The following is a 57,671-nucleotide window of genomic DNA, read 5'->3' as shown; positions in this document are numbered from 1 at the left end:
TCTGGATGACTTCATCAGCGACCCACCCCTGGACCCGCAAGCCCCCGTCTGGCGGTTCCTGCATGCCCTGAGCGCCTTCCCCAAGCCCTTGGTAGCAGCCGTATGCGGGGTAGCGGTGGGCATCGGCACGACCCTGCTGCTGCATTGTGATCTGGTCTACGCCGCCAGCGACGCACGCTTCAGTCTGCCCTTCATCAACCTCGGTCTGTGCCCCGAGGCTGCCTGCAGTCTGCTGTTGCCCCGGTCGCTGGGTTACCAGGGCGCCGCGGAGGTTCTGCTGACCGGCGACCCCTTCGACGCCCGTTTCGCCTTGAGCGCCGGCCTGGTCAACCGCATCTTGCCGGCGCCGGAAGTACTCCCCTGGGCGCTTGCCCAGGCGCGCAAGATTGCGCAGAAGCCAGCCTTGGCCGTGACCGAAACCAAGCGTCTGCTCAAGCGCGGCGGGCTGGCAGAGGTGCATGCCCGCATCGATGAGGAAGCGCAGGCATTCGCCCGGTTGCTGCAGAGTGAAGCGGCACAGACAGCCATTACCGCTTTCGGCCAGCGGCAGCGACCACGTTGAAAGGTGCCTCACTTCACGAGCAAGACCTGTAGTCGGGCTTGCTCGCGGTTGTACAGCGAAGTGCGCAGCAGCAACAATACCGCGCCCAGCACGGGCAGACTGACCAGCAACAGGGCATAGCGCAGCGACTCCTGGCCGAATAGCGGTTGCAGCAGGTCGCTGACCAAACCGGTGAGCAACGGCCCTATGCCGACGCCGAGCAAGGTGCTGACGATGGTCTGCAGGGCCATCGCGGTGCCGCGTCGTTGCGGTGCCACCAGTTGGGTGACCAGGTTGTAGGACGGCGCTACCCACCAGACCGCGAAGAAACTGTAGAGCGCGCACCAGAGCATGGCCGTGGGCACTGGCAGGCTGCCCAGGTACACCAGCGGGTCGGCGGGCCAGAGCAGGTACGTGCTCAGGGCGCTCATCGCGGTCAGGTGACCGAGGATCGGAAGGGAAAGCTGCCAGTGCGCGGCGCGGCGGCTGAGCCGGTCGCTCAACCAGCCGCTGAACAGCCCGCCGATGCCAGCCGCGGTGCCACAGATGACACCGGCCAACATCCCCGCATCCTGCACGGACAGGCCATGCGAGCGCACCAGGAAGCTGGTGTTCCACATCGCCACGGCATAGGAGCCCAGCGTCGTCAGCCCGCCCGCCAGGATCAACCAGCGGTAAGGTGCCAGTGCCCACAGTGCGCGCGCTTCGGCGCCTAGACCCAGCCGCGCGGTGGGCGCCGGATGGCTGCTCAAGTCCCAACGGCCGCGCTGCGGATCGCGCACCAGCAGTGCCAGGACCACGGAAAAGGCGAGGGCGGGCAGACCCAGAGCGATGAACGCATTGCGCCAGCCATGGTGCTCGACCACCCAGGCCCCGATGCTCAGGCCGATGATCGAGGAAAAGGTCGGCGCGGCCGTGAAGCAACTGATGGCGAACGAGCGGCGTTGGGGTGGGTAGAGGTCGGCGATCAATGACAGCGAGGCCGACGTGGTCGGCGATTCGCTGACCGCCACCAGCATGCGCGCCAACGCCAGTGCCAGGAAACTGCCAGCCAGCCCGCAGGCCATGGTCGCCAACGCCCACAGCAGGCACGCCACGGCCAGCAGCCGGGTGCGCGGCAGACGGTCCACCAGACGTCCCGCCGGCAGGCCAAGCACGGCGTAGACCGCCGCGAAGGCCAGGCCGGAGATGAGCCCCAGGGCAGTGTCGCCGACACCGAATTCCGCCTTGATCGGTTCGATCATCACCGCCAGGATCTGGCGGCCGATGAAGTTGTCGGCGAACACCGCACCCAGCAGCAACAGCAGGCCATGACTGCGCCAGCCGACCGAGGCCGGGGGCAGGCTGGTTACGGCGCCGCTCACCGCGGCGCCCAGAGATCCGGCAAACCGGGGTCACTGACCACGATCATGCGCTTGAGCAGCACCTTCAGCGCCTGGGCATCGGCCGCGCCAAGCTTGGCGGTCAGTTCTTCTTCCACGACCTTGGCCAGGGCCACGTGCTGCAACGACATCTCGCGGCCCTTGGCGGTGAGCACGAAGCGCAGCTGCGCGGCGTCGCCCTCGATCGCCACCAGGTCCTGCCGCTCGAGGAAGCGCATGCCGGCCAGGGTCACCACATGGCCGGTGTAGCTGACGAAGGTATTGATTTCTTTCAGGCTCAGGTTGTCGCGGATCGACAGCACCGCAAGGACGAAGAACGCCTGCTCGTCCAGCTGCTGGTTGCTCAGCAGATGGCGCAACAGGTTGAGCACCTGGTAATGGCCACGCCCGAGCAGGTAGCCGAGCAGGTCTTCGGTGTAGCTGCACTCCGGCGGCGGCGGGGTGGTCGCCAGGCGCAGTTCGCTGCGCGGCTTGCGCGTGGCCAGGGCGTACTGGCCACTCTGGAACGCCAGCGGCGCGCGGTCGCTATGGTCGAAGGCCAGCACCTCGCCGACGAAGATCACGTGGTCGCCGCCCTCGTACTGGAACGCCGTACGGCACTGGAAGCGTGCCGTGCAGTCGTGCAGCAGCGGTGCCTCGCTGATGCCGGTGTCGAGCTGGATTTCGGCGAACTTGTCCTCGCCCTGGGTGGCGAAGCGGCCGGAGAGCGTTTCCTGCTCGATCGACAGCACGTGCACGTTCCAGTGCTTGCCACTGCTGAAGGTCTGCAGGCTGCGCGCCTGCTTGGACAAGCTCCAGAGTACCAGAGGCGGGTCGAGCGAGACCGAGTTGAAGCTGTTGGCGGTGATGCCGACGGGCGAGCCGTCCTCGGCCTGGGAGGTGATGATGGTGACGCCGGTGGTAAAGGTGCCGAGCGCCGCGCGGAAGGCCTGGGGGTCGAAACCGATGTGTTGTGCTGCCATGGCTGGCCTCATGGGATGGGTGTTCGTGGCGCCAGTATTGGTGGGCCAGGCACGCCCTGCATCGTCTCAACGGACTAACGCTTTCGCCCGATTCTCGTCCGATCGGACGAGGCGCGAGGCCGTGTTCCATGGCTAGTGTGGCGCCATGCGCATGGGGCGCAACCAAAGGGGATACGCATGCATCCAGCTCCGTCATCGGTCCAGGCGCTCAGCGACCTGTTAACGCGGCAAAAACGCGCCTTCATCGCCGAGGGCGCGGTAGATGCCGACACTCGTCGCCAGCGCCTCCAGCGAGTGATCGACCTGCTGGTGGATCACCATGGCGCGCTCACCGAGGCCATCGACCAGGATTTCGGCGGTCGACCCGCGGGTTTCACCCTGATGAACGACGTGCTTGGCGCCCTGGCAAGCCTCAAGCACGCCAGGGATCATCTGCAGGGCTGGATGCGAGACGAGTCGCGCCCACCATTCGCACCCTATGATCAGCTCGGGGCCAAGGCCTGGATTCGTTACCAGCCCAAGGGCTCGGTGGGCATCATCGGCACCTGGAACGCGCCGTTGTATACCTTGTTCAGCCCGCTGGCATCGGCCTTGGCGGCGGGCAACCGGGCGATCCTCAAGCCGTCGGAGGTGCTGCCACGCACCGCCGCGCTGGTCGCCGAACTGTGCGCCGAGCACCTGGACCCATTGGACGTAGCTGTGGTAACCGGCGGCGCCGACCTCGCCGAAGCCTTCACGGCCCAGCCATTCGATCATCTGGTGTTCACCGGCGGCACGGCCATAGGTCGCTCGGTCATGCGCAACGCCGCGCAAAACCTGGTGCCGGTGACACTGGAGCTGGGGGGCAAGTCGCCGGTGATCCTGTCTCGCGGCGCCGACCTGGGCAAGGCTGCCTTCAGTATCGCGGTGGCCAAGGCCACCAATGGCGGGCAGATCTGCATCAGCCCGGATCTGGTCTACGTGCCCGAGGCTTCGCTGCAAGCCTTCATCGATGCATTGAGCGCTGCCTACGGTGATCTCAATCCGACGGTGGCAGGCAACCCGGATGTGGTGGCCGTGGTCAACGCGCGCCACCTGGCGCGGGTCGAGGGATTGGTGCAGCAGGCGCAGGCGCTGGGTGCCCGCATCGAATCACTGCCCGAAGAATGTATCGTCGAAAACGAAGACCGGCGTCGGCCGTTACGGGTCGTCATCGATCCACCTCAAGAGGCTCGGATCCTGCAGGAAGAGATTTTCGGCCCGGCCCTGGTGGTGCTGACCTACGAGACACTCGAGGAGGTCATTGCCCAGATCAATGCGCGGCCACGGCCCCTGGCGCTGTACTACTTCGGTGATGATGCGCAGGAGCAGCGACAGGTCCTCGACCATACGCTGTCCGGCGGCGTGACGCTCAATGAGGTGATGATGCATGCCGCTCTGCACGATGCCCCATTCGGCGGGATCGGCGCCTCCGGCATGGGTCATTATCACGGGCGCGAGGGGTTTCTGGAATTCAGTCACCTGCGCACGGTATTCCAGGCTCCAGCGCACGATCCACGCCGCGAGTGGGGCCTGCTGCCGCCCTATGGCGAACACTTCCTCGCCGCCATGCTGGCCCAGGTCACCCGCGACTGACCTACATTCAACACAACGACAAACAGGACGCGCCCATTCCCATGCAGATCGATCAGCACACACCGAACACCGATACCCCGACCACTTGGCCAAGACGCAGTGTGCTCAAGGCCGGCGCCATCGTCGTGGGGGCCGGGCTGCTCGGCCGCTTCGCCGAGGCCCGTGCGGCCGGGGTGTCAGCCACCGACTATCAAGGCCTGGATGCCTGGGCCATGGCCGAGGCGGTACGTGCCGGCAGCCTCAGTGGCGAGGACCTGCTGGCAGCGGCCCTGGCCCGCTGCGCCGCGGTCAATCCGCAGGTCAAGGCCGTCAACATGCTGCACGAGGAATACGCGCGGACCTTGCTGGCCCAGCGCCGCAGCGCCGGTCATGGCGCTCAGGGCGCGTTGGCCGGCGTGCCGATCCTGCTCAAGGACCTCAACACCTACTTGCAAGGTACGCCGACCAGCAACGGCAGCAGGCTGTTCCGCGACGCTCCGCCCGCGCCTCGCACCAGCACCCTGATCGCCCGCTACGAGCAGGCTGGAGCGGTACCGTTCGGCAAGACCACCTGTCCGGAGTTCGGCCTGACCACGACCACCGAATCGTTGCTCTGGGGGCAGACCCGCAATCCCTGGAACCTGGCCATGAGCGCGGGGGGATCCTCGGGCGGCGCGGCCGCGGCAGTGGCGGCGGGGATAGTCCCTGTGGCACATGCCACCGATGGCGGCGGCTCGATCCGCATCCCGGCCTCGTACTGCGGCCTGGTGGGGCTCAAGCCCAGCCGCTACCGCACACCGAGCGGACCCGGCCATTTCGAGGGCTGGTTCGGGGCCAGCGTAGGCAATGTGGTGTCGCGCAGTGTCCGCGATACCGCATTGTTTCTCGACGCGGGGCAGGGTCACGAGGCGGGCAGCGCCTACTGGAGCGCGCCCTTGGCACGCGCCTACGTCGAGGAACTGCGCCGCGACCCGGGCAGCTTGCGCGTAGCCGTGGTGCGCCAGTCCCTGACCGGTGCGCCGCTCGATGCAGCGGTGGCCGCGACCCTGGAGCAGACCATCAAGCAGCTGACCGGCCTGGGTCATGAGGTCGAGGAGCTGAAGCTGGGCGTAGACCCTCGCGAACTCTTCGGTGCCCATGGCACGGTGATCGGTACAGCGTTGTCGAACCTGGTGCACGAACGCGAACAAGCAATGGGGCGCGCGGCCAACGCGCAGGATCTGGAGCAGATCACCCAGGTCGTCCTCGAACGCGCCAAAGCGACTACCGGAGAGGGCTTGTACCGGGCCCGGCAAAGTTTCGAGCGGATCGGCGCGGCCATGGAGCAACCCTTCGAGCGCTTCGATGTGATCCTCTCGCCGGTCACTGCCAACCTCACCCCCGAGCTGGGTCAGCTAAGCCTCGACCAGCCATGGGACAGCTATGCCCAACGGGCGATGGGCAGCGCAGGTTTCACCGTCCTGGCCAACGTCAGTGGCCAACCGGCTATTTCCTTGCCACTGGGCCAAAGCGACAACGGCCTGCCGGTGGGCATGCTGTTCACTGCCCGACTGGGTGGCGAGGATGTGCTGCTGCGTCTGGCCAGCCAGCTCGAACAGGACCGTCCCTGGGCCGCACGGCGCGCCATGCTCTAGGCAATCATCGACCGACTCACCTGGTGGCGTGGGTGGCTGATTCGAATGCTCGGATCAGCCGTAAAGACGACTAGTCCGCTTTGACGATGAGCGCCAGCCGACCAGCGCCGATCATGGAGTGCACGCCGCCAGCGGCCGCGCAATGGCGTGGCGGCATCTCCCTGACCTTAGCGAATGGCACAACAACAATGACGGCTCAAGATCAGTCTCAAACCCGTTACGACGTCATAGTGGTCGGTTCGGGTGCTGGTGCGATGACCTGCGCGGTGTTTCTCGCCGACCAAGGCTTCAGCGTGCTGGTCCTGGAAAAAAGCGACAAGTTCGGCGGCACTTCGGCGATCTCCGGTGGCGGCATCTGGATACCCAACAACCATTATTTCGCCCGTCAGGGCGGCAACGACAGCGCTGAGCAGGCCTTGCGATACCTCACCGCGGCCGCGGGAGGACAGGTCGATCAGACGCGTCTGCAAGCCTACCTGGACAATGCGCCGAAGATGATCGAAGCGCTCACCCGCACAAGCCGCGTGCGCTACGCGGTGGCGGCGAAATACCCCGACTACTATCCGCACCTGCCCGGCGCCTTGCCGGGTGGTCGCACCCTCGACCCGGAGCTGTTCGACAGCAGCCTGCTCGAGGAAGAGCTGGACAACCTGCGCAAACCGTCGCCCTCGACCTTGCTCATGGGACGCATCGCCTGGACCGCGCGCGATGCCCACAAGGCCATGGCTCGCGGTTTCGGCTGGCAACTGCTGATCCTGCGGCTGATGCTGCGCTACAAGCTCGACTTCAAATGGCGGCGCAAGAGCCGTCTCGACCGCCGCGCGGCGCTGGGCAGTTCGCTGGTCTGTTCGTTGCGCCGCTCGCTGATGGACCGCAACGTACCGCTGTGGTTGAACAGCGACTTCCGAGAGCTGCTTACCGAGCAGGGCCGTGTCAGCGGGGTGCGCATTCATCGCGACGGGCGAGACATCGAGCTGCACGCCCGCCATGGGGTGATCCTTGCCGCCGGGGGGTTCGAACAGAGCCAGACCTTGCGCGAGCAGTACCTGCCCAAGCCGACACGCGCCGCCTGGAGCGCCACGCCCCCAGGCAACAACACCGGCGCCGCGCTCGAAGCCGGCCTCGCCCAGGGCGCGGCCACCGCGTTGATGGACTGGGCCTGGTGGGCACCGACCATCGCCGTACCCGGTGAAGACAAGCCCCGCGGGATCTTCGCCGAGCGGGCATTCCCCGGCGCCATCGTGGTCAATGGCCAGGGTCGGCGCTTCGTCAACGAGGCCGCGCCTTACCTGGAATTCGTCGATGCCATGCACCGCGACAACGCGCACAGCGGCGGAAGTTCGGTGCCGGCCTGGGTGGTCTTCGACGGACATTTTCGCTTCCACTATGCCATGGGGCCGTTGATGCCGGCCCAGGTCATGCCCGACAGCCGCCTGCGCAAGGAGTGGCTCGACACCCTGTACTGGAAGGCCGACACACTGGAAGCACTGGCGCAGCAGATCGGCGTCGACCCGCAGGGCCTGGCCACCACCGTGGCGCGGGTCAACGATTACGCCCGTACCGGCGTGGACCTGGACTTCGGTCGTGGCGGCAATGTCTTCGACCGCTACTACGGCGATTGCAATATCAAGCCCAACCCCTGCCTGGCGCCCCTGCGCAAGGGGCCGTACTACGCCATGCGCCTGGATGCCGGTGATATCGGTACCAAGGGCGGCTTGCTGACCAATGCCCAGGCCCAGGTGGTGCGCGAAGATAGCTCGCCGATTCCCGGCCTGTACGCCATCGGCAACTGCTCGGCCTCGGTGATGGGCACCAGCTATCCCGGCGCGGGCGGAACCCTGGGGCCGGCGATGACCTTCGGCTACATCGCCGCCAATCATCTGGCCACGCGCCGCCAGGAGGCCTCATGAGCTCCACGGTGACGCCGATCCTCGAGCCCCTGCGGGTGGACGACGCCAGTGCGCTGCAATGGGACGCGCGGTGCGATGTGCTGGTCATCGGCTGGGGCGCCGCCGGTGCCTGCGCGGCTCTGCAAGCCCGTGCCGAAGGCGCCGATGTGGTGATCGCCGACCGCTTCACCGGTGGCGGCGCCAGCGCCAGGAGCGGCGGGGTGGTGTACGCCGGCGGTGGCACCCGGCATCAGCGCGCGGCAGGTTTCAGCGATACGCCCGAGGCGATGTTCGACTATCTCCGGCACGAAACTCAGGGTGTGATCAGCGACGAGACCTTGCGACGCTTCTGCGCCGACAGTGTCACCAACCTGCAATGGCTGGAAAGCCATGGCGCGCCCTATGCCCACCAGATGCCGCCGGGCGGCAAGACATCCTATCCGCCTGATGGTGCTTACCTCTATTACTCGGGTAACGAACTGGTGCCCGCCTATGGCGGCGAGCATCCGCCCGCGCCTCGCGGCCATCGCACGGTAGGCAGGGGGCAGTGCGGCGCGGTCCTGTATGGGCACTTGCAGGCAGCCTGCCTGCGCGCTGGTGTACGGCCCATGCCGCAGTCGGCGGCCAGGCGCCTGGTGGTCGATCGCAGCGGGCGCGTGATCGGGGCCGAGTTGTGGTGCCTGGCGCCTGGCAGCAAGGAAGCCTTGCAACATGCGCGGCTGGCAGCGCGAGCCGAGCGCTTGCAGAACTTCGCCCCTGGTTATTGCGACCGCTTGCGCAAGCGGGTCAATGCGCTCGAGCAGGCCCACGCCAGGCGCTGCCTGGTGCGAGCTGGCAAGGGCGTGATCCTCGGCACGGGCGGGTTCATCTTCAACCGCGAGATGATCAAGGTGCATGCGCCCAAGTTTCGTCGCAACTTCAAGGTGGGCGCGACCGGCTGCGATGGCAGCGGACTGCGCCTGGGGCTAAGCGTCGGCGCTGCCAGCGACAGGCTGGAACGGGTTTCGGCCTGGCGTTTCATCAACCCGCCCTACAGCTGGCACAAGGGCATCGTGGTCAATCGAGCGGGTCAGCGTTTCTGCAACGAGGAAGTGTATGGCGCGACCCTGGGCCAGCCCCTGATGGAAGAGCAGGGTGGTCAGGCCTGGTTGGTACTGGACGCTCCCCTGCGCAAGAAAGCCTTGCGCGAGGCGGTGTTCGGCGGCTACTGGTGGTTCCAGGCACTGCCGGCACTGGCACTGATGCTGGGTGCGCGCAAGGCCAAGGACCTGCGGCAGTTGGCGGCGGTTACTGGCATGCACGCCGAGACGCTACGCCAATCGGTGCTGCTCAACAACGCTGCGGCCCGTGGCCAGGCGCCCGAGCCGTTCGGCAAATCCGCCGATGGCCGTCAGGCATTGGAGCAAGGGCCTTTCTACGCCTGCGACATCTCGGTGGGCAATCCGGTCTTTCCCCTAGGCGCGTTGACCCTTGGCGGTTTGCGTGTGGATGAGCGCAGCGGCGCCGTGCTCGATGCCCACGGCCAGCCTGTCGCCGGCCTGTTTGCCGCCGGGCGCGCGGCCGTGGGGATTCCTTCACATCTTTATATCAGCGGCCTGTCCCTGGCCGACTGCGTGTTCTCCGGGCGTCGCGCCGGGATGGCGGTGGCGCTGGGAGTGCAGCCGGAAGTGAACCGCGAGGTGGTGTCATGAACGAGGGCAGCGGATGGGTTCAGGGCAAAGTCGCGTTGGTAACCGGAGGCGCCAAGGGTATTGGCCGGGCGAGCGCGCGCCTGCTGGTGGCTCAAGGCGCGCAGGTGCTGATCAGCGATATCGATGAGCAGGCCGGCGAGAGACTGGCCGCGGAGCTGGGTGCGGCGGCCATGTTCATCCGCCACGACGCCAGCAGCGAAGAGGATTGGCAACGGGTCATGGACGTGTTGCGTGAGCGCCATGGCCGTCTCGATATTCTCCTCAACAACGCAGGCATGCTACAGCCCGGAGGCATCGAGGACACAAGGTTGCAGGACTGGGACAGGCTCATGCGGGTGAATGCCACCAGCGTATTCCTGGGATGTCGCGCGGGGATCGCCTTGATGAAGGAGCGAGGCGGGTCGATCATCAACCTGTCGTCGGTCGCCGCGCTGGCCGGGCGCGATGATTACCTGGCTTACAGCGCCTCGAAAGGCGCGGTGGCGGCATTGACACGCTCGGTGGCGGCCTTGTGCAGGCGTCGCAGGTATCGGATCCGCTGCAACTCGTTGCATCCCGACGGCGTATTGACCGACATGACCCGCGGCGGCTTCCCGGAAGGCATCGACCCGGCCCGGTTGACCATCGACAGTGACCCGATGAACCGCATGTGTCTGCCCGAAGACGTGGCTGCCAGTGTGCTGTACCTGGCCAGCGATGAGTCGCGCGCGGTCAATGGCGTGGAGTTGCGGATCGACAGTGGGCAGTTGGTGATGTCGATCTGACGAGAGGGCCGTGACAGGCTGGTGCATGGCAGGGGGTTGCAGAATGGCCGATAGGTGCATGCCATGGTCTTTGCAGCGCCCTTGAGAACGAGCGCCGCCCGCACGGTGCTTCGCGCGGTGCCTGTCGGTAGATCTTCAGCGCTCTTGAGATCGAGTGCTGCCCGTGCGGTGCTTCGCGAGGTGTTTGTCGGTAGATCTTCAGTGTCCTTGAGATCGAGCGCCGCCCGCGCGGCGCTTCGCGAGTGTTTGTCGGTAGATCTTCGGCGCTCTTGAGATCGAGTGCTGCCCGCGTGGCGCTTCGCGAGGTGTATGTCGGTAGATCTTCAGCGCTCTTGAGATCAAGTGCTGCTCGCGCGGTGCTTCGCGAGGTGTTTGTCAGTAGATCTTCAGTGTCCTTGAGATCGAGCGCCGCCCGCGCGGCGCTTCGCGGGTAAATCGCATCGGCGAACCGCCGCTCCCACATTTGTTGCACCGTGCCATGGCCTGTGAGATTGGAGTTGTCAGCCTTGGTGCATGGCTAAAGACTGCATCAAGGCTGTTGTTGGCACCTCATTATCCTTGCCATACAAACAAAGGCTAAGACCTCGGTCTATCAGGCCATGGCACGGTGCAACAAATGTGGGAGCGGGTTTACCCGCGAAGCGCCGCGCGGGCGGCGCTCGTCTCAAGGACAACAAAGAACCAACCGGCATGCACCTATCGGCCTTCCTGCAATCTCCTGCCATGCAGCCCAACGCTGACTCCCCTCAACACCCCTCGAACCGCGGCGCCCGCTTCTCGATGAATGCCTGCATGCCTTCCTTCTGATCCCGCGAGGCGAACAGCAAGGCATTGGCCTTGCGCTCCAGCGCCAGGCCTGTCTCCAGGGGCGCGTCCATCCCCGCCAGGATCACTTCCTTGATCTGTTCGGCCGCCAATGCCGGCATCGCGGCAATCACCCCTGCCAATTCCAGCGCATGGGCCTGGACCTGGTCATCGTCCACCAGATCACTCACCAACCCCGCCACCCAGGCTTCCTCGGCGCTGATCGGTTGCCCGGTGAGCGCCATGCGCATGGCCTTGACCTTGCCCACCGCCCGCACCAGCCGTTGGGTCCCGCCAATTCCGGGCATGATGCCGATGCGAATCTCCGGCTGGCAGAACCGCGCGCCACGCCCCGCGACGATCAGGTCGGCGAGCATCGCCAGTTCGCAGCCACCCCCATAGGCATACCCGCAGACCGCCGCGATCACCGGCTTGGGGCAATGCTGGATCGGCGCCCAGACCCGCTCGGTATGGCGCTGGTAGATATCGATCGGGCCGACGTCGGCCATGCTGCCGATGTCGCCACCGGCAGCGAATACCTTGTCGCCCCCCGTCACCACGATGCAACGCACCCCTGGGTCCATGCCCAGCTCGCTGAAATACCTTGAGAGAAGCATCTGCAACTCCAGGCTCAGGGCGTTGGTCGCCTGTGGCCGGTTGAGCCGCAGGAGGGCAACGCCCGATGAAGGCCGTTCGAGCAGGACCGGTGGGGCAGGGGTGTCGGGCATGGTTTCCTCACGTGCCAGGCGTTATCGATATGCCCGCCAGTGTTGCGCCCGGCCATTGCGCATTCATCGTCCGTTCAGACGAAGAATGCGCCGGGCATAGCGCCTAGAGTGCTCCCTGACAGCAGACCAAGGAGCATGAGATGTGGCTTGATTACAGTGGCAAGGTGGTGCTCGTCACCGGTGGCAGCAAGGGCATCGGCGCGGGTATCGCCCAGGGCTTTCTCGCCGCCGGAGCGCAGGTCATCGTCTGCGCTCGAAGCGAGCCCGAACAACTGCCTTGCGTAGGCGGGCGTCGTGCGATGTTCATCGCCACCGACGTCCGCGACGGCGATTCGCTCAAAGCGCTGTTCGACACCATCGAGCGTGATTTCGGTCGCCTCGATGTACTGATCAACAACGCTGGCGGCAGTCCTTCGGCCATCGCTGCCACCGCGTCGCCACGCTTCCACGAAAGCATCCTGCGGCTGAACCTGATCGCGCCACTCAACGCCGCCCAGCACGCCAACCGGTTGATGCAGGCCCAGGCGCAGGGCGGTTGCATCGTCTTCATCGGCAGCATCAGCGCCCTGCGCGCCTCTCCGGGAACCGCCGCCTACGGGGCCGCCAAGGCCGGCGTACTGGCCCTGGTGCAATCGCTGGCGGTGGAGTGGGCACCCAAGGTGCGCGTGGTGGCCGTCAGCCCAGGCCTGGTGCTGACCGATCAAGCGCACCTGCACTACGGCGACGACGCCGGGATCACCGCCGTCAAGGCCAGCATCCCGGCCGGGCGCATGGCCGATGCCAGCGATATCGCCAATGCCTGCCTGTACATGGGGTCGCCCATGGCCAGCTATGCCAGCGGTTGCAACCTGCTGCTGCACGGCGGCGGCGAGCGCCCGGCGTTCCTGCACGCGGCGCAAGTCCTGCCCACCTGATCGACCCTCCGGCGGCGGCCGCTTCCGGTCGCCGCCCTCACGCTACAGGAGACGACTTTGGCTGATCCACAATTGCTATCCAGTGTGCGCACCCTCGTGGGGCGCCAATATGGCCGGGTGTATGCCTGGGACGCGGTCAACGCGCCGATGATCCGCCAGTGGTGCGAGATCATGGGCGTCGACAACCCGCTCTACACCGACGCGGCTTACGCGGCGGACGGACCGCATGGCGGGCTGGTCGCACCGCCGGCCATGCTCCAGGTGTGGACCATGGAGGGCCTGCACGCCAACAACTACCCGCCGGGCTCCACGGATCAGAACCCCTACGAAGTGCTCAAGCTGATCGAGGAATACGGCTACGCCTCGGTGGTCGCGGTCAACTCCGAACTGAGCTTCACCCGCCCGGTGTACCTGGGCGAGCGCCTCTACTACACCACTCGCCTGGAGTCGGTCGGCGACGAGAAGACCACTGGCCTGGGCACGGGCTTCTTCGTCACCCTGGTCATGAGCCATTTCGTCGAGAAACCCGAGGGCGACGAGCCCGTGGGCGAGCTGCTGTTCAGGGTCTTCAAGTTCCGTCCGGCCAGTGCGCGAACCGCCGCCCAGGCCCCGATCGAGAACGAGCCTGCCAAGGCCAAGCGCCCACTGCCAGGCGTCAGCGACGACACCCGCTTCTTCTGGGAAGGCTGCGCCGAAGGCAAGCTGCTGATCCAGCGCTGCAGCGCCTGCGCCACCTTGCGCCATCCACCGGCGCCCGTGTGCACGCACTGCCACAGCTTCGAGTGGGACAGCGTCCAGGCCAGTGGCCGCGGCAGCCTGTACTCCTTCGTGGTCATGCATTACCCGGAGGTAGCGCCCTTCGATCATCCCAACCCTATCGGCCTGATCGAACTGGAAGAGGGCGTGCGCCTGATCGCCGGGCTGACCGGGGTACAGCGCGATGGGCTACGCATCGGCCAGCAGTTGCAGGTCGAGTTCCAGACCTTCGACGAGCAGCTGGCGCTGCCGTTGTTCCGGCCCGTGGGCGAGTAGGAGGGCGGCATCATGGATTTCGAATTGAGCGAAGACCAGCGCGCCATCGAGCAGATGGCCGACAGCCTGTTCAGCGATCACTGCCATGACGACTACATGCGTCAATGGGATGCTTCGGGCGAGGCGATGATGGCCCCGCTGTGGGCGCTGTGCCTGGAAACCGGGCTGCACGCGCTGGCCATTCCCGAAGGCGAGGGTGGCAGCGGCCTAGGTATGACCGAGCTGATGCTGGTGCTGCAAGCCCAGGGCCGCAGTCTTGCGCAAGTGCCCCTGTGGCGGCACCAGTTGGCCGCCGCGACCCTGGCCCTTTTCGGTCTGGGCGACAGTGCATCGTTGGGCGCGCAGGCGGCGCGTGGCGAAGTGCTGCTGAGCCTGTCCCTCGAGGGTGCGAACGCCGTCTGTGGCATCGCGCTGAACGCCAGCGCCTGCCGCGAGGGCGTGCGCATCGATGGCCGTGTGCCCGCGCTGGCCTCGGGCGGACAGGCGCAGGCGGCGTTGGTGCCGGTGCGGATGGAGGGCCGGATACGCCTGCTGCTGCTCGATCTCACCGATCCCGCGGTGCGCCATGTGCCCGGTGTTCTGACCCACGGCGAGGCGGTCACCGACCTGCGGATCGAGGGCCTGCAGGCAAGCGCCGACCGGATCTTGCCGGATGCTGCGCTGGCCTGGCTGGAACCACGGACCATCGCTGCTTTGGCCGCCTTGCAACTGGGGGTCAGCGCCGAGCAGATCCGCCGCACCGTGGCCTATGTCAGCGAACGCCAACAGTTCGAGCGGCGCATCGGCAGCTTCCAGGCGGTGCAGATGAGCATGGCCGACGCCCATATCGCCCTGGAAACCTTGCGCAGCACCCTGTGGCAACTGTGCTATCGCCTCGATGCCGGCCTGCCTGCGCCCTCCGAGGCGCTGGCCACGGCGTACCTGGCCTGTGAGGCGGGCCACCGCATCGGCCACATCGCGCAGCACGTGCATGGGGGCATCGGCGTCGACCTGAGCTATCCGATCCATCGTTTTCTTTACTGGAGCCGCGCCCTGGGCATCGCCCTGGGGGGATCGGCGGCAAGCCTGGAACGGCTCGGCGACTGGCTGAGCGACAACGACAAGCTGGGATGGAAATATGACTTCGAAGAACACCAAGCGCTTTGACGACGTGCGCCCCGGCGAAGTATTGCCGACGCTCGAAGTACCGATCACCGTGGCGCTGATCGCCGGCGGGGCGATCGCCACCCGTGATTACTTCCCCGGCCACCACGACCTGGACGCCGCGCGCGAGCTGGGTTCGCCCCATGTCTTCATGAACATCCTCACCACCAATGGTCTGGTGCAACGTTTCGTCGAGGGCTGGGCCGGGCCGCTGGCGCGTTTCACCTCGCTGAAGATCAAGCTGGGCGTGCCCAACTACCCCGGCGACCGTATGTCCTTCAGCGGCAGCGTGACCGGCCGGGACCCGCAGACCCGCACGGTGGAAGTGACCCTGAGCGGCAAGAATTCCCTGGGCAACCACGTGACCGGCACGGTCGCGCTGGTCTTGCCAGGACAACCGGAGGCAGTTGCATGACCAACCTGTCGATTTCTGGGCGCGCCGCGATTGTCGGACTGGGCGCGACCGAATTTTCCAAGAACTCCGGGCGCACCGAGCTGCGCCTGGCCCTGGAAGCCACCCTGGAGGCATTGCGCGACGCGGGTATCGATCCTTCCGAAGTCGAGGGCTTCAGCTCCTATTCGGTGGACAAGGTTCCCGAATACGAAATCGCCCGTCTGCTTGGCTGCAAGGATGTGAAGTTCTTCTCCCAGGTGCCCCACGGCGGCGGCGCGGCCTGCGCGCCGGTGATGCACGCCGCCATGGCGGTAGCCACGGGCGTGGCCAAGGTGGTGGTGGTGTACCGGGCGATGAACGAGCGCTCCTGGTACCGCTTCGGCAGTGGCAGCTACGGCTTCGCTTCGACACCGATCTTCGAGAACGTCAACTACGGCTGGTACATGCCCCACGGCTTCCACACCCCGGCCGCGTGGGTCGGGATGTTCGCTCAGCGCTACATGCACACCTATGGCGCTACCTCCGAGGACTTCGGCCGGGTCGCCGTGGCCGCGCGCGATTTCGCCGCCAGCAACCCCAAGGCATTCTTCCATGGCAAGCCGATCACCCTGCAAGAGCACCAGGCCTCGCGCTGGATCTGCGAGCCGCTGCACCTGCTCGACTGCTGCCAGGAGTCCGACGGCGCGGTAGCGATGGTCATCACCTCGGCCGAGCGGGCTCGCGATCTGCGGCAAACGCCCGTGACCATCAAGGCCGGCTCCCAGGGCATCACCAGCGGCCAGCAGAGCATGACCTCGTTCTACCGCGACGACATCACCGGGCTGCCCGAGATGGGCGTGGTCGCCCGCGAACTGTATCGCCAATCCGGGCTCGGTCCGCAGGACCTGCAGACGGCCGTGATCTACGACCACTTCACCCCGTTCGTGCTGCCGCAACTGGAAGAGTTCGGCTTCGTCCGGCGCGGCGAGGCCAAGGAGTTCATCCGCGAGGGGCACCATGCCCGCGGCGGCAAGCTGCCGATCAACACCCATGGCGGGCAGTTGGGCGAGGCCTACATCCATGGCATGAACGGCATCGCCGAGGCGGTGCGCCAGGTACGAGGCACGGCGGTCAACCAGGTGGCCGATGTGGCAAACGTGCTGGTCACCGCTGGCACCGGCGTACCCACCAGCGGCCTGATTCTTGGCACGGCCTGAGGAGCGCAGCATGTTCGTCGATCTCACCCCCGAGCAACACGCCTTGCGCCGCCAGGTACGCGATTACTTCCAGGCCTTGATGACCCCCGAGCTGCGTGACCGCCTGCGCGGCCAGGAAGGCGGCGAACTCTACCGGCAGACGGTGCGGCAGATGGGCCGCGATGGCTGGCTTGCGGTGGGCTGGCCCAAGGCCCATGGCGGCCAGGGCTATGCCGCCACCGAACAGTTGATCTTCTTCGAGGAAGCCAACATCGCCGGCGCGCCGTTGCCGTTCGTGACCATCAGTACCGTTGGCCCGGCACTGATGGAGCATGGCAGCGCCGAGCAGAAAGCGCGTTTCCTGCCGGGGATCGCCGCGGGCGAAATCATGTTCGCCATCGGTTACTCCGAACCCGACGCCGGCAGCGACCTCGCGGTCCTGAGGACCAGCGCGCGCCTGGAGGGTGATACCTTCGTGGTCAATGGCAACAAACTCTGGACCTCCGGTGCCGAGTCCGCGGACTTCATCTGGCTGGCGGCGCGCACCGATCCGAGCCAGGCGCGGCACAAGGGCATTTCCATCCTGATTCTCGACACCCGCCTGCCGGGTTTCTCCACCACCGTCATTCCGACCACCAGCAATCCGACCGCCGCCACCTACTACGACAACGTTCGGGTGTCCAGGGACATGCTGGTCGGCGAGCTGCACGGCGGCTGGAAACTGATCACCTCCCAGCTCAACCATGAACGGCTGGGGCTCGGCTCGTGGTCGGACAAGGTGGTGGGCCTGTTCCGCAGGGTCTACCTGTGGGCCAAGGCCCGCGACGAGCAGGGGCGTCGCGCCATGGACAAGGCCTGGGTGCGCGGTTCCCTGGCCGAGTGCTATGCCCGCCTGGAAGCCATGCGCCTGATCAACTTGCGCATCGCCGCCCACCTCGAACGCGAGCACATGGACGTGGCCCTGAGCTCGACCACCAAGGTGTACGGGTCGGAGTCGGCGATCGAGATCCTGCGGCGTCTGTCGGCCATCGTCGGCGCCAATGGCGTGGTGCGCGCCGGCTCCGCTGCCACGGCGCTGCAGGGGGAACTGGAATACGAACTGCGCGCCTCGGTCACCGTGACCTTCGGCGGCGGCACCAACGAGATCCAGCGCGAGCTGATCGCCCAGTTCGGCCTGGGCATGCCGCGCACTCAACGCTGAGCGTTCGTCACGCAGCTCAGCCAGTACAACAACAAAAGGATCCGCTCCCGCAGCCGCCGGAGCCGGATAGAGGGTCGCATCCGATGAGCACGATCGAGCAATTCAGGCACGAAACCCGTGCCTGGCTGGAAGCCAACTGCCCGCCGTCCATGCGCGCGGCGATGGCCGAGGGTGATGTGGTCTGGGGAGGCAGCCAGCCGCAGTTTCCCAATGACGATGCGCGTCTGTGGTTCGAGCGCATGCGTGACAAGCGCTGGTTCTGCCCCGAGTGGCCCGAAGCCTACGGCGGCGCCGGCCTCGATGCCGAGCAGGTCGCGGTGCTGGAGAGCGAAATGCGTCGCCTCAAGTGCCGCCCGCCGCAGATCAACCTGGGGATCTGGATGCTCGGGCCGGTGCTGCTGGCCTATGGCAGCGAGGCTCAGAAGCTCAGTCTGTTGCCGCCCATGGCGCGTGGCGAAGTACGCTGGTGCCAGGGTTTTTCCGAGCCCAATGCCGGCTCCGACCTGGCCAGCCTGAAAATGTCGGCCCGCGATGCGGGCGATCACTTCGTGGTCGATGGCAGCAAGATCTGGACTTCCTACGGCGACAAGTCCGACTGGATGTATGCCTTGGTGCGCACCGACCCCCAGGCGTCGAAGCATGAAGGTATCAGTCTGATCGTGCTGGATATGCGCAGCCCCGGGATCAACGCCATGCCGATCGACCTGATCAGCGGCAAGTCGGCGTTCTGCCAGGTGTTTTTCGATGCGGTCAAGGTGCCGAAAAGCCAACTGGTCGGCCCCTTGAACGGTGGCTGGAACCTGGCCAAGTACCTGCTGCAGCACGAGCGCAAGGCGATGTCGAAGTTCGGAGAGTTCAGCCTGCCCTCGCACTTCGACCTGCTGGCCCTGCTGCGCGAATACCTGCCACGGCCACGTACTCAGGGCGAGCAGGCGTTGCAGGCCCGGGTCGTCGCTTGCGCGATGGATGAGCACGCCTATGGCCTGACCGTGCAGCGCATGGCCGAGGAGGGTCGCTGCGGCGACGATGTCAGCGGCCTGATGGCGATCATGAAGCTGACCCATACCGAGCAGGAGCGCAGCAAGTTCGAGGTGTTGCTCGATGCCATGGGAGGCCACGCCTTCGGCTGGGAGAGCGAGGCCTTCAGCGAGCGAGAGCTGGCGGTGACCCGATCCTGGTTGAACAGCTATGCGCTGACCATTTCCGGAGGTGCTTCGGAAGTACAGCTCAATGTCATCGCCAAGCGCGTGCTTGGCCTGCCTGATGGCAAGAAAGGAGTGACCGCATGACGCTGCGTTACAACGAAGAACAACGGCTGCTGGCCGACAGCGCACGGGATTTTCTGGCGGCGCGCAGCCCGGTATCGGCGCAGCGAAGGCTGCGTGACGAAGGCGCGCGGGCAGGATTCGATACACAGCTCTGGCGCGATGCCGTGGAGCTGGGTTGGAGCGCCATCCCGTTCCCGGAACAACTGGGCGGGCTGGATTTCGGTTGCATGGGCCTGGGTCCGGTATTCGAAGCCATCGGCCACAACCTGGCACCCACGCCGCTGCTATCCAGCGTAGTGCTGGCAGGCTCGCTGCTGCACCTGGCGGGTTCGGCCCGGCAGCAGGCCACCTGGTTGCAACCGCTGATCAGCGGCGAACGACGCCTGGCCCTGGCCGTGGACGAGCGTGCCCGCCATCAGCCACGCGACATCGCCATGGCGGCGGTGGCCAACGCTGAGGGGTTCCGGCTGCATGGCGAGAAGTTCTGGGTGGTCGACGGTGTCGGCGCCGATGCCTTCGTGGTGGCGGCGCGTACCGACGGGCAGCCAGGCGATGCGCACGGGATCAGCCTGTTCCTGGTGCCGGCCGATACCCCAGGCGTGGAATGCAGCCCGTTGCCACTGATCGACTCGCGCAACTGCGGTCGGTTGCGCCTCGACCAGGTACAGCTGGATGCCCAGGCGCTGCTTGGAGCGCCAGGCCAGGCCTGGTCGGCACTGGACGCGGCGCTGGACCGCGGCCGCGCATGCCTGGCCGCAGAGCTGCTGGGCGCGGCACAGCAGCTGTTCCAGACCACCCTGGACTACCTCAAGACCCGGGTGCAGTTCGACGTGCCGATCGGCTCCTTCCAGGCCCTGCAACACCGTGCCGCGCAGCTGTATGTCGATCTGGCCCTGGCGCGCAGCGCGGTGATGGCCGGTTTGGCGGCGCTCGATGCGCATGAGCTCAATGACGCCCAGCGCGGTCGCCTGGTCAGCCTGGCGAAATGGAAGGCCGGTGACACCGCGATCAAGGTCGCCAACGAAGCGGTGCAGATGCATGGCGGGATCGGCGTGACCGATGAGCTGGATGTCGGCCTGTACCTCAAGCGTGTGCGCGTGGCGCAAGCCTGCCTGGGCGACCGCGACTTCCACTGCGAACGTTACTCGGCCCTCGACGAAGCCTGCGCCTGAGCGCCCCAGCCTGGAGAACCCGAAATGAGCATTGAACGCTGGCGACAGGCCTGGCAGCAGCTGATCGCGCCTGGCTCGCCCTTTGAAGTGATCACCCCGGCCGATGGCGGTCCTCGCTATTTCCGCCATGCGGCGCGCAACCTGTTGCAGGTGATCGACGCGGGCCGCGTGCATGGCGAGAAGGAGTTCGTGGTGTGGCAGCAGCAGCGCCTGACCTTCGCCGCCTATTACGACGCGGTCGACCGTCTGGCCGGGCAGTTGGCCGGCCGCCTGGATCTGCGTCCCGGCGAGCGGGTGGCCATCGCCCTGCGCAATCAACCGGCCTGGCTGATCGCCTTCGCTGCCATCCAGCGCTGCGGTGCGGTGTGCGTGCCGCTCAACAGCTGGGGGCTGCGTGATGAGCTGCTGCATGGCGTGGAGGACAGCGGCGCGCGCTTGCTGCTGTGCGATGAAGCGCGCCTGGCGATGCTGCGGGACGATCTGGCGGCTGGCGAGCGCACCTGCATCGTGGTGGGCCGCGTGCCTGCAAGCGATCTGCCCGAGCATTGCCTGCGCTACGAAGACCTGCTGGCCGCCGAGCCGTTGCCGGTCGCGGCGCTGGACATCGCGCCCGAAGCGCCGGCCCTGATCCTCTATACGTCCGGCACCACCAATCGCGCCAAGGGCGTGCTGTCGAGCCACCGGGCCGTCTGCCAGGCGCTGGCCGCGCTGGAGTTCCAGGGGGCGTTCTGCGCCCTCAGTTCGCCGGAGCGGGTACAGGGCATGCTCCAGAGCGGCTATGCGCCGACCACGCTGATGGCGGTGCCGTTGTTCCATGTCAGCGGCCTGCATGCCCAGTTCCTCGGCGCGCTGCGTGGCGGCCGACGTCTGTTGCTGATGTACAAGTGGGACGCCACCCAAGCCCTGGACCTGATCCGCGACGAGCGTTGCACCCAGTTCAACGGCGCGCCGGTGATGATGCAGCAGTTGCTTGCCTCGCCGCGCTATGGCGGTGACGACACGGTCAGCCTGTTCGGCCTTGGCCTGGGAGGGGGCGCGTCATCGGCCGGACTCCTGACCGAGATGCTCTCGCGCAGGCCTCAGGTGATCGGCGGCAGTGGCTACGGCCTGACCGAGAGCAATGGTATCGGCGCGGCCATCGGGGGCGACCCGTTCGTACACCGGCCAGCCACGGCCGGCTGGCCCTTGCCGATCGTCGACGTGCGCATCGGCGACGACCCCCGGCACCCCCAGTCGGACGGGAGCCCCGGTTTGATCTGGCTCCGCTCGCCGACATTGATGGAAGGCTACTGGAACCTCCCAGGTGCCAGCGCCGAAGCCCTGCGCGATGGGTGGCTCGACACCGGTGACCTCGGTTACCTGGACGAGGAGGGCTTCCTGTGCATCAGCGGCCGCCTCAAGGACCTGATCAACCGCGGCGGCGAAAAGATCTCGGCCGCCGAAATCGAGACCTGTGCCAGCGACATGCCCGGCGTGCTGGAAGCCGCGGCATTCGCCCTGGAAGACCCGCTATTGGGCGAAGTGGTGGCGCTGGCGATCCATGGCGATCCCACCGCGCTGCCGGGCGACGAGCAGGTCTGCGCCTTCATCGGCGAGCGTCTGGCGGCCTACAAGGTGCCCGCGCGGGTGTATCGAGTGAGCGAACCCTTGCCGCGCAATGCCACCGGAAAAGTGCTCAAGGCCGACCTCAAGGCACGCCTGTACGTCGGTTGATCCTTAGTCCCTCCGGACGATGCCGGTCTCCCTGGAACAGGAACAATGAAGCCATACCAGAAGCTCTATCAGCGAAGGAGGCAGTACATGAAAACAACAACAACAGGTGTGATGCTCGCGGCCGTATTGACCCTCAATAGCGGGCTCGTGACCTGCGTCTACGCCGCCGTCTCGCCCGAGGAAGCCGCCAAGCTCGGCAAGGAGCTGACCTGTGTCGGTGCCGAGCAGGCGGGCAATGCCGAGGGCACCATTCCGCCCTATACCGGAAAATACCTGGGCGAGGTGCCTGGCTGGAACCACGTGAAGTTCTCCGGTGACCAGCCGGTGGATCCTTATGCCGACGAGAAGCCCATCCTGGTGATCACCGCGCAGAACATGGATCAGTACGCGGCGCACCTCACCGACGGGCAAAGGGCCCTGCTGAAGAAGTATCCCACCACCTACAAGATGAACATCTATCCAGGCCACCGCGACTTCCGCTACCCCGATTACGTCTGCCGCCGGGTCAAGGAAAATGCCCTGAATGCCAAGTTGGTGAACGACGGGCTAGGGGTGGAAGGGCTGGGGCAGATACCGTTCCCCATCCCCAAGAACGGCATGGAAGTGCTGTGGAATCATCAGCTGCCGGCGCGGGCCTATACCGAAGAGAAGATCTCCGACCTGGCTTCGGTATTGCCCAACGGCAGCATCGGCTGGGGGCGTGCCCACGCTCGCAACCTCTCCCAGGCCAATTCGCCCACCGTCGAACCCAAGACGCAGGACATGATCCAGGCGATGAGCTACAACACCACCCTCAAGCCGGCCCGTGACAATGGCGTGATCAGCATTGCCCATGAGCCCTACAACTTCGTCACCTCGTCCCGTCAGGCCTGGTCCTACAGCCCCTCGACCCGACGTGTGCGGCAGATGCCGGGATACGGCTACGACCAGCCGATGATCGGCACCAACGGCACCATGACCGTGGACGAAGACCGCCTGTTCAACGGCGCGCCGGAGCGCTACACCTGGAAACTGCTGGGCAAGCGCGAGATCTACAGCCCCGCCAACGCCTTCAAGCCGAACGCCGGGACCATCAAGTACGCCCAGATGTTGACACCCAACCACCCCAATCCGGAGCTGATGCGCTATGAGCTGCGCCGGGTGTGGGTAGTCGAAGCGGATCTCAAGGAAGGCTACCGCCATGTCTATGGCAAGCGTGTGCTGTTCATCGACGAGGACACCTGGAACGCGGTGATGGCCGACAACTACGACGCCCGTGGGCAGCTATGGAAGCATGCGATGGTCAACTACTACTACCATCCGGACATGAGCGGCTGGCAGGCAGGGTCGCAGTTCTTCATGGACCTGAACTCGGGGCAGTACACCGGGTATGGGATGACCAACGAGGCGAAGAAGGGGCCGATTCTCAACGAGAGCAAGTTCACCCCGGACATGTATACCTCGGATGCGGCGCGGGCGATCGGGCGATGATTGGCTGAAGCTCGAGGTCGGTTCTACTTCTCTTGATGGGCTTTTGGGCTTGGTAGGCGGGATGCAGCCCCCCGCCAGGCCCACTGTCGCTCGGTCAAGATAAGCACCTCTACCGCCTATATATCAAACCGTCGTGGGGTACCTCATCGCCTGCCCATAGTGCGCGAATGATCCTCACGGCTTCGAGCAAACGGGCATTACGCTCGGACTTGGCAGGCCAATGCCCGCCGGTAATGCCATCGCGCGCGGCCTTGGCCCATCCTCGGCTGTCGGGCGCTAGTCTCTACGTTGGCGGTCGGACCGGTCAGTGCTGCACTCATCAAGAACGTTCGAGAAATGGACCACAAGAGGCGGCCCATTCCTCGGAGCGGCGTCCCGAGCTGCGCACTGAAGATCAGGTCGTCCCATCAACCGACGAGTCCTTTGGGATGAACGGCTGGCTCATTGGCTTCCGGTTCGAGACAAATGGCGAGGTATAGGGAAGTGCGCCAGCTGCTCTCGCTCGCCTACGCGAATCTGCCCGTGCACTTGAATTGCTCCGTCGATTTGATCAGCGCGTGCACGGTTCCCGGTTCGGTCGGCGCATGCCCGGCATCGGGGATCAACTTGAGTAGCGACCTTGGCCAGGCTTCATGCAAGCGGGAAGCGGAGTCGGGTGTGGTGATCACGTCATGTCCATCCTGGATGAGGGCGCACGGCAAATGGCTGATGCGTCCCGCCTCGCGAATCAGTTGATCCTGCTCCAGAAAGAAGTTCTGGCTGAAGTAGAAGACGTCCAGGTGTCCTTGCGAGCAGAATTCCGAACGATGGACAAGCGGCTGTATGGCGTTCGCCGCTCGTCGTTCTTTGGGATGATGTTTACAACCGCCCAGGGCTGCCTGCTTCTAATAACAAGGCCTCATGTCAGGCGTCGGCTTCAATTCATCACCTGAAGATTCGAGGAAATCCAATGAACGATGACAATCGCAAGACCGCGCTGACAGCCTGGCGGCTGTTATACGAAGACGATGCCTATCGCCTCGACCACCTTGAGGACTATTACAAGACGCTGATGGCCCGCGCCGATGAGTTGGTGTTGCGGGGTTTGCTGAGTCTGGAGGATTGGCAACTGCTCAAGGACGCGGCCGATGCTGCCTATCGACAGACCGTCAGCTCCCTGGATAGACAGGAGCGCGATTGCCTGAAAGCCAATGCGATGCCCTTGCCGTGTGTGGATTGATTGTCGCACGGGTTCATCGACGATCTGTTCCATGCTTCTGAACTGGAGCCTGAACAAAGTATCCACATCCAGCGACAAGGCAACGATAAGGTAGCTGGCAATTGAACGGCAAAGCGCTTGAGTGTTCCGAGCACGAAATCGTACAGATGCAACGGTTCAACAGGAAGCTCGCCTGGATGCCACGCTTCAGGATCAGGAATCGTCTTGCCCCGCTGGCTATCCAGGGGCTTCTGCGTATTGGCCAGATCGGCGCTGCGGGCAAGCTGGCTAGGCAGGGAATCCAGGCCGAGCGAAGGATCGTGGGACCTCTGGATGCACAGGTTCCGGTGAGGATCCTGAGGCCGGTCGGCAAGGCGAAGGGGATCGTGCTCGACTTTCATGGTGGCGGTTGGGTGATCGGGAATGCCCAGATGAATGACCCGCTGAATCTTGGGTTCGTCAAGGCGTGTGAGGTGACGGTCGTTTCCGTCGACTATCGGCTTGCGGTGTCCACGCCGCTCGAAGGCCTGATGCAGGATTGCCTGACCGCCGCTCGCTGGCTGCTGGGCAGTGACGATCCAGAATGGGCCAACCTGCCGGTCATCGTCGTGGGCGAGTCGGCGGGCGCGCATCTCGCGGCTGCTACCTTGCTGGGCCTCAAGGCATGGCCGGATCTGCTGCGGCGCGTGAGGGGCGCGGTACTCCATTATGGCGTCTATGACTTGAGCGGAACGGCAAGTGTCCGCTCGGCCGGACCCGACACCCTCGTACTGGACGGGCCAGGCATGGTCGAGGCTTTCCGCACGCTTACCCCTGGACTTACTGACCGACAGCGACAACTTGCGCCTGTATCACCCTTGTATGGAGACTTCACGGATTTCCCTCCCGCACTGATGTTCGCCGGCGAACTGGACCCGCTGCGGGATGACACGCTCGGCCTTGCCGCACGCTGGGCAAAGGAGGCGACAGTCGAAGTACACCTGCTTCCGGGAGCCCCGCATGGTTTCCTTCATTTTCCAGTAGCGATGGCGGATCGGGTGCTTGCGCGTACCCATGCATGGGTAAGGGATCTGCTCGTGATTTGACGCTCAAGAGAGTTTGGCCGCCTTTCTCTGGTTCGAATGGACGATGTCGAGACTGTTTCAATCCCTCATGGTTTTGCCCATACATTCGTCCACGCTAGCCGTTGCAGCGGTAACATCAATGGAGCCGATATGGGAATGCTTGAAGGCCGGGTCGCCATCGTGACGGGCGGTGCCGCGGGAATCGGTCATGGAATAACGCAAGCTTATCTGCATGCCGGTGCGTCGGTGCTGATGGCCGATATCGACGTTTCAGCGGGCGATGGCTTTCTCGACGGCCTGCCCACCGACCTTCAGGAGCGGATCAGCTTCATGCAAGTGGATGTGACGGACAAAGCGCAGGTACACGCAATGGTGGCCCAGGCTGTGAGCCGATTCGGGCGCCTGGATATTCTGGTCAACAATGCATGGCGTGGATCGGGCCTGGCGCGCCTGGAGGAACAGACCGACGAGAAAATGCGCGGTGCCTTCGACATGGCAGTCATGGCGGCGTTCTGGGCCATGCAGGCCTCGCTGCCGGAATTTCGGCGTATTGGAGCAGGGCGCGTCATCAACCTGTGCTCACTCAACGGCGTGAATGCGCACTTGTACAGCGCCGACTACAACGCGGGCAAGGAAGCGCTGCGGACCCTGACCCGAACAGCTGCGCGCGAGTGGGCCGAATATCAGGTGTGCTGCAATGTCATCTGCCCTGGAGCTGCCAGCGATGCCTATCAACGTTTCGCGCGCAGCCACCCTGAAAATGCGCTAGCGATGGCTAACGCCAACCCCATGGGTCGAATAGGTGATCCGCTTACCGACATTGCTCCCGTGGCACTGTTTCTTGCCAGCGACGCCAGTCGGTATGTCACCGGCAATACCTTGTTCGTCGATGGGGGTGCGCATATCAATGGTGTTCATTGGGCGCCTAAGTTGGCTTGATGATCGGTCCAGGCACGTCCTGCAGTGACGACCTTCACTCACGCACGACGCCCCTTGCGCTCAGGCTTGATTCTTAGCCGAGGGTACGGTCAAGCACGTAGCCTAAGCCTCCAGTGTTCGCGCCAATGCAATATCTTCGACCAATGCCTTGGCCATTCCACTCAGGTAATCCGCTGCCAGGACCCGGGTGTCATCTGGCTGCAGGCTCGCCTCACGCGTCAGCTTGTACACGCAGCCCATCATCAATGACGACTGTTCCGGCACGAAGTCCAGATCATGCCCGGTTACCGCTCGAAAAAGGCGATGACCGATACTCCCGTCGACTCCTCCGCCGAAGGCACCGGCGCCGATGGACTGCAGCTTGGTAACACGATTGTTCTTGCACTCATCGTTCATGAAGCACCCTCCATACGTTCAAGCTGCTCATGGCTGACTGGCGTCCAGATCTGGCCCCTGAGTCCGTTCATGACGAATCTTCTTGCTTCAGGGATCGGCGCCAGTCCTGGTAACGCAATCAGTGCCGAGCCTGCACCCGGCTCAGAGCGATCTCGACCAGACTGCGGGCGTTTCGATTTTCATGCAGGGTGGCAAGGGTCAAAACCTGGCCGGCGGGCCTGGAATGAAGGAGGACGGCTTGCTGGGCGATCGTGAGAGCGCAGGTCAGACGCTCTGGCCCAGGAGGGTGCCTGCTTCGCGGGTGAACCCGCTCCCACAGGTGTTGTGCGGCGCTACAGGCTCTGTGTCTATTCGATAGCGCGGCCCGGGGGCTGGGCGATTGGAGCGTCTGTGAAACCGTATATCGATTTTAGAGACCTGTGGGAGCGGGTTTACCCGCGAACACCGGCAAAGCCGGTGCCAGAAACCGCGGTGCCTGCTTCGCGGGTGAACCCGCTCCCACAGGTGTTGTGGGGCGCTACGGGCTGTGTGTCTATTCGATAGCGCGGCCCGGGGAGCGATCGGAGCGTCTGTGAAACCGTACATCGATTCTAGAGGGCCTGTGGGAGCGGGTTTACCCGCGAACACCGGCAAAGCCGGTGCCAGAAACCGCGGTGCCTGCTTCGCGGGTGAACCCGCTCCCACAGGCGATATGCGGCGCTTACGGGCTTTGTATCTATTCGATAGCGCGGCCCGGGGAGGCTATCGGCGCGTCTGTGAACCGTACATCGATTCTAGAGACCTGTGGGAGCGGGTTTACCCGCGAACACCGGCAAAGCCGGTGCCAGAAACCGCGGTGCCTGCTTCGCGGGTGAACCCGCTCCCACAGGTGTTGTGGGGCGCTACAGGCTCTGTGTCTATTCGATAGCGCGGCCCGGAGGCTGGGCGATCGGAGCGTCTGTGAAGCCGTATATCGATTTTGGAGGCCTGTGGGAGCGGGTTTACCCGCGAACACCGGCAAAGCCGGTGCCAGAAATCGCGGTGCCTGCTTCGCGGGTAAACCCGCTCCCACAGACGATGTACGGCGCTTACGGGCTGTGTGTCTATTCGATAGCGCGGCCCGGAGGCTGGGCTATCGGAGCGTCTGTGGAACCGTACATTGATTTTAGAGACCTGTGGGAGCGGGTTTACCCGCGAACACCGGCAAAGCCGGTGCCAGAAACCGCGGTGCCTGTTTCGCGGGTAAACCCGCTCCCACAGGCGATATGGGGCGCTACGGGCTTTGTGTCTATTCGATAGCGCGGCCCGGGGGCTGGGCGATCGGAGCGTCTGTGAAGCCGTTGCTCAGACAACCACCGGCCTGGCCGAAACAGCCCGTTCAGCGCCTCCTTTCATCTGCGCCCTGTAGCGCGGCAACGCCAGCGCCAGAAACACCGCCGCCAGCACCAGCAACATCACCGAAGCCGCCAACGCATACCGCAGCGACTCACCTTGCAGACTCGGCAGCAACAGATCACTGAGCACCCCTATCAACAACGGCCCGAGGCCAACCCCAAGCAGCGTCATCGCCATGACGAAGATCGCCGTGGCCTGCGCCAATCGATTGGCCGGAAACAGATGAGTGATGGCCCCCAGGCAAGGCGTTGCCCACCACACCCCAAAGAACCCGAATGCGCTATAGAACAGGAACGCCTGCGGCACCGGCGTATCCCCGATATGAAACGCCACCCCCTGCGGCCAGAGGAAGTAGGCGAGGGCGAACGGAATACTGATCAAGGTCCCCAGCAGCGGCACCCCGATCTGCCACCCCACATCCCGCCGGGCCAGTCGGTCCGTCAACATCCCGCATACCAAGGTGCCGATGGCCGACCCCGTGCCACCCACCACGCCCACCAGAAACCCCGCCTGCTGCATGTTCAGCCCATGCGAGCGAATCAGGAAACTCGGGCTCCAGGTCCCGATCGCATAACCGGCGATCGCCGCCGCGCCACCCGTCAGCACCAGCCACAGGAACGACGGCATGCGCATGAGCTCGACCAGCGTCTGCACCCACCCTTGCGGCTGCCCAGCGACAGCCTGCATGACACGCACAGGCGTCGGCGCACGCACGGTCAGCAACAGCACCAACCCTAGAAAGATCCCCGGCGCGCCGATCAGCAGGAACGCGTGACGCCAGCCATGATGCTGCGCAATCCAGCCCCCCAGCCCCAGGCCGACGACCGCGCCCAGGCTCGACCCAAGCATCAATACCGCCAATGCCGTGGAACGGCGGTTCGCCGGGTACAGGTCCGAGACCATCGCCACCGATGGCGCGGTCCCACCAGCCTCGCCCACGGCCACACCGATCCGCGCCAGCACCAGGGTAAGGAAGTTGCCCGCCATGCCGCAAAGCATGGTCATCAGGCTCCAGGCCATGCAGCTGAAGGCGATCACCGGCTTGCGCCCGATCCGGTCGGACAGCCGCCCCAGCGGGAACCCGAACACCGTATAGAACACGGCGAAAGTCACCCCCGAGAGCAGGCCGATACCGGTGTCGGAAATCCCGAACTCGAGTTTCACAGGCTCGATCAGGATCGCCATCAGCTGGCGGTCGATGTAGTTGAAGACGTAGATGCTGGCCAGCACCAGCAGGGCGTAGTGGGTACGCCAGGTAACGGGGTTGGGTGCGTTCACGTAGGGGGCTCCGCTTCTTGTTTTGATGCGCACGATGCTCGACGCATCCTAGCGATATTTCATCGTCTGTTCAGACCAGTTTTCGGAGGCGATGCCGCCTTTTGTCGCGGGCTGCCGTCCTCGCCGAACCTAGTCTCGACGGACGATGTTTCGCACCTGCCCAGGGTGAATGATTCAGCTCATATCCGGTGTTTCGCGGCCCCTGCGAGCCGGAAACAAGAAGACGTTGAGGAGCTGAAATGAGCATCTTGTTCGAGCCTGTGCGCCTGGGCGAACTGCAACTGGCCAACCGCATCATCATGGCCCCGATGACCCGCAGCCGCGCCGACAGCAGTGGGGTGCCGGGCAGCGACATGGTCGAGTACTACCGTCAGCGGGCAAGCGCGGGCCTGATCGTGGCCGAGGGCACCGCGCCTTCGGCCAGTGGCCTGGGTTATTGCCGTACGCCGGCGATCTACAGCGCCGAACAGATCGCTGCCTGGCGCCAGGTCACTCGCGCCGTACACCAGCGGGGCGGGCGAATCGTTCTGCAACTGATGCATGTAGGCCGGGCCGCCAGCCATCACAACAAACCGGTCGACGCCTCGACGGTGGCGCCCTCGGCGATCCGCGCTCGCGTGCAGCTGTTTACCGACATTGCGGGCCTGGTCGATGCCGACGAGCCCCAGGCGTTGACCTTGGAAGGCATCGCCGGCGTGATCGGCGAGTATCGCCAGGCGGCCCTGAACGCTCGCGAGGCCGGGTTCGACGGGGTCGAGCTGCACTGCACCAGCGGCTACCTGCCCATGCAGTTCATGGCCTCGGGCAGCAATCAACGCAATGATGCCTACGGCGGCAGCGCGCAGAACCGGGTGCGTTTCGCCAAGGAGGTGATCGAGGCCATGGCCGAGGCCATCGGCGCCGGCCGGGTCGGCTTGCGGATGTGCCCAGGCAACCCGTTCAACGACATCGACGACAGCGAGCCGGCCGCGACGGCCACGGCTCTGTGCGCTGCCGTGGCGCCCCTGGAGCTGGCCTACCTGCACATCATGCGTTCGCCGCTGCCGAGCCTGGACGCCTTTGCCTTGGCGCGACGGCACAGCGGCCAGTCGCTGATCCTCAACGACAGCTTCGACGGTGCCTCGGCCCGCGCGGCGCTGGAGGCGGGCGAGGGCGCCGCGGTCTCGTTCGGCCGCCACTTCATCGCCAATCCCGACCTGGTCGAGCGCCTTCGACACGGGCGGCCCCTGGCCGGGTTCGACCGAAAGACGCTCTATACCCCCGGCGCCCAGGGCTACTGCGATTACCCCAATTGGCAGGCCAACTTGGAGATAGCACCATGAACATGCCGCAATCGATGGCGGTTCAGGCCCAGGCACCGGTAAGCCGTGAGCAGACCCAGGCCTTGCTCGACCTGCGCGCCGCCGCCAGTGCCCGGATCAAGCCTCGCGATCACTACACCCTGGCCGACCGCCTGGAGGAACAATCGGCGCGTCACGGCGAACGGCCTTTCCTGATCCATGGCGAACAGACCCTGAGTTACGCCGAGGTCGACAGCCAGGCCAACCAGATGGCCCATGCCTGTCATGCCTTGGGCCTGCAGCCCGGTGACGTCTGCGCCATCCTGATGGAGAACCGTCCGGCGTTCTTCATCTGCTGGTTCGGCCTGGTCAAGCTCGGCGTGGTGGTAGCGCTGATCAATACCCAGGTCTCGGGCAAGCCCTTGCTGCATGCCCTGGACACGACAGGCGCCAAGGCGCTGGTGGTCGGTGAGGAGTGCCTGGCCAACCTGCACGCCACCGAAGGCTTGCCGGCCTTGCCGATGTGGCTGGTCGACGATGCGCAAAATCCCTGGTCGGGCAAACTGCCCAAGGGCCTCGACCGACATTTCGGCACGCGCCTGGCCAGCGCGCCATGCAGCACTTTTCCTCGCCACATGCGTGCCGCTATCGAGGCTCAAGCGACGACCTTGCTGATCTTCACCTCGGGCACCACCGGCCTGCCCAAGGCCGCGCGCTACAGCCACATGCGCTGGTTGTCGTCGGGCGATGTGATGGAGGTGACGCTCAACGCCACCGTCGATGACGTCTTCTACTGCTGCCTGCCGCTCTACCACGGCGCCGCCGCGACCTCGGTGACCTCGACCGCGCTGCGTGCCGGGGCGAGCATCGTGGTGCGACGCAAGTTCAGCGTGCGCGAGTTCTGGAACGATGTCGCCCGCCATCGGATCAGCGTGTTCCAGTACATCGGCGAAATCTGCCGCTACCTGCTGAACCGTCCGCCCGTTGCGGGAGAGCGCGAGCACAGTCTGCGCTGCATGCTTGGCGCCGGCTTGTCGAGCGAATCCTGGCAGCGCTGGGTCGAGCGTTTCGGGCCGATCCAGGTCTTCGAGGGTTGGGGCGCGACCGAAGCCAATACCAACCTGATCAATGTCGACAACTTCCTCGGCTCCTGTGGCCGGGTGCCGGACTGGAACCGCACCAACCTGCGCCTGGTGCGCTTCGATGTCGAGAACGACTGCCACCCGCGCGATGAAAACGGTTTCTACCAACTCTGCGAGGTCGGGGAAGTGGGCGAAGCCATGGGCATGGTCATCGACCACCCGGACATCGGCGGTGGCCGCTTCGAGGGCTATACCTGTGCCGCGGCCACCGAAAGCAAGATCCGCCGCAATGTCCTGCGCGAGGGCGACGCCTGGTGGAGCTCCGGCGATCTGCTGCGCCAGGACGCCGACGGCTACTGCTACTTCGTCGACCGTATCGGCGATACCTTCCGCTGGAAGAGCGAGAACGTCTCCACCCAGGAGGTGGCCGACGCCTTGAGCGACCTGCCGGCCCTGGAACTGATCAACATCTACGGCGTGCAGGTGCCCGAGCATGAGGGCAGGGCGGGCATGGCCGCGGTGTTGATGCAAGCGGGCCAAGCGTTCGACCCGCAGGCCTTCTACGCCCTCACCGAAGCCCGCTTGCCGCGCTACGCGGCGCCGGTGTTCGTCCGGGTGAGCGCGGCGGCGGACCTGACCAGTACCTTCAAGCTGCGCAAGGTCGACCTGCAGCGCCAGGGCTATTGCCCGCAGGCCTGTGCCGATCCGCTGTTCATCCGCGACGAGGCCAGCCGCACCTACCAGCCGTACTCGCCGCAGGCGTTGGCGCGCGTCGGCCTGCCGGCCTTCGTCGGTGGCCGACATGGATGAGCTCGATGCCAATGGCCATGAGCTGTACGCCGGCCTTCGCTACCCCTGGCCGCAGGCCCCGGACAGCGGCCAGGTGCGCGAGGTGGCGGCAGGTGTGTGGTGGTTGCGCATGCCGCTGCCGTTTCGCCTGGACCACATCAACCTCTACCTGCTGCGCCATGACGAAGGGTGGGTCGTGGTCGACACCGGCATGAACACCGATCAGACCCGCGAGGTCTGGGAGCAGGTATTCGAGCGGCTGTTCGGGGGCCAGCCGTTGCTGGCGGTGATCTGCACCCATTACCACTCCGATCATTCCGGGGTGGCCGGCTGGCTGGCCGAACGCTTTCGCTGCCCGGTGTACATGACCGCCGCCGAGTACCGTTCGCTGTACGTGGCGGTGCCCGAGGCCTCGCCGGCGGGTTGGGATTTCGTCGATTTCTACCGCAAGGCGGGGTTTACCGAGGAGCACGCTGGCGAACTGTACCGGTTGATCCAGAACGGGCATTTTCGCCCGCTGCATTTCAACAGCTTCCGGCGCCTGCGCGAGGGCGACCGTTTGCGCATCGGCGCACGGCACTGGCAAGTGGTGATCGGTCGCGGCCACTCCCCCGAACACGCCTGTCTGTACGCAGAAGACGAGGGCCTGCTGATTGCCGGTGACCAGGTGCTCCCGCGGATCACTTCCACGGTAGGTGTGCATGCCACCGAACCCGAGGCCGATCCGCTGCGCGATTGGCTGACCTCGCTCGAGCACCTGCGCCAGCTACCGGACAGCGTGCTGGTCTTGCCGGCCCACGAGCGGCCGTTCTTCAACCTGCATGCGCGCCTGGACCAGTTGCAGGCCCATCACCAGGCCCATCTCGCACTGTTGCTGGCCAGCTGTGACGAGCCGCGTAGCGCGCTCGAGCTGATGGCCGTGCTGTTCCCCACGCTGTCAGGTCGTTTCGACGAACTGATGGCGCTTGGCGAAACGTTGGCCCATGCCAACTACCTCATGGCCGAAGGGCTGCTCGTACGCGAACACCACCAGACGCACTACCGCTACCGGCGTGGTCCGCGAACACAGCCCGCTGTCGCGGCGCCTGGTGGCGGCCAGGCGCTCGGCTCGGCGACGACGTTGAACATTCCAGGCAGCCAGCCGGTTGCCCTTCAGGAGAGTCAGTGTGATCGACAAGAACAACAATAACGGGACCGGACTTGCTTCACGGGGCGTCCAGGCGGCCAGCCTGACGGCGGTGATCGCGCTGGCCTCGACGCCGGCCTGGTCAGGGGAAACCATCGAATTCGACAACGGCGCGACCATCGACTGGTCGGTGACGACCAGCTACGGCATCGGCATGCGCCTGGGCAAGCCCAGCGATCGCCTGCTGGGGGTCAACGCCGACGACGCCAACCGCAACTTCGACCGCGGCAGCCTGACCACCAACCGCGTGGGCGCGCTGGGCGAAATGATCCTGCGCATGGACAACTATGGCGCCGTGATACGCGCCAGTACCTTCTACGACGACGTGTACCACAACGAGAATGACAACGACTCGCCAGGCACCGTGAACAAGGGTGGCGATAACGACGAGTTCACCAGCGACACCCGCTACTACAGCGGCGGCCGTACCCGCCTGCTCGACGCCTACGTCTTCGGTGGCTGGCGTTTCGACAACGGCTCGATGCTCGACGCCAAGGCCGGGCGGCATATCGAATCATGGGGCGAGAGCCTCTACTACCCGGGCGTCAACGGCGTGCAGAACCCATCGGACGCGGTCAAGGCCGCGCAGCCCGGGGTCGAGGTCAAGGAAGTGCTGCTGCCCGTGGGGCAGGTGTCGGCCTCGTACCGCTTCAACCCTCAGTTCACCGTCGGTGCCTATGTCCAATATGAATGGAAGGGCACCGAGCTGCCGCCGGTGGGCAGCTACCTGTCGAGCAGCGACGTGATCGGCCCGGGCCGCGAATTTCTCATCACGCCGACCGGCAACGCGCCGTACCGTGGAACCGACGAGCCTCGAGACAGCGGCCAGTGGGGCGTGCAACTGCGCTACCGGCCAGTGCCGGCCCTGGAGCTGTCGCTGTTCCACGTCAATTACCACGACAAGAACCCGGCGACCGCGCTGCTCGGCTACAACACCGTGGCCGTCGGCGGCGACCAGTTCGCCTTCGCCAGCAACGGCTATCGGGTGAAGTACTTCGAGGACATCAAGCTGACCGGCATCAGCGCCTCGACCAAGCTCGGCGAAACCCAGATCGGCGCCGAATGGTCGTACCGCGACGGGGCCCCGGTAATGGTCAATACGGGCCTCGGGCCGACGCCGGCCAGGGGCAAGGGCCAGCAGATCCAGCTCTCGGCCATGCGCGTGCTGGGCGACATGCCCTGGGCCAGCCAGACCACCCTGACCGGCGAAATCGTTCATGTGCGCGTCGACAGCGTCGATGCCACGTCCGCCGCCGGGAACCTGCAGGACGTGAACCTGTTGCCGAGCCTGGCACCTCTGGTCGGAGCTTCCGATGACTACACCTACAAGTCCGCTTCCGGCTGGCGTTCCCGCGATGCCAGCGCCTACACCCTGGGCGCATCGTTCAGTTATCCAGGGGTTTTCCAGGGCTGGGATCTGGAAGTGCCGGTGCGCTTCTCCAACGTGTTCAGCGGCTCGACGCCCATGTCCGGCAGCATCGCCGGCGTACAGGGAGACCGCCGGATCAGCGTAGGCACCACCTTCAAGTACCTGGGCAACCTGGAAGTCGGGCTCAACTACACCGGCTACCTGGGCTCGCCCGATGCGATCAAGCGTCCCTTCGCTGACCGTGACTACGCGACCTTCTCGTTGAAATACACCTTCTGACCGATCATCTGGACAAGGCCGGGGCCAAGCGCCCTGGCATGGAGGCACCATGGGGCTCAAAGGCCACGCAGCAATAGTGGGTAGCGCGCAGTACAAGCCGGAAAAGTACGCGACGGCGCCCAGGATGTTCCACCTCGAACAGGTCGCCGACCTGGCGGCCCAGGCTTTGCGCGATGCTGGTCTGCAGGCTTCCGACCTCGACGGCCTGGTGATCAATGGGCCGCAGTTCCATGAGGCCTCGGTGTTCGTACCGGCCATGGCGGCCGAGTACCTGGGCTTGCAGCTGAATTTCGCCGAAGTGGTCGACCTCGGTGGTTGCACCTCGGTGGGCATGGTCTGGCGTGCCGCAGCCGCCATCGAGCTGGGGCTGTGCCAGGCCGTGCTGTGCGTGCTGCCGGCACGCATGGCGCCGCTGGGCCCGGATGAAGATCCGAGCTGGATGGCCCGGGCCATGCGCTTCGGAGGCCACAGCACCGCGTTTGGCGCACCCGAGGCAGAGTTCGACCTGCCTTACGGGCACATGGGCCAGAACACCGGCTACGCCATGATCGCCCAGCGCTATGCCGCGCAGTACGGCTATGACCCACGCGCGCTGGCCAAGATCGCCGTGGACCAGCGCAGCAACGCTCAGGCCAACCCGCAAGCGATGTTCTTCGGCCAGCCGTTGACCGTCGAGCAAGTGCTGGCCAGCCGCAAGGTCGCCGACCCGTTGCATGTCCTGGAAATCGTCATGCCGGTGGCGGGCGGCGCGGCGTTGATCATCGCCTCCAAGGAACTGGCGGCCCGTGCCCGCAAACGGCCAGCCTTCATCACCGGCTTTGGCGAGCACCTGGCCTTCAAGTCGCCGTCCTACGCCCAGGACATGCTGCGCACGCCGATCGGTCCGGCCTCGCGCCGCGCCTTCGACATGGCCGGGCTGAAACCTGCAGACGTCGATGCCGCGCAGATCTACGACTGCTACACCATCACTGCCTTGCTGACCTTGGAAGACGCCGGTTTCTGCGGCAAGGGCGAGGGCATGGCCTTCGTGCGCGAGCACGACCTGACCTGGCGCGGCGATTTCCCCATGAACACCCACGGCGGCCAGCTCAGCTTTGGTCAGGCCGGCTCCGCCGGTGGCATGTCGCAGGTCATCGAGGCGGTCACGCAGATCGCTGGAGCCGCGGGCGAACGCCAGCTCGAACGCTGCGACAGTGTCTACGTCTCCGGCACCGGTGGCGTGATGAGCGAGCAGGGCGCATTGATCCTTCAGGGAGCATAACCAGCATGTCCAACAACAAACCGATGCCCGTGGCGACGGAAATCTCCGCGCCGTTCTGGGAGGGCCTGAAGGCCCGGCGCCTGCTGATTCAGCAGTGCGCCGCCTGTGACCAATGGCTGTTCTACCCGCGCCGTCACTGTCCGGCCTGCCTTGGGCATGACCTGGCGTGGCGCGAGGTGTCGGGCCAGGCCAGCCTGTACAGCTTTACCGTGGCACGCATCCCGACCTTGCCCGACTTCATCGACGAAATGCCGCAGAAACTGGCGGTGGTGGAGTTGGCCGAAGGGGTGCGGATCAACACCACCCTGGTCGGCCTCGATGAAGCGCAGATCCGCATCGGCATGCCGCTGCAACCCGTGTTCGCCCAGGTCGATGCCAAGGGCGGTCGGCTGCTGCGCTTTACCGGCCTGGACCAGGATGCCATCGGCTTCGAGACGATGCCCGATGCCCAGCAAGCGCCACCGCTCGCGGTCGAGCAGAGCGACCGACAGCAGGTCGACTGCAAGGACGAAGCTGCCTTGCAGGCCTTGGTCAGCGAGCGTTTCAGCGAATGGAGCAACAGCCTGCTGGTGGACCAGGCGCTGATCGATGCCTTCGCGCAACTGTCCGGCGACGACTACTGGATTCACACCGATCCCGACCGCGCCCGACGCAGCAGCCCGTTTGGCGGCACCATCGCTCACGGCGCGCTGGTGCAGGTATTGCAGTCGCGGCTGAAGCTGGCCCTGGGCTTCGAGATCACCGGTTTCTCGACCCAGATCAACTACGGCTCCGATCGCCTGCGCTTCCCGGCGCCGGTGCCGGCCGGTTCGCGCATTCATGCGCGGGCGCGGGTCAAAGCGGTCGAGGTACGTGAACGCGGCACCCAGCTGACCCTGGAGATCAACACCCATGTGGTCGGCCAGGAGCGGCCCTCGGTGATCAACGACCTGGTGATTCTCTATCAGCGCTGATCCCCGTCAATCGGCCAGAAACGGTCCGATGCCAGTTTGATGAGGGCAGTCATTGATTTTGAGGGTCTGAGATCTTTTGTCGATTTCTGACCTTCGCTGTGCGATCGCTGGCCTCATCGCGGGCTTCCCGGAATGCCGGATCACTCGCGATGAGGCCAGCAGTCGCACCGAGGGTCTTACGAACCGAGATGAGTTCCAGCACCTGGAAATCAAAGCCCCTCTCCTGATCGACTGGCATCGGAGCCGGCTCCGGTTCGCCTTCTCCTACCCGTCCTCGGGGAGCAAGACGCCACGTAGGCCATTTGGACGATGTGGCGATCACGTCCCCGGCCGACTATCCCAGTGCCCCTTGCGGCAATGCCTGACCCAGCCCGCTTCAGCGGGCTCGGCGCCTGACAAGAACAAGAGGAATGGCTCCATGGCTGCTTTGTTCGCGTGTCACGATCAGGAGCGACGTCCATGCGCTCGGTGATCGGCTATCTGGTCTGCCTGTTCGTTGGCCTGACCATCGTCTTTACCTTTCTTCCCCGTCCCGAACCGATACCGGCCACGCAACCGCCGCGCGTCGACCGAGTGCAGATCAACGCGTTGCTCGACCTCGACCGTCGCGTGCTGGCGGTGGGCGAGCGAGGCAGCATCCTGTTCAGCGACGATCAAGGCGTGAGTTGGCAAGCGGCGCAGGTGACGCCGCAACGCCAGGTCGCGCTGACCGCACTGGTGGCCCTGGATGGCCAACGCCTGCTGGCGGTGGGGCATGACGGCTGGATCCTGCGTTCCGACGACGGTGGCGAGCAGTGGCGCGAGGTGCGTCACGACAGTCAGCTGGGCGAGCCGCTGTTGGGCGTATGGGCGGCAGGTGGCGACCGGGTCCTGGCCTTCGGCAGTTTCGGCAAGTTCTATCAGTCCGAAGACGCCGGGCTGAACTGGCACCGCCTGGCACTGGATATCGACAATGCCCACCTCAACGGCCTGGACGGCGGCGCCGATGGCCGACGCATGCTGGTCGGCGAACAAGGCCTGGTGTTGCGCAGCCACGACGCAGGCGCGCACTGGGAACCGCTGCCGGCGTTCTACACCGGCTCGCTGTTCGGCATCGTGCGCCTGAGCGCGAACGACTGGGTGGCCTACGGCATGCGCGGACATGTGTTCGTCAGTCATGACTTCGGCGAGCGCTGGCAGCAGGTCGAGACCGGCAACCCACTGCCTCTGTACGGCCATGCGCGGCTGCCGGGCGGTGGCGTGGTCATCGTCGGCGCAGGCAGCCTGGTGCTGCATCTGGATGGCCGCGGTGCGCTGGTGAGCAGCGCGCGGATGGCCGGGCGCGGCACGCTGACGTCGGCGGCGATGGTCGGTTCGCGGCTACTGCTGGGCGGCGAGCAAGGAGTATTCGACGGCACCGCGGGCAATCTTGTCACGCTGGGCAAATGAGGGACGGACGATGAAAAGAGCAGAGACCCGGGTAGCACGTTGCGTCGAGACCACCGCCAACACATTGATGAGCTGGCGAAAAGGCTTGCTGTTGTTGTTCGTGCTGCTGTCGTTGGGGCTGGGCTACAGCGCCACTCACACCCAGCTGGACCCCGGCTTCAACAAGCAGATACCGGTACGCCATGCTTTCATGGTCAATTTCCTCAGGTTCAGCCAGTACTTCACCGGCGCCAACCGTTTCCTGGTCAGCGTGCGCTGGAAGGGCGAGGGTGACCTGTACAATCCGGAATTCCTCGAGACGCTGAGAAAGGTCACCGACGATGTGTTCTTCATCTCGGGAGTCAACCGTGCCAGCGTGACCTCCTTGTTCACCGCCAACGTGCGCTATATCGAGATCACCGAGGAAGGTTTCTACGGCGACGTGGTGGTGCCGCCGCGCTTCAATGGCAGCGCCGAGGACCTGGCACAGGTGCGCAGCAATGCCGCCGCTTCCGGACAGATCGGCCGGCTGGTGGCCAATGACCTGAAATCGGCGATGGTCCGCGCCGACCTGCAGGACATCGACCCCCAGACCGGCAAGGCGGTGGATTACGCCGAGGTCGCCACACGCCTGGAGGCGATCCGGCACAAGTACGCCAACGAGCAGATCGAGATCAACATCGTCGGCTTCGCCAAGCTGGTCGGCGATGTGGTGGAAGGGCTGAACACGGTGATCGGCTTCTTCGTGATTGCCTTTGCCATCACCGCACTGCTGTTGTGGGTGTATGCCCGTTCGCTGCGCCTGACCTTGGTCGCCCTGGTGGTCGCCTTGCTGCCGGTGGTCTGGCTGCTGGGGCTGCTGCCGCTGTTGGGGCTGGGCATCGACCCGATGTCGATCCTGGTGCCGTTCCTGATCTTTTCCATCGGCGTGTCGCATGCGGTGCAGATGACCAACGCCTGGAAACAGGATGTGGTGGCCGGTGCCAGTTCGCTGGAGGCGGCGCGCTCGGCCTTCTGCAAGATCTTCATCCCCGGCTCCCTGGCCTTGCTGATGAACGCCCTGGGCTTTGCGGTGATCATGCTGATCGACATCCCGATCGTTCATGAACTGGGCGTGACTGCCTGCATCGGGGTGATGCTGATGATCATCACCAACAAACTGATGCTGCCGATCATTCTCTCCTGGCTGCGCCTGGAGCCTGCCTCCCTGCGCCGTGCCCAGGCTCGGCAGGGCGGGCGTCACCGGCTATGGTGGCGACTGTCGGCACTGGCCGAGCCGGGCCCCGCGCTGGCGGTGTTCGCGGTGAGCCTGACGCTGCTGGTGGCTGGCGCCTGGAAGGCACGCGACCTGGCGGTGGGCGATATCGGCGCCGGTGCGCCGGAGCTGCGCGCCGACTCGCGCTACAACCAGGACAATGCGCAGATCATCGGCAGCTACTCGATCGGCCTGGACGTGATGTCGGTCTTCGTCGAGGTCAAGGGCATCGAGGAGGGATGCCTGTCGCCGGAGGTGATGCGCGCCGTCGAAGCCTTCGATTTCCGCATGCGCGCGGTCAGCGGCGTGCAGTCGGTGCAGAGCGTGGCGGGCATGGGCAAGCGGGTGATCGCCGGCAATAACGAAGGCAATCCGCGCTGGGCGGCCATTCCCGGTTCGGCCCGTGGGCTGAGCCAGGGCGCGCGGGCCTACATGCCCGACGATGGGCTGGTGACCGAGGGCTGCCAGCAGATGCAGATCCTGGTGTTTCTCGCCGACCATGAGGGGGCCACCGTCGGCCATGCCATCGGCGAGGCGCGGCGGATCATCGAGCAGGTGCGCACGCCGCGGGTCGAGTTCCTGCTGGCAGGTGGCAATGTCGGGGTGATGGCCGCCTCCAACGAAGCGGTCAAGCGTGCCGAGGTCATCATGCTGGCGGCGCTGTTCGGCTCGGTGGCGCTGTTCTGCTGGCTGACCTTCCTCTCGCTGCGCGCGGTGCTGTGCATCCTGGTCCCCCTGGCCATCGTGGCGATCCTCTGCAATGCCCTGATGGCCATGCTCGGCATCGGCCTCAAGGTGGCTACCCTGCCAGTAATGGCGCTGGGCGTCGGGGTCGGCGTGGACTATGGCATCTATCTTTACGAACGCATCCAGCACGAGATGAGCGCGGGAGCGAACCTGCGCGAGGCGTTCTACCTCGCCATGTGCCAGCGCGGGACGGCAGCGGTGTTCACCGCGCTGACCATGTCGATCGGGGTCTGCACCTGGGCGTTCGCGCCGCTCAAGTTCCAGGCCGACATGGGCGTGCTGCTGTCGTTCATGTTCCTGGTCAACGTGCTTGGGGCGATCTTCCTGCTGCCCGCGCTCGCCGCCTGGTTCAACCGCGGTCAGGCATTGGTCAAGCCGCACACCGTGCCACGCGGTGCCGGCCGGCACGATGCACTTGTGACATCCGGTAACGAAAAATAAACCCTGACGCCCCTATTGTCGGCGCCGGGGCGGCGAACGAGACTGTGGCGCGGGCACGTGTTGCGGCAGTGGGGCCAGGCGCCCCGAGCCGAAATTATAAAAATAACAAGGGAAGGCCTACGGGCCTTGTCCCAGCGAGGAGAAGACTGTGGACAAAGCTGTCTTGACCCATGATGTACTGGCCAGTCTCGGCCACGACCTGGCCACCTATGATCGCCTGGTCGGCGAGATCTACGAAGGCGCCCTCGACCCCAAGCTGATGGCCCATGCGCTGACCAGCTTCCGCACGCTCTACGAAGCCAACTACGTCACCCTGATCCTGCGTGTGCCGGACCAGCCGGACATGGGCGTGATGATCATTTCCGGCGATATCGAAGGGGCCGGCGACGTCAGCTACATGACCTACCCGCAGACCAATACCCCCTTCGCCAACCAGCCGCTGGACCACGTCTTCACCGTCGATGACATCATGACTTCGACCGAATGGGAGCACAGCGCCTACTTCAAGATGTTCTGCGGCCCGCAAGGGGTGTACCACGTGATGGGGGCCGACATCTCCACCCCCGATGGCGGCAAGTTGCGTTTCCGGATCACCCGGCCCAAGCACGCGGCCAACTTCTCGGCCCATGAACGCGCCCTGTGCGGCATGTTCCTGCCGCACCTGCGGCGCGCGCTGCAGGTGCACAATCTGCTCGACCGCAGCGAGTCGCTCAGCGAGCTGTATTCCCAGGCCATCAGCCGCCTGTCGGTGGCTACCCTGGTGCTGGACGAGAGCGGCAGCGTATTGCGGGTCAATCCGGTGGCGCAGGAGATCCTGGCCAACGCCGACGGCCTGAAGCTGGTGGGTGGACGCCTGGAGGCGACCTACCCGAGCGACAACCGCGAGCTGCAGCGCCTGATCCGCTCCGCGTTTTCCCCGGATGCGCCGAAGAGCGCCGAAGCCATGTCGGTCACCCGGCCTTCGGGCCAGGTCAATCTCGGCCTGGTGGTGGAGTCGATTCCGTCGCTGGACTGGGCGGAAGAGAAGGGCAAGCCGGCGGCGCTGGTGTACATCCGCGACGCGGCGAGCAAGTCGCTGGCCAGCGAGGTAGTGACCAAGCAACTGTTCAATCTCACCCGGGCCGAAACCGCACTGGCCATGGAGCTGGCCAACGGACTGTCGCTGGAGGAGGCCGCCGAGGCGTTGAACATCCGCCGCAACACCGCCCGTGCGCACCTGCGCTCGATCTTCTCCAAGACCGGCGTGCGGCGGCAGACCGAGCTGGTGCGGATCCTGCTCAACAGCGTGGTGGCGCTAGGCAAGCCCAAGGTGGTGCTCAAGGCCGTCGACCGCCTCAAGGTACCGCCACCGCAGCTGGCCATCCCGGTGCCTCGTCGGGCCTGAGCGCGTCCCGCCCGCGCCGGTTTTAGTCCGCAAGGACGATGCTGGCGCGCTCTGCTCCTGCCGATACTGGCCGGACCCTTCATGGAGATTCACTATGTCTGTTACAGCTATCAGTGGCAGTGCCTCGGGCATTGGCGCGGCAGTCAGCGCCGTCCTTCGCGCTGCGGGGCATCAGGTCATCGGCATCGATCGCGACAATGCCGAGGTGATCGCCGACCTTTCCACGGCCCAGGGACGCCAGGCCGCCATTGCCCAGGTGCTCGAACTCAGTGGCGGGATGCTTGACGGTCTGGTCTGTTGCGCGGGCGTTGGTGTTACCGCGCGCTCGTGCGGGCTGGTGCTGGCGGTCAACTACTTTGGCGTCAGCCAGCTGCTCGATGGGCTTCAGGAGGCGCTGGCCCGCGGCCGCAACCCAGCGGCGCTGGTCATCGGCTCGGTGGCCGCCACCCAGCCGGGAGCCGGGCAGCAGCCGATGACCATGGCGATGCTCGAGGGTGACGAAGGCAAGGCGCTGGCGTTGGCCGATGAACTGGGTCAGCCGCATGTCGCTTATGCCTGCTCCAAGCATGCGATCACCCACCAGGCACGGCGCCTGGCACCGGAGTGGGCCAGCCGTGGCATCCGCCTGAACGTTGTGGCGCCCGGCGCGGTACAGACCCCTTTGCACCAGGCATCGCTCGACGATGCGCGGTTTGGCCAGGCGGTACGGGATTTCGTCGCACCCCTGGGGCGCGCCGGTCGCCCCGAGGAAATCGCCGCGCTGGTGACGTTCCTGCAATCGGAGCAGGCGGCGTTCATCCATGGCAGCGTGATATTCATCGATGGCGGCATGGACGCGATGGTGCGTGCGCCGCACTTTTGACAAGGATCCGGCATGAACAAAGTGGCATTCATTACCGGCGCCAGCCGTGGTATCGGTCGTGCGGCGGCGCTGGCCTTCGCGCAAGCGGGGTACGACCTGGCGATCAGCGCCCGCACCCTGGAAGAGGGCGAGCGCCATGACCACGCCTTGCGCGATGCAACGGGGGCGCCACTGCCGGGCAGCCTCAATGCAACCGCCGAAGCCATCCGCGCCTTTGGTGGGCGGGTGCTGGTCGTGCCCATGGACCTGCTCGACAGCGCCACGGCCGAAGAGGCCTGCGCGGCGGTGCTGGCCGAGTACGGGCGCATCGACGTGCTGGTGAACAACGCGATCTACCAGGGCAGCGACCTCAATTCGACGTTCATGGCACTGCAGCCCGGGACCCTCGAGCGCATGTTCAAGGGCTATATCCTTACCCCTTTGCTGCTGACCCGGGCCGTGGTGGACGGGATGCTCGGACAGGGCGGCGGGGTGATCATCAACGTCACCTCAGGCGCCGGTGAGAGCGATCCGCCTGTGGCGGCCGATCGTGGTGGCTGGGGCTATGCGTATGGTTCCGGCAAGGCGGCGGTCTCGCGGCTTTCGGGGATCCTGTCGGTGGAGCTGGGCGAACGGGGTATCCGTGCCTACACCCTTAATCCGGGGGTGGTGACCACCGATGCGCTGAAGGCGACCATTGGCGAGCAGGGCGTGATCGCCTTGCGTGCGGGCAGCGCGCCACCGGAGGTACCGGCGGCGGTGATGCTGTGGCTGGCCAGGGAAGAGCAGGCCGCGAAGTACCAGCGCAGAACCATTGCGGCGCAGGCGTTTGCGCTGGAGCACGGAATCGTCGCCGATTGGCGATGAGGGTGTGGCGTAGGGGCAGCATGTAACAGCCATGCTGGGCGCGTCACGGGCCTGCTCCAATGTCCGCCCGTTAAAGAAATGATTCGATTTTCGATGCCGCAGCTTGGCATTGGGCTTTTTAGATATTTGTGTGGCTGATGGCCCCTTCGCGGGTAAACCCGCTCCCACCGGGCCTTGTGGCGTCGGTGCAATCCAGGCCGCCACCGCCATCCGGTGGGAGCGGGCTATCCGATGGGAGCGGCTATCCGATGGGAGCAGGCCATCCGGTGGGAGCGGCTATCCGGTGGGAGCGGGCCATCCGGTGGGAGCGGGTTTACCCGCGAAGAGGCCATCAGCCACACAAAGGCTCGAACGGCGGGACCACAACCTCAAATCGAGTGATTTCTTCAACGGCCGGACATTGCGACAAGCCCACTCCCACCGGGCCTTGTCGAGTCTTTGCATCCACGCCGCCACCGCCATCCGGTGGGAGCGGCTATCCGATGGGAGCAGGCCATCCGGTGGGAGCGGGTTTACCCGCGAAGAGGCCATCAGCCATACAAAGGCTCGAACGGCGGGACCACAACCTCAAATCGAGTGATTTCTTCAACGGCCGGACATTGCGCAAAGCCCGTTACACCGATCAGACGGCATCCATGCCCCTCGGAGCGGGATGCCAGGAGTGATGATGCTCGCAATCAGGCCCGCAGCCGGGCCAGGGTCATCGCGGTATCCTCGATCATGTCCTCCTGGCCACCCACCATCCCACGTCGTCCCATCTCTACCAGGATCTCCCGCGCCGGCACGCCGTATTTCTGCTCGGCGCGCTTGGCGAACAGCAGGAACGAGCCATAGACCCCGGCATAACCCATGGTCAATGCATCGCGGTCGCTGCGGATCGGGAAGTCCATGATCGGCACTACCAGGTCCTCGGCCACATCCTGGATAGCGAACACGTCGACACCTGTCTCGATACCCATCCGCTTGCACACCGCCACCAACACTTCCATCGGCGTATTCCCCGCGCCTGCGCCCAATCCCGCGCAGGCGGCGTCGATCCGGCTGGCGCCGGCGGCAACCGCGGCGATGGAGTTGGCGACCCCCATCGACAAGTTATGGTGCCCATGGAAGCCGATTTCAGTGTCGGGATGCAGCGCCGCGCGCATCGCCGCGACGCGCTCGCTCACCTGGTGGGGCAGCAGGTAGCCGGCAGAGTCGGTCAGGTAGATGCAGTTGGCCCCGTAGCTCTCCATCAGTTTGCCCTGGCTCACCAGGCCCTCAGGGCTGTTCATGTGCGCCATCATCAGGAAGCCCACCGTGTCCATGCCCAAGTGGCGGGCATGGGCGATGTGCTGCTCGCTGACGTCGGCCTCGGTGCAATGCGTCGCCACGCGCAAGGTACTGACGCCCAGTTCGTGGGCCATCTTCAGATGCTCGACCGTGCCGATCCCCGGCAGCAACAGCGCCGACACCTTGGCTCGCTTCATCAGCGGGATGACCGCCGACAGATAGGCCTCGTCGCTGTGCGCGGGGAACCCGTAGTTCACCGAGCTGCCGCCCAGGCCATCGCCATGGGTCACTTCGATCAAGGGCACGCCAGCGGCGTCGAGGCCGCAGGCGATGCGCTTCATTTCATCCAGGCTGATCTGGTGACGCTTGGGGTGCATGCCGTCGCGCAGGCACATGTCATGTACGGTGATACGTTTGCCATTGAGATCCATGGTCGATTCCTTAGGCCAGTGCGCAGGGGGCAGGGCGGAGCACCAGCTCGCCTTTGAGGATTTCCTCGGCGAACAGCTCGGCGGTGCGGGCCGCCGCGGCGGTCATGATGTCGAGGTTGCCGGCATAGCGCGGCAGATAGTCGCCCAGCCCTTCGACCTCCATGAAGATCGACACGCGATTGCCGTCGAACACCGGACCGTTCACCAGGCGGTAGCCGGGCACATAGCGCTGCACCTGGAGAATCATTGCTTCGATGGCGGCGCGAATGGCGGGCTGGTCAGGTTCGTCACTGGTCAGGCAATGCACGGTGTCGCGCATGATCAAGGGCGGTTCGGCCGGGTTGATGATGATGATCGCCTTGCCTGTCTTCGCACCACCGACCTGCTCCACGGCATTGGCCGTGGTGCGGGTGAACTCGTCGATGTTCTTGCGGGTGCCGGGGCCGACGGATTTCGAGGCGGCCGTGGCGATGATCTCGGCATACTCCACCGACTGCACGCTGGACACCGCGGCGACCAGCGGAATGGTCGCCTGGCCGCCGCAGGTGACCATGTTGACGTTCATCACGCCCAGGCCCAGGTTGGCCCTGAGATTGACCGGTGGCACGCAGTAAGGGCCGATCGCCGCCGGGGTCAGGTCGATCATCAGCACGCCCAGGGCGTTGAGCTTGCGGCTGTTTTCGCCATGCACATAGGCGGAGGTGGCATCGAAGGCGATCTGGATGCGGTCCTCGAGCACATGGGGCAATAAACCGTCGACGCCGTCCGCCGTGGTTTTCAGGCCCAGTTCGCGGGCCCGCGCGAGGCCTTCGGAGCTGGCATCGATACCGACCATCCAGACCGGCTCGAGCACCTCGCTGCGTTTGAGTTTGTACAGCAGGTCGGTGCCGATGTTGCCCGGCCCGATCAGTGCACATCTGATCTTCTCGCTCATTGTCTATGGCTCCAGGGGAGTGGAAGGGACTCAGGGCATGAAACGCAGGCTGGATTGGCCCAGCCCGCTCATGCTCAGGGTGATACGGTCGCCGGCCACCACCGGCACCAGGGGCGCCAGGGCGCCGGACAGGATGATTTCGCCACGGCGGAACGGGATGCCGAGCTCGCCCAAGGTGTTGGCCAGCCAGGCCACCGCCGCGCAGGGATGACCCTGGACCGCCGAGCCCAGGCCGCTGCCAGCCGCCTGGCCGTTCTTGAGCAACTGCATCTCGACCCTGGCCAGGTCCAGCGTGCGCGGATCGACCCGTTGCGCGCCGAGGGCGAACACGCCGCAGGAGGCGTTGTCGGCCACGGTGTCCTGGATGCGGATCTGCCAGGCGTCGATCCGTGAGTCGACGATTTCGAAGCAGGGCATTACCCACTGGGTCGCGGCCAGCACGTCATCGGCCGTGATACCGGGGCCTCGCAGGTCTTCGCCCAGGACAAAGGCGATCTCGCCCTCGGCCCGCGGCTGGATCAGTCGGTGCCGCGACAGGCTCACGTCGCTGCCGTCCTCCACCTGCATGGCGTCGGTGAGAAAGCCGAAATCCGGCTGATGGACATCGAGCATCTCCTGCACGGCACGGCTGGTGACGCCGATCTTCTTGCCCACCACCCGCTCGCCGAGGGCTTCGCGGCGCTGCAGGAACGCCAGGGAAATACGGTAGGCCTGGTCCAGGGAAATGTCCGGGTAACGGCGAGTAAGGGGGGGTAGGGTCTGGCGACCGTGCAGGGCATCGAACAGCTCGTCACCGAGCGCTGTGATCAGATGGGCGTCCATGACGGGTTCTCTGCAGTGAAGGTAGAAAAAGGGTCGACCCCAACGGGTTCAAGGCGTCGACCGAAAAAGATGCGTGCTCAGCCGACCCACACGGTGGAATCGGCGCCGCCGTCGACATCGATGATCTTGCCAGTCACCCAGGCCGACGCCGGGCTGGCCAGGTACAGGGCGGCCGCGGCGATGTCTTCGGGCGTGCCCAGGCATTTGAGCGGGGTGTTGGCTTCCATGCTTTGGCGCATTGCCACCGGCATCACGCCGTTGAGCGCATCGGTCAGGGTCGGGCCTGGGGCGACGGCGTTGACCCGTACCTGTGGCGCGAAGTCCTGGGCGAGCAGGCGGGTCAGGTGGCTCAGCGCGGCCTTGGCCGTGCCATAGGCGCTGAAATGCCGCTGCGCGTAGCGCGCCGCCACCGAGCTGATATTGACGATGTTGCCGCCACCGGCATCGCGCATCAGCGGCACGCACAACTGGGAGAAGGCATAGGCGCTGGAGACGTTGAAGCGCAGGACCTCGTCGAATTGCTCGGGGCTCAGGGCCAGCGGATCGTTGGGGCCGCCGCCGCCCACGTTGTTGACCAGGTGGGTGATGCGCCGCAGATGCTCGTGGCTTTGCCTCACCAGGGCCTCGCGCTGTTCGCTGTCGTTGACGTCGCAAGCGAAGGCCAGGGCGTTGCGGCCCATGGCCCGGATTTCCTCGGCCACCGCCAGGACGTCGTCCAGCGTGCGCGCGGCGCAGACCACGTCGGCACCCGCCTCGGCATAGGCCAGGGCGATGGCGCGGCCGATGCCCCGGCCACTGCCGGTGACGATGGCGACGCCGCCATCGATTCGGAATCGCTGCAGGATACTCATGGCTGTGCTTCCTCAGGCTGTCGATGCGCCGACTATCGTGGCCCCCGGTCGCCGGTGCATCGTCTCAACGGACTAGCACGTCTGCCTCTATGCCAGGCAGTCAAGGACCAGCCTGGGTTTCGGGATGCTGGAGCTCTCTTTCGGGCTTCGAGATCTTCAGTGCACTTGATGGCCTCTTCGCGGGTAAGCCCGCTCCCACCGGAACCATGTAGGCCGGAGAATCGGCGTTGTGCAACCGCTCATGATTTGCATGGCACCTGTGAGAGGCCTTCCCATGCACCCTGGAACCCCCCACAGGTAGATAGCAGCCAAAAAAGGGTGAGCCACCACGGACCGGTGGGAGCGGGCTTGCCCGCGAAGAGGCCCGCAGTTGCACTGAAAATCTCCGGCCGAAAGATAGCTTCGACATTGGAAGCATCGGATGTCGCTTGGCGCAACTATCGTGGCCCCCGGTTGCTGGCGCAACGTCACCATGGACTGGCGGGTTGGCTTCGATGCGGGGAGGCAAGGAGCAGTCTGGGTCTCGGGATGCTGGAGCTCTCTTTCGGGCTTCGAGATCTTCAGTGCACTTGATGGCCTCTTCGCGGGCAAGCCCGCTCCCACCGGAACCGTGTAGGCCGGGAGGATCGGCGTTGTGCAACCGCTCATGATTTGCATGGCCCCTGTGAGAGGCCTTCCCATGCACCCTGGAACCCCTCACAGGTAGATAGCAGCCAAAAAAGGGTGAGCCACCACGGACCGGTGGGAGCGGGCTTGCCCGCGAAGAGGCCATCAGCTGTACAGAAAATTTCAGGCCAAGAGGGAGCTTCCACATTGGAAGCATCGGATGTCGCTTGGCCAACTATCGTGGCCCCCGGTCTGGCGGGTTGGCTTCGATGCGGGGAGGCAAGGAGCAGCCTGGGTTTCGGGGTGCTGGAGCTCTCTTTCGGGCTTCGAGATCTTCAGTGCACTTGATGGCCTCTTCGCGGGCAAGCCCGCTCCCACCGGAACCATGTAGGCCGGGAGGATCGGTGTTGTGCAACCGCTCATGATTTGCATGACACCTGTAGGCGGACTTCCCATGCACCCTGGAATCCCCCACAGGTAGATAGCATGCCAAAAAAGGGTGGACCACCACGGACCGGTGGGAGCGGGCTTGCCCGCGAAGAGGCCCGCAGTTGCACTGAAAATCTCCGGCCGAAAGATAGCTTCGACATTGGAAGCATCGAATGTCGCTTGGCCGACCGGCACGGATTCGCAGGTGCCGGTGCGCGGCCCTAGTCCGCTTTGACGATGATTCATCGCTCGGCCAATCCGATGATCGTTCCCAGCTCGCGCAGTGGCGCAGCGAGATCGGGAGAAACGAGTGATGCACAGCATGCGAGAAAAGACCCAGGAAGAAGTCGAACTGATCGAACGTGCGCGGCGCCTCGTGCCGCTGCTCAAGGCGCGCACGGCGCAGGCCGACCGCGACCTGCGGATCCCGGACCAGACCATCGAGGAGCTGCAGGCGGCCGGCTTGCTGCGGGCCCTGCAACCACGTGCCTTCGGCGGTTACGAAGTTGACCCGCGGACATTCTTCGAGATCCAGATGATCCTGGGCGAGGGCTGCATGTCCACGGCCTGGGTCTATGGCGTGATGGGCGTGCACCCCTGGCAGGTAGCCCGCTACCCGATCGAGGCGCAGCGCGAAGTCTGGGAGCACGACCACGGCGCGCTGATTTCTTCGACCTACATGCCGTCGGCCAAGATCACGGTGGTGCAGGGTGGCTACCGTATCAGCGGGCGCTGGGGATTCTCCAGTGGCAGCGAGCATTGCCAATGGGTGCTGCTGGGCGGGATCCTTCCGGCCGATGGCGATTTTGCCAGCGAGCACGGCACCTTCCTGCTGCCACGCGCCGATTACCGGATCGAACACAACTGGGACGTGCTCGGCCTGCGCGGTACCGGCAGCCATGACATCGTCGTCGAGGACGCTTTCGTCCCGGCCCATCGCGTCCAGCGCACCAACAACTGGCAGATCGAGGCCACCCCAGGCCGCCTGGTCAACACCAATCCGATCTATGCGATTCCCTTCGCCCAAGTGTTTTCTCGCGCCGTGTCGACCTCGGCCATCGGTGCGCTGCAAGGGGCGATCGATGCGTTCCGCGAGAACGCCGCCCAGCACATCGGCAAGCACGGCGCGCGGACGGCGGACGATCCGGTGGCCCAGACTGCAGTGGCCGAGGCAGTGATCACCGTCGATAGCCTGAAGCTCGTGCTCGAGCGCAACTACGAGCACCTGATGCGTCTGGCCCGAGCGGGCGAATACCCCGACACCGAGACCCGCCTGCTGTACCGCTACCAGTCTTCCTACGTGACCAACATCTGCGCCGAGCGGGTCAGCGACCTGCTGCGCAGCATGGCCGCATCGGGCTTGTACGCCAGTAATCCGGTAGCGCGGTTGTTCCGCGACCTGCACCAGGCCCGTGGGCATATCGCCAATAACTTCATGGCCTACGGGCGCAGCTTCGGCGCGGTGCAACTGGGCCTGCCCAACCCGGATCCGTTCGTTTGATCCGTGCCATCGCTCCTGGCGCATCCCTGCCTAGGTGACACCGAGTACCTGAACATGAATGACTATCTTGCCTTGCGTGTAGCGAGGGTGATCGAGGAAACCGCCGACGCCCGTTCGCTGGTGTTCGACGTGCCCGAGTCGCTTGCCGAACGCTTCCGCTACCGACCCGGTCAGTTCCTGACGCTGCGCGTGCCGTTCGACGGGGGCTGGCTGCCACGCTGCTATTCGTTGTCGAGCACGCCGCTGCTCGACGAACCGCTGCGGGTGACCATCAAGCGTGTGCGTGACGGTCGCGCGTCGAACTGGCTGTGCGAAGAACTGCAGGAAGGCCAGACGCTGCAGGTACTGCCACCGGCCGGCGTGTTCGTGCCGCGCGACCTCGGTGGCGACCTGTTGCTGTTTGGCGGCGGCAGCGGGATCACGCCTGTACTGTCGATCCTGCGTTCGGCGCTGTTGGCCGGGCAAGGGCGGATCCTGTTGATCTACGCCAACCGCGACCAGCATTCGGTGATCTTCCGCGACGAGCTCCGCTTTCTCGCCGCGGCCCATCCCCAACGCCTGCAAGTGGTGCACTGGCTCGACGCGCTGCAGGGCATCCCGACGGCGGCGCAGCTGGCGGAGCTGGCGCGGCCATTGATCGACGCCCACGCCTTCATCTGCGGACCTGGCCCCTTCATGGATACCGCGGTCGAGGCCCTGGGCAGCCTCGGCATGCCGGGCGCCAGGGTGCACGTGGAGCGCTTCGTGTCGCTGCCTGGCGAAGGCGAACTGCCCTTGGCGATGCACAGCGAGGCCGCCGTCGCCGCGCAGCTGGCCGTGCGCCTGGACGGCGAAGAGCACAGCCTGGCCTGCGACAGCGGCGAGACCCTGCTGGCGGCCATGCAGCGCGCCGGCCTCAATCCGCCCAGTGCCTGCCGAGTGGGTGGTTGCGCGTCGTGCATGTGCACCCTGGTGAGCGGTGATGTCGAGTTGCTGCACAACGATGCGCTGGACGCCGACGAACTGGCCGAGGGCTGGATCCTGGCCTGTCAGGCCGTGCCCACCAGCTCTGCGCTGCGGATCCTCTTTCCCGACTGACGCCACTGACCGAGCCTTTGATGAATCCGAGCTTGAAACTCACGACACCCCAGGCGCAAGCGCCTGACACCATCGCCCGCCTGCTGTTGGCCAGCGCGCAACGCTTCGCCGGCCACGCCGCCATCGAAGAAAACGGCGAACGCCTGGACTACGCCGATCTGCCGGAGCAGGCCTTGCGGGTTACCCGCAGCCTGATGGCACTCGGCATCAAGACCGGCGATCGGGTCGGTCTCTGGGCCCCGAACAGCCGCGAGTGGATCCTCGCGGCGTTGGGGGTTCACTGTGCCGGGGCGGTGCTGGTGCCGATCAACACCCGCATGAAAGGCCCCGAGGCCGCCGATGTGCTGGCGCGCAGCGGCTGTCGTGTGCTGTTCGTGCAGCAGCGGTTCCTGGAGGTGGACTACCCGGCGCTGCTCGCCCCGTACCGGCCCTCGACCCTTGAGCACCAGGTGGTAATCGCCTGCGACCAGCCGTTGGCCGCCTGTGACCTGAGCTACAGCCAGTTCCTGGTCGGCGCCGCGACCATCGAGAAGCTCACCGCCGAGCGTCGAGCGTTGTGCATCGGCCCCGAGGCGGTCTGCGACCTGTTGTTCACCTCGGGCACGACCGGCAAGCCCAAGGGCGTGATGAGCGCGCACGGGCAGAACCTGCGGGCTTTCGGCGAATATGTAAGGGTGCTTGGCCTGGGCCCCGGCGATCGCTACCTCATCGTCAATCCCTTTTTCCATGCCTTCGGCTACAAGGCCGGCTGGCTGACCTGCCTGATCGCCGGGGCGACCATCCTGCCGCATGCAGTGTTCGATGCCGAGGTGGTGTTCCAGCGCATTGCCCGCGAGCGTATCAGCGTGTTGCCAGGGGCGCCGACCTTGTACCTGTCCCTGCTGGCCCATCCGCGCCTGGCCGAGACCGACCTGTCCAGCCTGCGGATTGCCGTGACCGGCTCGGCGAGCATCCCTCCGAGCCTGATCGAGCGCATGCGTAACGAACTTGGCTTCAGCGTGGTGACGACCGCCTATGGCCTGACCGAATGCGGCGGGCTGGCGACTCTCTGCGATCCGCAGGCCCCGGCCGAAGTCATCGCCGGTACCAGCGGCAGGCCCTTGCCCGGCACCGAGGTCAGCATCCGCGACCCTGATAACCGCGGCCTGCCCCAGGGCGATACCGGGGAAATCTGCCTGCGCGGCTTTCACATCATGCAGGGTTACTTCCAGGACCCCGCGGCCACTGCCGAGGCCATCGACACCGAAGGGTGGCTGCACACCGGCGATGTCGGGCGCCTGGACCCGGACGGTAACCTGGTCATTACCGATCGACTGAAGGACATGTACATCGTCGGCGGTTTCAACTGCTACCCGGCGGAGATCGAAGCGGCCTTGCTGGCCCATCCGGCGATCGCCCAGGTCGCCGTGATCGGCGTTGCCGACGCGCGCATGGGGGAGGTCGGCTGCGCCTGCGTGGTGCTGCGCCAGGGGCAGCGGCTGGAGGAGCCTGAACTGATCGCCTGGAGCCGCGAGCGCATGGCCAATTACAAGGTGCCGCGTCAGGTACGTTTCTTCGAAGCCTTGCCCCTGAACCCTTCCAACAAAGTGGCCAAGAACGAGCTGCGCGCGGCGGTTGCCCTGGCCTGAGGGCCGCCATGCGGTTTCACCAAACGGACGATGCATGCCCGCGGGCGGTGTCCCAGGCTGCGCGGGCATACGCAAAAAATAACAACAAAGGAGAGCAGCATGTCTACGTCGAATCGGGTCGCGCACGGGGCAGCCAAGGGTTTGTCGAGTCGCGGCCTGCTGGCCATGGCCATCGGCCTGGCCAGCGGCACTGCCAGCGCCGGGCCTACCTTCGAGCTGGGCGAGAACACCACCCTGGACTCATCGCTGACGGTCAACTACACCGCGTCGATGCGTACCGCCAAGCCGGCGCACGCGTACCTCGACGACATCAACAACGATGACGGCACGCGCAATTTCAAGCGCGGTTCGCTGATCACCAATCGGGTCAGCCTGTTCGGCGAGTTGCGTCTGCGTCACGACAACCTCGGCGCGGTGCTGCGCGGCAGCCACTTCTACGATGATGTCTATCACCAGCGCAACGACAACGACTCCCCGCAGACGGTGAACAAGGTCGGCCGGTCCGACGGCTTCATCGAGGACACCCGACGCCTGAGCGGGAGCAAGGCGCGACTGCTCGATGCCTACGTCTATGGCAATTTCCAGCTGGGCGAAAGCCAGTACCTGTCGCTCAAGGCCGGTCGACATCTGGTGGCGTGGGGCGAGAGTCTGTTCTGGTCGAACATCAGCCAGGGCCAGGCGCCGGTGGATGCGACCAAGTTCAACGTACCCGGCACCGAAGCCAAGGACGCCTACCTGCCCGTGGGACAGGTGTCGATGTCCTGGTCGCTGAACGAGGACCTGGCGCTGCTGGGCTTCTATCAGTACGAGTGGGAGGAAACCCAGCTCAACCCGGTAGGCGATTATTTCGGCAGTGATACCTTCGGCCCGGGAGCGCAGTTCCTGCGGCTCAATCCGGGCGTGGTCGCGAGTCTGCCGGACAATACCTTCACCGCGGTCAACTATGCCGGCGAGGACAAGCCGCGCGACAGCGGCCAATGGGGCCTGGGCGTACGCTACCGGATCACCGAGAACACCGAGGTGGGCCTGTTCCACTACCGCTACCACGAACGGGTCGGCTCGCTGTACTTCGATTTCACCGGCCAGACCCGCTACTCATCGAACCCGGATATCGGCCAGCGCGTCACTGCCGGCGCGGCGCCGACCTACCGCATGGGCTATTTCGAGGATGTCGAGCTGACCGGGGTCAGCTTCAGTTCCAAGGTGGGCGATTCGGTGCAGTATGCCGGCGACCTGAGCTATCGCGATGGCGCCTCGGTCTACCTGGACAACGGTGCGCCCACGACCGGACAGATCTGGCAGGGCAACCTCAATGCCTCGTACATTCTCGGTCCCAGCTTCCTGGCCCAGCAGACCACCTTCATGGGCGAAGTGGTGCATCAGCGCATCGCAGGCGTCGACACGCTGGTCGTGACGGGCGGCGGCGCTGGCGTCGACGGCAGTTTCGACCAGTATGAGTCCGAGACCCAGACCCGTGGGTCGACCCTGTTCGGCCTGGGCGCCTACATGGAGTATCCCTCTATCGCCAACGGCGTGGACCTGATCACCAAAGTGGTCTGGCAGCAGAACGTCGACGGCAGCGCCTACCAGGGCCTGGGCCGTGACGAGAAGCGCCTCACCGTCGGTGGCGACTTCAAGTACCTGGGCAACTTCCAGGTCGGCATGACCTATGTCGCCTACCTCAGCTCGCCGGACATCGCTCAAGGCCGGCTGCTGGCGGACCGCGACTACCTGTCGTTGAACGCCAAGTACACCTTTTGACCGACCGGCCATGGCCTGCCCTCGGGTGGGCCTGGCCGGTTTCCCGATCATGCACCGAGGACGAGGCCTGTCATGAACCCGAATGCCAATCCATCACCGTTCAGCCCTGTCAGCATCGGCCCGCTGACACTCAAGAACCGCTTCATCAAGGCCGCCACCAACGAGGGCATGAGCGCCCAGGGCGTTCCCTCGCGACAACTGGCCAAGCTGCACGCCGACCTGGCGCGCGGAGGCATCGCGCTGACCACCGTGGCCTACTGCGCGGTGAGCCGCGACGGTCGCACACTGCCTAACCAGTTGATTCTCGAAGCCCAGAGCCTGCGACACTTCAAGGCTCTTACCGACGCGGTGCACCGTGAAGGTGGCCTGGCCAGCGCGCAGATCACCCACGGCGGTTGTTTCACCTTCATTCGCGAGCGCAGCACCGCGCGGCCGTTGTCGGCCAGTGGCGGCTTCAATAAGATCGGCATGATGAGTGGCATGTTCCTCAAGCAGGCCATGAACGAGACCGACATGCAGCAGGTGGTGCGCGATTTCGCTCAGGGCGCGCGCCTGGCCCGTGAGGCCGGTTTCGATGCGGTGGAAATCCACATGGGCCATGGTTACCTGCTCAGCCAGTTCATCTCGCCGCTGTACAACAAGCGCCGTGACCAATACGGCGGCAGCCTGGAAAATCGCCTGCGCTTCCCCCGGCGAGTATTGCGCGCCGTGCTCGACGCGGTGGGCCAGGACATGGCGGTGATCTGCAAGTACAGCATCACCGAAGGGGTACGCGCGGGTAACAGCGCCGAGGACGGCGCGCGGATCGCCCGGATGCTGGAGCAGGAGGGCGCTCACCTGCTGGTGCTCAGCGCCGGGATGAACGCCGAGTCGATCACTACCATGTTCGGCTCGTCGTTCCCCAAGGAGAACCGCGTGCAACAGAAGAATCCACTGATCGCCCTGGCGATGGCGCTGCAACGGCGCATGGACCCGGTCGTGGAGTTCCGCGAGCTGTACCTGCTCGAGCATGCGCGCAAGGTGCGCGCGGCGGTGAAGATGCCGCTGGCGTACCTGGGAGGTGCCAAGAGCCTGGCGAGCATCGAGCAGGTAATGGCCGAGGGCTTCGAACTGGTGGCCATGGGACGTGTGCTGATTGCCGAGTCCGATTACGTGAACAAGCTGGCCAGCGGAGCGAGCCGCCAATCGATCTGTACGGCGTGCAACCGTTGCGTGGCGATGATGTATACCCCCGGTGGGACCTCCTGCGTGCTGGGTCGCCCGGGGGATGCGCAGTTGAACAGCGAGCCTGCGGGGGAGTGAATTGCAAGAGGCTTTCGGTGGTTCCGTCATGACAGTGGGGGAAACCAGGCTTAGTGCATTACCTGGAGCCAGCGGGAGAATAATGTGCAGGCGGCAGGGCGGGTTCCGTATCAATGCTGAGGCTCATCTTTCAGTTTCTGAAATCTCCTTGAAGCTCATGGCCTCTCGCGGGACAAGCCCGCTCACCACCTGATACCTGG

General features: G+C 65.2%; 46 protein-coding genes (1 of these 46 running past the window's edge). 36 read left to right on the top strand and 10 right to left on the bottom strand.

Going from position 1 to position 57,671, the window contains the following annotated elements:
- Positions 1-562 carry the 3' portion of an enoyl-CoA hydratase gene (locus G7009_RS25080; protein WP_181132814.1) on the top strand. Its footprint begins 191 nt before the window's first position, so only the last 562 of its 753 coding nucleotides appear in the window; the start codon falls outside the window, past its left edge; the stop codon is at positions 560-562.
- A gap of 8 nt (positions 563-570) precedes the next feature.
- Here the strand turns inward: G7009_RS25080 and G7009_RS25075 are convergent, their stop codons facing one another.
- Both G7009_RS25075 and G7009_RS25070 read right to left on the bottom strand, forming a co-directional pair.
- The gene (locus G7009_RS25075; protein WP_375139572.1) at positions 571-1,905 is read right to left on the bottom strand and encodes a spinster family MFS transporter; all 1,335 of its coding nucleotides are present in this window, start codon (positions 1,903-1,905) and stop codon (positions 571-573) included.
- Entirely contained in the window at positions 1,902-2,885 is a 984-nt protein-coding gene (locus G7009_RS25070; protein ID WP_181132811.1) for a flavin reductase, read from the bottom strand. The genes G7009_RS25075 and G7009_RS25070 overlap by 4 nt, the downstream gene beginning before the upstream one ends.
- Positions 2,886-3,062: 177 nt before the next feature.
- On the opposite strand from G7009_RS25070, the gene G7009_RS25065 reads away from it, so the two are divergent.
- From G7009_RS25065 to G7009_RS25045, 5 genes are all read left to right on the top strand, one after another.
- On the top strand, positions 3,063-4,499 hold the full coding sequence (locus G7009_RS25065; protein WP_181132809.1) for a coniferyl aldehyde dehydrogenase: 1,437 nt from the start codon (positions 3,063-3,065) through the stop codon (positions 4,497-4,499).
- Positions 4,500-4,540: 41 nt separating this feature from the next.
- Entirely contained in the window at positions 4,541-6,112 is a 1,572-nt protein-coding gene (locus tag G7009_RS25060; RefSeq protein ID WP_181132807.1) for an amidase, read from the top strand.
- A 188-nt stretch (positions 6,113-6,300) separates the two neighbouring features.
- Complete coding sequence (locus G7009_RS25055) at positions 6,301-8,022, top strand: FAD-dependent oxidoreductase (RefSeq protein ID WP_181132803.1); 1,722 nt, start codon at positions 6,301-6,303, stop codon at positions 8,020-8,022.
- Complete coding sequence (locus tag G7009_RS25050) at positions 8,019-9,692, top strand: FAD-binding protein (RefSeq protein WP_181132801.1); 1,674 nt, start codon at positions 8,019-8,021, stop codon at positions 9,690-9,692. Before G7009_RS25055 ends, G7009_RS25050 begins: the two co-directional genes overlap by 4 nt.
- Positions 9,689-10,456, top strand: coding sequence for an SDR family oxidoreductase (locus tag G7009_RS25045; RefSeq protein ID WP_181132799.1), 768 nt, complete (start codon positions 9,689-9,691; stop codon positions 10,454-10,456). The genes G7009_RS25050 and G7009_RS25045 overlap by 4 nt, the downstream gene beginning before the upstream one ends.
- A gap of 746 nt (positions 10,457-11,202) precedes the next feature.
- Here the strand turns inward: G7009_RS25045 and G7009_RS25040 are convergent.
- Positions 11,203-11,988: an enoyl-CoA hydratase gene (locus tag G7009_RS25040; RefSeq protein WP_181132797.1), complete on the bottom strand. Its 786-nt coding sequence runs from the start codon at positions 11,986-11,988 to the stop codon at positions 11,203-11,205.
- 140 nt (positions 11,989-12,128) lie between these two features.
- Between G7009_RS25040 and G7009_RS25035 the strand changes: the two genes are divergently transcribed.
- The 14 genes from G7009_RS25035 to G7009_RS24970 all read left to right on the top strand — a co-directional run bounded on the left by G7009_RS25035 (position 12,129) and on the right by G7009_RS24970 (position 26,671).
- The gene (locus tag G7009_RS25035) at positions 12,129-12,902 is read left to right on the top strand and encodes an SDR family oxidoreductase (RefSeq protein WP_181132796.1); all 774 of its coding nucleotides are present in this window, start codon (positions 12,129-12,131) and stop codon (positions 12,900-12,902) included.
- A 57-nt stretch (positions 12,903-12,959) separates the two neighbouring features.
- Positions 12,960-13,934, top strand: a complete 975-nt coding sequence (locus G7009_RS25030) for an OB-fold domain-containing protein (protein ID WP_181132795.1) — start codon at positions 12,960-12,962, stop codon at positions 13,932-13,934.
- 12 nt (positions 13,935-13,946) lie between these two features.
- Positions 13,947-15,080: an acyl-CoA dehydrogenase family protein gene (locus G7009_RS25025; RefSeq protein ID WP_181132794.1), complete on the top strand. Its 1,134-nt coding sequence runs from the start codon at positions 13,947-13,949 to the stop codon at positions 15,078-15,080.
- Entirely contained in the window at positions 15,052-15,492 is a 441-nt protein-coding gene (locus G7009_RS25020; protein WP_181132793.1) for a MaoC family dehydratase, read from the top strand. Before G7009_RS25025 ends, G7009_RS25020 begins: the two co-directional genes overlap by 29 nt.
- Positions 15,489-16,667 (top strand): lipid-transfer protein, encoded by a 1,179-nt coding sequence (locus G7009_RS25015; protein WP_181132792.1) that lies wholly within the window; start codon positions 15,489-15,491, stop codon positions 16,665-16,667. The genes G7009_RS25020 and G7009_RS25015 overlap by 4 nt, the downstream gene beginning before the upstream one ends.
- A gap of 10 nt (positions 16,668-16,677) precedes the next feature.
- Entirely contained in the window at positions 16,678-17,847 is a 1,170-nt protein-coding gene (locus G7009_RS25010; RefSeq protein ID WP_181132790.1) for an acyl-CoA dehydrogenase family protein, read from the top strand.
- 83 nt (positions 17,848-17,930) lie between these two features.
- Complete coding sequence (locus tag G7009_RS25005) at positions 17,931-19,136, top strand: acyl-CoA dehydrogenase family protein (protein WP_181132789.1); 1,206 nt, start codon at positions 17,931-17,933, stop codon at positions 19,134-19,136.
- Positions 19,133-20,287 (top strand): acyl-CoA dehydrogenase family protein, encoded by a 1,155-nt coding sequence (locus G7009_RS25000; RefSeq protein ID WP_181132787.1) that lies wholly within the window; start codon positions 19,133-19,135, stop codon positions 20,285-20,287. Before G7009_RS25005 ends, G7009_RS25000 begins: the two co-directional genes overlap by 4 nt.
- Before the next feature lie 24 nt (positions 20,288-20,311).
- Positions 20,312-22,000, top strand: a complete 1,689-nt coding sequence (locus G7009_RS24995; protein WP_181132784.1) for a class I adenylate-forming enzyme family protein — start codon at positions 20,312-20,314, stop codon at positions 21,998-22,000.
- Positions 22,001-22,111: 111 nt separating this feature from the next.
- Positions 22,112-23,470, top strand: a complete 1,359-nt coding sequence (locus tag G7009_RS24990; RefSeq protein WP_375139573.1) for a DUF1329 domain-containing protein — start codon at positions 22,112-22,114, stop codon at positions 23,468-23,470.
- A gap of 671 nt (positions 23,471-24,141) precedes the next feature.
- Positions 24,142-24,402 carry a hypothetical protein gene (locus tag G7009_RS24985; RefSeq protein ID WP_181132778.1) on the top strand — a complete coding sequence of 87 codons (261 nt, stop codon included), beginning with the start codon at positions 24,142-24,144 and terminating at the stop codon, positions 24,400-24,402.
- A 17-nt stretch (positions 24,403-24,419) separates the two neighbouring features.
- Positions 24,420-24,689: a hypothetical protein gene (locus tag G7009_RS24980; RefSeq protein WP_181132776.1), complete on the top strand. Its 270-nt coding sequence runs from the start codon at positions 24,420-24,422 to the stop codon at positions 24,687-24,689.
- Positions 24,690-24,835: 146 nt separating this feature from the next.
- The gene (locus G7009_RS24975; protein ID WP_181132828.1) at positions 24,836-25,753 is read left to right on the top strand and encodes an alpha/beta hydrolase; all 918 of its coding nucleotides are present in this window, start codon (positions 24,836-24,838) and stop codon (positions 25,751-25,753) included.
- A gap of 36 nt (positions 25,754-25,789) precedes the next feature.
- The gene (locus tag G7009_RS24970; RefSeq protein WP_219856763.1) at positions 25,790-26,671 is read left to right on the top strand and encodes an SDR family NAD(P)-dependent oxidoreductase; all 882 of its coding nucleotides are present in this window, start codon (positions 25,790-25,792) and stop codon (positions 26,669-26,671) included.
- A gap of 102 nt (positions 26,672-26,773) precedes the next feature.
- On the opposite strand, the gene G7009_RS24965 is transcribed toward G7009_RS24970, so the two are convergent.
- A complete protein-coding gene (locus tag G7009_RS24965; RefSeq protein ID WP_181132773.1) occupies positions 26,774-27,067 on the bottom strand; it encodes a DUF3077 domain-containing protein in 294 nt (97 codons plus the stop codon).
- Between the two features lie 1,323 nt (positions 27,068-28,390).
- Entirely contained in the window at positions 28,391-29,719 is a 1,329-nt protein-coding gene (locus G7009_RS24960; protein ID WP_181132772.1) for a spinster family MFS transporter, read from the bottom strand.
- Positions 29,720-29,958: 239 nt separating this feature from the next.
- Here G7009_RS24960 and G7009_RS24955 point away from each other — a divergent pair, with 239 nt between their 5' ends.
- From G7009_RS24955 to G7009_RS24930, 6 genes are read left to right on the top strand one after another with little or no spacing between them, the layout of a single operon-like run.
- Positions 29,959-31,041 (top strand): alkene reductase, encoded by a 1,083-nt coding sequence (locus G7009_RS24955; protein WP_181132770.1) that lies wholly within the window; start codon positions 29,959-29,961, stop codon positions 31,039-31,041.
- On the top strand, positions 31,038-32,891 hold the full coding sequence (locus G7009_RS24950; RefSeq protein WP_181132767.1) for a long-chain-acyl-CoA synthetase: 1,854 nt from the start codon (positions 31,038-31,040) through the stop codon (positions 32,889-32,891). Before G7009_RS24955 ends, G7009_RS24950 begins: the two co-directional genes overlap by 4 nt.
- Positions 32,884-34,059 carry an MBL fold metallo-hydrolase gene (locus G7009_RS24945; RefSeq protein ID WP_181132765.1) on the top strand — a complete coding sequence of 392 codons (1,176 nt, stop codon included), beginning with the start codon at positions 32,884-32,886 and terminating at the stop codon, positions 34,057-34,059. The genes G7009_RS24950 and G7009_RS24945 overlap by 8 nt, the downstream gene beginning before the upstream one ends.
- Positions 34,037-35,704 (top strand): DUF1302 domain-containing protein, encoded by a 1,668-nt coding sequence (locus G7009_RS24940; RefSeq protein ID WP_181132763.1) that lies wholly within the window; start codon positions 34,037-34,039, stop codon positions 35,702-35,704. The genes G7009_RS24945 and G7009_RS24940 overlap by 23 nt, the downstream gene beginning before the upstream one ends.
- A gap of 49 nt (positions 35,705-35,753) precedes the next feature.
- Positions 35,754-36,965, top strand: a complete 1,212-nt coding sequence (locus tag G7009_RS24935; RefSeq protein WP_181132762.1) for a thiolase family protein — start codon at positions 35,754-35,756, stop codon at positions 36,963-36,965.
- A 5-nt stretch (positions 36,966-36,970) separates the two neighbouring features.
- Complete coding sequence (locus G7009_RS24930; protein WP_181132760.1) at positions 36,971-37,918, top strand: bifunctional OB-fold nucleic acid binding domain-containing protein/MaoC family dehydratase; 948 nt, start codon at positions 36,971-36,973, stop codon at positions 37,916-37,918.
- Between the two features lie 49 nt (positions 37,919-37,967).
- Here G7009_RS24930 and G7009_RS24925 read toward each other — a convergent pair whose 3' ends face one another.
- On the bottom strand, positions 37,968-38,156 hold the full coding sequence (locus tag G7009_RS24925; protein WP_181132758.1) for a hypothetical protein: 189 nt from the start codon (positions 38,154-38,156) through the stop codon (positions 37,968-37,970).
- Positions 38,157-38,377: 221 nt separating this feature from the next.
- Between G7009_RS24925 and G7009_RS24920 the strand changes: the two genes are divergently transcribed.
- The 5 genes from G7009_RS24920 (at position 38,378) to G7009_RS24900 (ending at position 44,860) form a co-directional block, all read left to right on the top strand.
- Positions 38,378-39,346, top strand: coding sequence for a WD40/YVTN/BNR-like repeat-containing protein (locus tag G7009_RS24920; protein ID WP_181132756.1), 969 nt, complete (start codon positions 38,378-38,380; stop codon positions 39,344-39,346).
- 10 nt (positions 39,347-39,356) lie between these two features.
- Entirely contained in the window at positions 39,357-41,768 is a 2,412-nt protein-coding gene (locus tag G7009_RS24915) for an efflux RND transporter permease subunit (RefSeq protein ID WP_181132754.1), read from the top strand.
- A 148-nt stretch (positions 41,769-41,916) separates the two neighbouring features.
- A complete protein-coding gene (locus G7009_RS24910; protein ID WP_181132752.1) occupies positions 41,917-43,152 on the top strand; it encodes a helix-turn-helix transcriptional regulator in 1,236 nt (411 codons plus the stop codon).
- 94 nt (positions 43,153-43,246) lie between these two features.
- Positions 43,247-44,014: an SDR family oxidoreductase gene (locus G7009_RS24905; RefSeq protein ID WP_181132749.1), complete on the top strand. Its 768-nt coding sequence runs from the start codon at positions 43,247-43,249 to the stop codon at positions 44,012-44,014.
- A gap of 12 nt (positions 44,015-44,026) precedes the next feature.
- Positions 44,027-44,860 (top strand): SDR family NAD(P)-dependent oxidoreductase, encoded by an 834-nt coding sequence (locus tag G7009_RS24900; protein ID WP_181132747.1) that lies wholly within the window; start codon positions 44,027-44,029, stop codon positions 44,858-44,860.
- A gap of 677 nt (positions 44,861-45,537) precedes the next feature.
- On the opposite strand, the gene dmpG is transcribed toward G7009_RS24900, so the two are convergent.
- The 4 genes from dmpG to G7009_RS24880 all read right to left on the bottom strand — a co-directional run bounded on the left by dmpG (position 45,538) and on the right by G7009_RS24880 (position 49,167).
- Entirely contained in the window at positions 45,538-46,560 is a 1,023-nt protein-coding gene (dmpG, locus tag G7009_RS24895; protein WP_181132745.1) for a 4-hydroxy-2-oxovalerate aldolase, read from the bottom strand.
- Between the two features lie 10 nt (positions 46,561-46,570).
- Complete coding sequence (locus G7009_RS24890; protein ID WP_181132743.1) at positions 46,571-47,494, bottom strand: acetaldehyde dehydrogenase (acetylating); 924 nt, start codon at positions 47,492-47,494, stop codon at positions 46,571-46,573.
- A gap of 30 nt (positions 47,495-47,524) precedes the next feature.
- Complete coding sequence (locus G7009_RS24885; protein ID WP_181132742.1) at positions 47,525-48,316, bottom strand: fumarylacetoacetate hydrolase family protein; 792 nt, start codon at positions 48,314-48,316, stop codon at positions 47,525-47,527.
- 77 nt (positions 48,317-48,393) lie between these two features.
- Positions 48,394-49,167, bottom strand: a complete 774-nt coding sequence (locus tag G7009_RS24880; protein ID WP_181132740.1) for a glucose 1-dehydrogenase — start codon at positions 49,165-49,167, stop codon at positions 48,394-48,396.
- Between the two features lie 1,348 nt (positions 49,168-50,515).
- Between G7009_RS24880 and G7009_RS24875 the strand changes: the two genes are divergently transcribed.
- The 5 genes from G7009_RS24875 to G7009_RS24855 all read left to right on the top strand — a co-directional run bounded on the left by G7009_RS24875 (position 50,516) and on the right by G7009_RS24855 (position 57,471).
- Positions 50,516-51,703, top strand: a complete 1,188-nt coding sequence (locus G7009_RS24875) for an acyl-CoA dehydrogenase family protein (protein WP_181132738.1) — start codon at positions 50,516-50,518, stop codon at positions 51,701-51,703.
- A 54-nt stretch (positions 51,704-51,757) separates the two neighbouring features.
- On the top strand, positions 51,758-52,780 hold the full coding sequence (locus G7009_RS24870) for a ferredoxin--NADP reductase (protein WP_181132736.1): 1,023 nt from the start codon (positions 51,758-51,760) through the stop codon (positions 52,778-52,780).
- 20 nt (positions 52,781-52,800) lie between these two features.
- Positions 52,801-54,408, top strand: a complete 1,608-nt coding sequence (locus G7009_RS24865; RefSeq protein WP_181132734.1) for a FadD3 family acyl-CoA ligase — start codon at positions 52,801-52,803, stop codon at positions 54,406-54,408.
- Between the two features lie 99 nt (positions 54,409-54,507).
- Positions 54,508-56,169 (top strand): DUF1302 domain-containing protein, encoded by a 1,662-nt coding sequence (locus G7009_RS24860; RefSeq protein WP_181132732.1) that lies wholly within the window; start codon positions 54,508-54,510, stop codon positions 56,167-56,169.
- 72 nt (positions 56,170-56,241) lie between these two features.
- Positions 56,242-57,471, top strand: coding sequence for an NADH:flavin oxidoreductase (locus G7009_RS24855; protein ID WP_181132730.1), 1,230 nt, complete (start codon positions 56,242-56,244; stop codon positions 57,469-57,471).
- Positions 57,472-57,671 lie beyond the last annotated feature (200 nt).

It is taken from the genome of Pseudomonas capeferrum, from assembly GCF_013523055.1.
GTDB lineage: Bacteria > Pseudomonadota > Gammaproteobacteria > Pseudomonadales > Pseudomonadaceae > Aquipseudomonas > Aquipseudomonas capeferrum_A.
Note: the sequence above shows the minus strand (reverse complement) of the source record. Positions and strands in the feature narration are given on the sequence as shown.

Excerpts from the sequence above, each read along its gene's own strand:
- G7009_RS25070 (WP_181132811.1), bottom strand. The coding sequence starts at position 2,885 with ATGGCAGCACAACACATCGGTTTCGACCCCCAGGCCTTCCGCGCGGCG.
- G7009_RS25065 (WP_181132809.1), top strand. The coding sequence starts at position 3,063 with ATGCATCCAGCTCCGTCATCGGTCCAGGCGCTCAGCGACCTGTTAACG.
- G7009_RS25060 (WP_181132807.1), top strand. The coding sequence starts at position 4,541 with ATGCAGATCGATCAGCACACACCGAACACCGATACCCCGACCACTTGG.
- G7009_RS25055 (WP_181132803.1), top strand. The coding sequence starts at position 6,301 with ATGACGGCTCAAGATCAGTCTCAAACCCGTTACGACGTCATAGTGGTC.
- G7009_RS25050 (WP_181132801.1), top strand. The coding sequence starts at position 8,019 with ATGAGCTCCACGGTGACGCCGATCCTCGAGCCCCTGCGGGTGGACGAC.
- G7009_RS25045 (WP_181132799.1), top strand. The coding sequence starts at position 9,689 with ATGAACGAGGGCAGCGGATGGGTTCAGGGCAAAGTCGCGTTGGTAACC.
- G7009_RS25040 (WP_181132797.1), bottom strand. The coding sequence starts at position 11,988 with ATGCCCGACACCCCTGCCCCACCGGTCCTGCTCGAACGGCCTTCATCG.
- G7009_RS25035 (WP_181132796.1), top strand. The coding sequence starts at position 12,129 with ATGTGGCTTGATTACAGTGGCAAGGTGGTGCTCGTCACCGGTGGCAGC.
- G7009_RS25025 (WP_181132794.1), top strand. The coding sequence starts at position 13,947 with ATGGATTTCGAATTGAGCGAAGACCAGCGCGCCATCGAGCAGATGGCC.
- G7009_RS25020 (WP_181132793.1), top strand. The coding sequence starts at position 15,052 with ATGACTTCGAAGAACACCAAGCGCTTTGACGACGTGCGCCCCGGCGAA.
- G7009_RS25015 (WP_181132792.1), top strand. The coding sequence starts at position 15,489 with ATGACCAACCTGTCGATTTCTGGGCGCGCCGCGATTGTCGGACTGGGC.
- G7009_RS25010 (WP_181132790.1), top strand. The coding sequence starts at position 16,678 with ATGTTCGTCGATCTCACCCCCGAGCAACACGCCTTGCGCCGCCAGGTA.
- G7009_RS25005 (WP_181132789.1), top strand. The coding sequence starts at position 17,931 with ATGAGCACGATCGAGCAATTCAGGCACGAAACCCGTGCCTGGCTGGAA.
- G7009_RS25000 (WP_181132787.1), top strand. The coding sequence starts at position 19,133 with ATGACGCTGCGTTACAACGAAGAACAACGGCTGCTGGCCGACAGCGCA.
- G7009_RS24995 (WP_181132784.1), top strand. The coding sequence starts at position 20,312 with ATGAGCATTGAACGCTGGCGACAGGCCTGGCAGCAGCTGATCGCGCCT.
- G7009_RS24990 (WP_375139573.1), top strand. The coding sequence starts at position 22,112 with ATGCTCGCGGCCGTATTGACCCTCAATAGCGGGCTCGTGACCTGCGTC.
- G7009_RS24985 (WP_181132778.1), top strand. The coding sequence starts at position 24,142 with ATGTCCATCCTGGATGAGGGCGCACGGCAAATGGCTGATGCGTCCCGC.
- G7009_RS24980 (WP_181132776.1), top strand. The coding sequence starts at position 24,420 with ATGAACGATGACAATCGCAAGACCGCGCTGACAGCCTGGCGGCTGTTA.
- G7009_RS24975 (WP_181132828.1), top strand. The coding sequence starts at position 24,836 with ATGCAACGGTTCAACAGGAAGCTCGCCTGGATGCCACGCTTCAGGATC.
- G7009_RS24970 (WP_219856763.1), top strand. The coding sequence starts at position 25,790 with ATGGACGATGTCGAGACTGTTTCAATCCCTCATGGTTTTGCCCATACA.
- G7009_RS24965 (WP_181132773.1), bottom strand. The coding sequence starts at position 27,067 with ATGAACGATGAGTGCAAGAACAATCGTGTTACCAAGCTGCAGTCCATC.
- G7009_RS24955 (WP_181132770.1), top strand. The coding sequence starts at position 29,959 with ATGAGCATCTTGTTCGAGCCTGTGCGCCTGGGCGAACTGCAACTGGCC.
- G7009_RS24950 (WP_181132767.1), top strand. The coding sequence starts at position 31,038 with ATGAACATGCCGCAATCGATGGCGGTTCAGGCCCAGGCACCGGTAAGC.
- G7009_RS24945 (WP_181132765.1), top strand. The coding sequence starts at position 32,884 with ATGGATGAGCTCGATGCCAATGGCCATGAGCTGTACGCCGGCCTTCGC.
- G7009_RS24935 (WP_181132762.1), top strand. The coding sequence starts at position 35,754 with ATGGGGCTCAAAGGCCACGCAGCAATAGTGGGTAGCGCGCAGTACAAG.
- G7009_RS24930 (WP_181132760.1), top strand. The coding sequence starts at position 36,971 with ATGTCCAACAACAAACCGATGCCCGTGGCGACGGAAATCTCCGCGCCG.
- G7009_RS24925 (WP_181132758.1), bottom strand. The coding sequence starts at position 38,156 with ATGCCAGTCGATCAGGAGAGGGGCTTTGATTTCCAGGTGCTGGAACTC.
- G7009_RS24920 (WP_181132756.1), top strand. The coding sequence starts at position 38,378 with ATGCGCTCGGTGATCGGCTATCTGGTCTGCCTGTTCGTTGGCCTGACC.
- G7009_RS24915 (WP_181132754.1), top strand. The coding sequence starts at position 39,357 with ATGAAAAGAGCAGAGACCCGGGTAGCACGTTGCGTCGAGACCACCGCC.
- G7009_RS24905 (WP_181132749.1), top strand. The coding sequence starts at position 43,247 with ATGTCTGTTACAGCTATCAGTGGCAGTGCCTCGGGCATTGGCGCGGCA.
- G7009_RS24900 (WP_181132747.1), top strand. The coding sequence starts at position 44,027 with ATGAACAAAGTGGCATTCATTACCGGCGCCAGCCGTGGTATCGGTCGT.
- dmpG (WP_181132745.1), bottom strand. The coding sequence starts at position 46,560 with ATGGATCTCAATGGCAAACGTATCACCGTACATGACATGTGCCTGCGC.
- G7009_RS24890 (WP_181132743.1), bottom strand. The coding sequence starts at position 47,494 with ATGAGCGAGAAGATCAGATGTGCACTGATCGGGCCGGGCAACATCGGC.
- G7009_RS24885 (WP_181132742.1), bottom strand. The coding sequence starts at position 48,316 with ATGGACGCCCATCTGATCACAGCGCTCGGTGACGAGCTGTTCGATGCC.
- G7009_RS24880 (WP_181132740.1), bottom strand. The coding sequence starts at position 49,167 with ATGAGTATCCTGCAGCGATTCCGAATCGATGGCGGCGTCGCCATCGTC.
- G7009_RS24875 (WP_181132738.1), top strand. The coding sequence starts at position 50,516 with ATGCACAGCATGCGAGAAAAGACCCAGGAAGAAGTCGAACTGATCGAA.
- G7009_RS24870 (WP_181132736.1), top strand. The coding sequence starts at position 51,758 with ATGAATGACTATCTTGCCTTGCGTGTAGCGAGGGTGATCGAGGAAACC.
- G7009_RS24865 (WP_181132734.1), top strand. The coding sequence starts at position 52,801 with ATGAATCCGAGCTTGAAACTCACGACACCCCAGGCGCAAGCGCCTGAC.
- G7009_RS24860 (WP_181132732.1), top strand. The coding sequence starts at position 54,508 with ATGTCTACGTCGAATCGGGTCGCGCACGGGGCAGCCAAGGGTTTGTCG.
- G7009_RS24855 (WP_181132730.1), top strand. The coding sequence starts at position 56,242 with ATGAACCCGAATGCCAATCCATCACCGTTCAGCCCTGTCAGCATCGGC.